This window comes from Streptomyces sp. AC602_WCS936 (genome assembly GCF_019049125.1).
In the GTDB taxonomy this organism is placed as follows: domain Bacteria; phylum Actinomycetota; class Actinomycetes; order Streptomycetales; family Streptomycetaceae; genus Streptomyces.
The window spans coordinates 278,546-334,883 of record NZ_JAGMUF010000054.1; the positions used below are offsets into that span (position 1 = coordinate 278,546).

Below are 56,338 nucleotides of genomic sequence, written 5' to 3' on the forward strand. Positions count from 1 at the left end.
GTCCATGGGCGGGGGCCACCGGCCGCTCCCGCCGCTAGAGTGGACGGACAACCGGACAACTGTCCGCTCACTGAAAAACGTAACGGACAGCTGTCCGCTTAGCAAGGTCGGGATTCGGCCACGAACCCGGAAGGAGGACGAGTGCCGCCGCAGAAGAAGGACAAGCCGGACACTCCCCTGCGCTCGGACGCCCAGCGCAACCGCGAGCGCATCCTGGAAGTGGCCACGGAGGAACTGACGCACTGCGCGAACGCCCCGTTGAGCGCCATCGCCAAGAAGGCGGGGGTCGGGCAGGGCACCTTCTACCGCAATTTCCCGAACCGCGAGGCGCTCGTCCTGGAGATCTACCGCTACGGGATGCAGCAGGTGGCCGAGGCCGCGCCCGAAATGCTGTGCACCCTGGAGCCCGACCGGGCCCTGCGCGAGTGGATGGACCGCCTCGCCGAGTTCGCCATGACCAAGGCGGGTCTGGCGGACGCGATCCGGCTGGTCACCAGCGCGCCCGGGGCTCCGGAGAAACCGCGGCCCACCCCGCTGGAGGACGCGGCCGAACTCCTGCTCCGTGCCAACGAGGAGGCCGGCACCATCCGGCCCGGCCTGACCCGCGACGACTTCTTCCTCGTCCTGGGCGGTCTGTGGCTGATCGGCCCCGGCGAGGACTGGCAGCCGCGGGTCACCCGGTTCCTGGACTTCGTCATGGACGGGCTGCGGGCGGGAGCGCCCGGCCGGTGACCGCGTCACGCAGGCGGTAGCGGCGTTCGGGCCGGCCGGCCACCCCGTAGCGCAGGGAGACCTCCACACTGCCGACGGTGTGGAAGTACTCCAGGTAGCGGCGGGCACTGACCCGGGAGACGCCGGTCAGCGCCGCGCACTCGCTGGCCGACAGGGTGCCGTCGGCCTCGCGGAGGACGCGTTCGACCAGCTCGGCGGTCTCCACGCTCATGCCCTTGGGCAGGGACTGGACGGATGAGGCGGGCGCCGCCGCCCCGGCGAGGACGCGGTCGACGTCCGCCTGGCTGCGGACCACCGTGCCGAGCAGTCGGCCCCGCTGGACGGCGTAGCGCTCCAGCCGGACCCGCAGGTCCTCGAACTCGAACGGTTTGAGCAGGTAGTCGACGACTCCGTGCCGTACGGCGCCGCGCACCGCGTCCGCCTCCCGGGCCGCGCTGATGACCATGACGTCGCAGTCGTGGCCGGCGGCGCGCAGCTTGGGGATGACGTCGAGGCCGAAGACGTCCGGCAGGTACAGGTCGAGCAGGACGAGGTCGGGGCGCAGCTCGCCGACGGCGGTGATGGCCTGCTCGCCGGTGCCGGCGACCCCGACGACCCGGAAGGGCTCGACGCGCTCGACGAAGGCGCGGTGGACCCGGGCCACCATGAAGTCGTCGTCGACCACGAGCACGCCGATCGCGGAGCCGTGGGTCCGGGAGCCCCCTTTCTCGGACTCGGCGGTCGTGGCGGTCGCGTCGGACGGGCCGCTCGTAGCGGTCATGGTCGTCGCGTCGGCCGAGCCGCTCGTAGCGGTCATGGTGCTGCTCCTTCCGCCACCGCGTCGGTGAGGTGGCTGACGGTCATGCGTGCGGTGAACACGGCCCCCTCGGGCGTGTTTGCCACTGAGATCTCACCGCCGTGACGCTCGCAGACCAGCCGGGTCAGTGCCAGACCGATGCCGCGCTCGCCCTGCCGGGCCGCCTTGGTGGTGAATCCGTGGGAGAAGACCTCGCGGGCCAGTTCGGGCGCCACGCCGGGCCCGGAGTCGCGGACCACGATCTCGACGCTGGCGGCGTCCTGCCTCAGCTCGACCTCGACCCACGCCTCGTCGTCGTCACCGGGCGGCGCGGCGGCGTCCACGGCGTTGTCGACGAGGTTGCCGACCACGGTGGCCACGTCGGCGGCGTCCTCGGGGGCCAGCCGGTCGAGCGCCGTGCGGTCCGAGAGGCGCAGGGCCACCCGGCGCTCGGCCGCGAGGGAGGACTTGGCCGTCAGCAGCGCGGCGACGGCGGTGTCGCGCACCCGGCGGCTGAGGGTGACGTCCAGCGACTGGCGGCGCCGGCTGAGCGCGCGGATGTAGCGCACCACCTCGTCCTGCTCGCCGATCTGGATGAGCCCGGAGATGGTGTGCAGCTGGTTGGCGAACTCGTGGGCCTGGGCGCGCAGCAGCTCGGAGGTGGAGCGGAAGGAGCCGATCTCCCGCTCCAGGCGGGCCAGCTCGGTGCGGTCGCGCAGGGTGGTGACCGAGCCGAGCGGGCGGCCGTCCTTGGTGACGGTCATGCGGTTCATGACCAGGACCCGGCCGTGGCGGACGACGACCTCGTCACGCGGCTCGGCCTCCGGTGTGGCACCGGCGAGGACGTCGCGCAGCCGCCCGTCGATGCCGAGGCCGTCCAGGCTCTGGCCGACGCAGTCGGCGGGCAGGTCGAGCAGGCGCCGGCCCATCTCGTTGACCAGGGTGAGCCGGTGCTGCGGGTCGAGGGCGACCACGCCCTCGGCGATGCCGTACAGCATCGCCTCCCGGTGCTCGGCCAGCCCGGCGATCTCGCGCGGCTCCAGGCCGAGGGTCTGCCGCTTCACGCGCCGGGCGAGCAGCCAGGAGCCGGCCACGCCGAGGCCGCTGGCGATGCCGAGGTAGGCGAGGAGGTAGGAGGAGGCGCCGCTCAGGCGCTGCCACACCGTCGGATCGGCCTCGCCGACCATCACGGTGCCCAGGTGCCGGCCGAGGGTCTGGCGGGTGGCGCCGAGCACCGGGACCTGGGCGACGAGCTCGCGGCTGCCCCGCACCGTCAGCGGCCCCGACCAGCCGCGCCCCGCGGCCGCGCCCTCGCCGCGCGGCAGCCGGCCGCCGATCAGCGTGGGGTCGGTGGAGCTGACGACGCGACCGTCGGCGTCGGCCACCGTGACGGAGGTGACGCCGGACTGGGTCTGCGTGGAGTTGACCAGCGGGGCGAGGGCCTCCTGCGGGACGGGGCGCAGGAGCTGGCTGCGGACCAGCGGCGTGGCGGCGAGCTGTTCGGCGAGGGCGGCGACCCGGCGGCCCTCGACGCGGTTGAAGGTGGCCCTGGACTGGGCGAGCGAGACGCCGGCGACCGCGAGCAGGACCACCACGACGATGGCGAGCTGGAGGACCAGCATCTCGCCCGCGAGGGTCTGACGGCGGAAGGTGGGGGCCACGGCGGACTCGTTCTCGGCTGGTTCTCGGCGGGTTCTCGGCGGGTTCTCGGCTGGCGACGGGGGGGCCGGGGGGGGCCGGCTCGCCATCATGGCGCTCACCTGCGGCGAAGGAAAGGGATGTGCCGTCTTCGCAATGAACCGGCGACCGCAATGAACACAACCTCCCTTGGTTCCGCAAGGAAGACAGGAGGCAGGCGCGCGGGCACCATGTGGCCCACGTCACCCTCCCCCACAGGGCTGCCCCCCCCTACCGCTCTACCCAACCGACAGGTGGTGTCATACGTGCGCCTGCGCACCCCCCTTGCCCTGCTCGGGGCCGCCGTGCTCGTGCTCGCTGGACCGCCGCTGCTCTCCACGGGCAGCGACTCCGAGACCGGCACGCAGATCCCCGGCCTACGCTTCATGGTTCCCAACACGCCCGGCGGCGGTTACGACATCACCGCCCGCACGGCCGCGAAGAACGCCGAGGACGCCGGGCTCACGCACAACATCGAGGTGTTCAACCTGCCCGGCGCGGGCGGCACCGTGGGCCTGAGCCGCCTGGTGAGCGAGCACGGCAACGGCAAGCTCGCCATGTCCATGGGCCTCGGCGTGGTGGGCGCGGTCCGCTCCAACCACGCGCCGAAGACCCTCGCCGACACCACGCCGATCGCGCGGCTCACCGAGGAGCAGGACGTCGTGGTGGTCGCCAAGGACTCGCCGTACAAGACGATCGACGAGCTGATCGGCGCCTGGAAGAAGGACCCGGGCAAGATTCCGGTCGGCGGTGGTTCCTCGCCGGGCGGGCCCGACCACCTCGCGCCGATGCTGATGGCGCAGGCCGCCGGCATCTCCCCCAAGTCGGTCAACTACATCCCCTTCGACGGCGGCGGCGAACTGCTCGCCTCGATCCTCGGCAACAAGGTCGGCTTCGGGGTCTCCGGCGTCGGCGAGTACCTGGACCAGATCAAGGCGGGCGAGCTGAGGGTGCTCGCGGTGACCGGCCCGGAGCGGGTCGACGACCTCAAGGACGCGCCGACCCTCAAGGAGTCCGGCTACGACGTGGACTTCACCAACTGGCGCGGCGTCGTCGCCCCGCCCGGCCTGTCGGAGGCGGAGCGGAACAAGCTGACCCGCCTGTTCGAGGAACTGCACGACTCCCCCGAATGGAAGGAGTCCCTGGAGAAGAACGGCTGGGACGACGCCTTCCTCACGGGTGACGAGTTCGGCACCTTCCTGGAGGCCCAGGACAAGCGCGTGGTGTCGGTACTGAAGGAGCTGGGACTGTGACGACGCCGACCACCGAATCCTCCACGGGGACGGCCTCGGGCCGCCGCTCGTGGCTGCGCGAGCACTCCGAACTCGGCGTGTGCGTCCTGCTTCTGGCCCTCGGAGTGCTGGTCCTGACCGACGCGCTCACCATGGACGTCGACATCACCCAGCGCGGCCCGGTCGGCCCCAAGACCGTACCGGTCGTCGTCGGCATCGGCCTGCTGGTGATCGCCGCACTGCTCGCCGTGGACGTTCTGCGCGGCGGCCGGGGCGAGGCCGAGGGCGGCGAGGACATCGACCTGTCCGAACCGGCCGACTGGCGCACGGTGCTGCTGCTCGCCGGGATCTTCCTGGGCGCGGCCGTGCTGATCGAGCCGGCCGGCTTCCCCGTCGCGGGCGCGCTGCTGTTCTGGGGCGCGGCCTTCGCCCTGGGCAGCCGCCGCGTGGACCGGGACCCGCTGATCGCCGCGGTGCTGTCCCTGATCACCTACGTCGTCTTCGACAAGCTGCTCGGCGTGCCGCTGCCCGGCGGTCCGCTGATGGGAGTGCTCTGACATGAACGCCCTCAACTCCCTCATGGACGGGTTCGGTACGGCGCTGACCCCGGTCAACCTCCTGTGGGCCGCGCTCGGGGTGCTGCTGGGCACGGCCATCGGCGTGCTGCCCGGCATCGGCCCGGCGATGGCGGTGGCGCTGCTGCTGCCGGTGACGTACGGGCTCGATCCGGTCGCCGCGTTCATCATGTTCGCCGGCATCTACTACGGCGCGATGTTCGGCGGTTCCACCACCTCGATCCTGCTCAACACACCGGGCGAGAGCGCCGCCGTGGTCGCGGCCATGGAGGGCAACCCCATGGCCAAGACGGGGCGCGGCGCGCAGGCGCTGGCCGCCGCCGCCATCGGCCACTTCGCGGGCGGCATGATCGGCACGATCCTGCTCGTGGCCCTTGCCCCGACGGTCGCCGACCTGGCCGTGGACATCGGCGCCCCTGACTACTTCGCCATCATGGTGCTGGCGTTCATCGCGGTGACCTCCGTACTGGGTTCCTCGCGTGTCAGAGGCATGGCCTCCCTGCTGATCGGACTGACGATCGGCCTGGTGGGCCTGGACCAGATGACCGGCCAGCAGCGGCTCACCTTCGGCTCGCTGCAACTCGCCGACGGCGTGGACGTGGTGATCGTCGCGGTCGGGCTGTTCGCGATCGGCGAGGCGCTGTGGGTGGCGGCCCACCTGCGGCGCGGGGCGCCGAAGCCGATCCCGGTCGGCCGTCCCTGGCTCGGGCGCGGTGATGTGAAGCGGACCTGGAAGTCGTGGCTGCGCGGCCCGTTCATCGGCTTCCCGTTCGGCGCGATCCCGGCGGGCGGCGCGGAGATACCCACGTTCCTGTCGTACGTCACGGAGAAGCGCCTGTCCAAGCACAAGGACGAGTGGGGCAAGGGCGCCATCGAGGGCGTGGCCGGCCCCGAGTCGGCGGCGTCGGCCTCGGCGGCGGGCACGCTGGTGTCCATGCTGACGCTGGGCCTGCCGACGACGGCGGTGGCGGCGGTCATGCTGGCCGCGTTCCAGCAGTACGGCATCCAGCCGGGACCGCTGCTCTTCGAACGCGAACCCGAGCTGGTGTGGGGCCTGATCGCCTCCCTCTTCGTCGGCATGGTGCTGCTGCTCGCCCTCAACCTGCCGCTGGCGCCGGTGTGGGCCAAGCTGCTGCGCATTCCTCGGCCCTACCTCTACGCGGGGATCATGTTCTTCGCGGCGGTCGGCGCGTACGCGGTCGGCGGCGAGGTCATCGACCTGGTGACCCTGCTGATCATCGGCCTGATCGGCTTCGGCATGCGGCGCTACGGCCTGCCGATCCTGCCGGCCGTGATCGGCGTCATCCTCGGCCCGAACGCCGAGCAGCAGCTGCGCCGGGCCCTGCAGATCAGCGACGGCAGCGTGACGGGTCTGGTCAACACGCCGTTCGCGGTGACGGTGTACGCGGTGATCGTGCTGTTGCTGGCGTGGCCGCTGCTGAAGCGGCTGGTGGTCCGGGGGCGGGCGCGGGACGACGCCTGAGTCACCGGACCGGGAGATCAGGAGCGGTGGGGCCCACGGCCCGGTACGTCGATGCCGTACCGAGCCGTCCTGCGGTAGAGCGTGGCGCGGCTCGTGCCGAGTCGTTCCGCCATCTCCGCGGGCAGGTGCCGCGCGTCACCACGTCGGCCCGGGACGCCGCGCCGCGCTCGACTCCATCGGTAACCTCGTTGGCAGCTACACCGACCTGTGCGAGCTGATGGTGCTCGCGGCGCAGCACCGGGTACGGCTGCACACGGCGGCGTATCCGCTCGACCGGTTCCAGGACGGGTCCGCGGGCGCGCTGTCCTGGTGCCGTGACCGGACGGCTCAGGTCGACCCCTCACAGAAGGCGAACGTCATGATCTTCATTACGGCGAAGTTCCAGGTGCTCCCGGAACACGCGGACCAGTGGCCGGAGATTTCCGGCGAGTTCACCCGGGCGACCCGTGAGGAGCCCGGCTGCCTCTGGTTCGACTGGTCCCGCAGCCTCGACGACCCGTCCGAGTACGTCCTGGTCGAGGCGTTCCGCGACGACGAGGCAGGTGCCGCGCACGTCCAGTCCGCGCACTTCCGGGCCGCGCAGGAGAAGCTGCCGCGCTACCTGGCCCGCACGCCGCGCATCGTGAACACGACGCTCGACCAGGACGGCTGGTCGGAGCTGGGCGAGATGGCGGTGAAGTAGGGCGGCACGGCTCGTCAGCCGAGGAAGCTCAGCCGGACCCGGCGGTCGGGGTTGTCCCTGTTGGTGTCCACCAGGCACACCGACTGCCAGGTCCCCAGCTCCAGCCGGCCGCCGATCACGGGGAGCGTCGCGTGCGGCGGCACGAAGGCGGGCAGGACGTGGTCGCGGCCGTGGCCGGGGCTGCCGTGGCGGTGCTGCCAGCGGTCGTCGGCGGGCAGCAGGGTGTGCAGGGCGGACAGCAGGTCGTCGTCGCTGCCGGCGCCCGTCTCGATGATCGCGATACCGGCGGTGGCGTGCGGCACGAAGACGTTGAGGAGGCCGTCGCGGCCGGCCGCCGCCTCGCGCAGGAAGGACTCGCAGTCGCCCGTGATGTCGGCGACCCGCTCCGTCGGTCCGGTGGCGAGGTTCAGGACCCGGGTGGTGAAGGCAGCGTCTGGCATGCCCCCATCCTGACACCGGGGGAAGACCGGGGCGCGCGATGCGGTTACTTGAAGCGTGAACCACACACGTGAGGTCGAGGTCGTCGTCATCGGGGCCGGTCAGGCGGGTCTCGCCGCGGCCCATCACCTGCGGCGCACCGGCTTCGAGCCGGAGCGCGACTTCGTGGTGCTGGACCACTCCCCCGAGCCGGGCGGCGCCTGGCAGTTCCGCTGGCCGTCGCTGACGTACGGCAAGGTTCACGGGATGCACTCCCTGCCGGGCATGGAACTGACCGGAGCGGACCCGTCGCGGCCGTCCGCCGAGGTGATCGGCGAGTACTTCGCGGCGTACGAGGAGACCTTCGACCTGCGGGTACGACGGCCCGTCGACGTCCGCGCGGTGCGCGAGGGGACGGGCGGGCGGCTGCTCGTCGAGACGTCGGCCGGGACCTGGTCGACGCGGGCGCTGATCAACGCGACCGGCACCTGGGACCGGCCCTTCTGGCCGCGCTACCCGAGGCAGGAGACCTTCCGCGGGCGGCAGCTGCACACCGCGGGGTACGCCGGTCCCGAGGAGTTCGCCGGACAGCACGTGATCGTGGTCGGCGGGGGCGCCTCGGGGACGCAGCACCTGCTGGAGCTGGCCCCGTACGCGGCTGCCACCACTTGGGTGACCAGGCGGCCCCCCGTCTTCCGGGAGGGTCCCTTCGACCAGGAGGCGGGCCGCGCCGCGGTGCGCTCGTGGAGGAACGGGTGCGGCAGGGGCTGCCGCCGAAGAGCGTGGTGTCGGTGACCGGGCTGCCGCTGAACGACGCGATCCGGGCGGGGCTGGAGTCCGGTGTGCTGGACCGCCTGCCCATGTTCGACCGGGTCACCGAGGAGGGCGTGGCATGGGCCGACGGGCGACGGGTGGCCGCCGACGTGATCCTCTGGGCGACCGGGTTCCGGCCCGTCATCGACCATCTGGCGCCGCTGCGGCTGCGCGAGGCGGGCGGCGGGATCCGGGTCGAGGGGACGCGCGCGGTCGCCGACCCGCGCATCCATCTCGTCGGCTACGGGCCGTCCGCCAGCACCATCGGCGCCAACCGGGCGGGCCGCGCGGCCGTACGGGACATCAGGCGGCTGCTGGCCGAGGAGGAGCCGGTCGCCGCGTGACGCCCCGCCGGGTCATGTGTCCTGTGCCTTGCCCGAGGCGCTCTGCCCGAGGCGGTTGAACTCGGCGACGTTGCGCTGGTGTTCCGCGTAGTCGGCGGTGAACCGGGTGTCGCCGGGCTTGACGGTGACGAAGTACAGCCAGTCCCCCGGCGTGGGGTTGATCGCGGCGCGCATCGCGTCCTCGCCCGGGTTGGCGATGGGCGTGGGCGGCAGCCCCATGCGCTGGTACGAGTTGTACGGGCTGTCGATCTTCGTGTCCTTGGTGGTGGTCTTCAGGGTGGAGCGGCCCAGGGCGTAGTTGATGGTGGAGTCCATCTGGAGCGGCATGCCGCGTTCCAGGCGGTTGAAGATCACCCGGGCCACCTTGCCCATGTCCTCCTTGGTGGCGGCCTCGGCCTGCACGATGCTGGCGATGGTGACCGCCTGGTAGACGTTGAGCGCGTTGCGCTGGGCGCCCGCGGCGATGGGTGCGCCGGTGAACTTCTTGTTCGCCGTGTCGACCATGGCCGTCAGCAGCTTCTCGGGGGTCGGTTCCTCACCGAGCGGGTAGGTCGCCGGGAAGAGGTAGCCCTCGGGGTTGCCCCCCGCGTCGTTCGGAAGCTTGAGGTTGGCCTTGGCCAGGGACTTCTTGGTGGTGCCCGCGGGCAGGGCGAGGGTCTTGTCGACGGCCTCGTAGACCTGGGTGGCGCGCCAGCCCTCCGGGATCACGAGGGACGTGGGACGGGACTCTCCCTCGTCGTCCGTCATCAGCAGCGGCACCGCCACGGCGGTACCGGCCACGATGGCGCCGGTCGCGATCAGGGCGATGCGGCCCCGGCGCGTCAGTCGGATCGTTCTCCTGGTGCCTCTCGCGCTGCGCGGCGGTGTGTTCGTCTGCATGCGGGCACGGTAACCCCGATAAGCGGACAAACCTGGCATATCGTCATCTTGTCGGCTCCAGTCGGGCGTCCCTTCTGACCAGGGCGGCGTACCGTCCGTCCCGCTCCAGCAGCTCCTCGTGCGTGCCCTGCTCCGCCAGGCGCCCGGAGTGGAGGACCACGATGCGGTCGGCGTCCCGGACGGTGGACAGGCGGTGCGCGATGGTGATCGTGGTCCGGTCGGCCGACAGAGCGTCGATGGCGGCCTGCACGGCGGCCTCGGTGCGGGTGTCCAGGGCGCTGGTCGCCTCGTCGAGGACGAGGACGGGCGGGTCGCGCAGGATGGTGCGGGCGATGGCCAGGCGCTGCTTTTCGCCGCCGGAGAACCGGTGGCCGCGTTCGCCGACGACCGTGTCGTAGCCGTCGGGCAGGGCGGCGATGTGGTCGTGGATCTGCGCCGCCCGTGCCGCCTCCTCCAGCTCCGCGTCGGTGGCGTCCGGTTTGGCGAAGCGCAGGTTCTCGGCGACTGAGGCGTGGAAGAGGTACGTCTCCTGCGAGACGACGCCGACCGCGCGGGCGAGGGTGTCGAAGTCGAGGTCGCGCACGTCGACTCCGTCGAGGGTGACCCGGCCGCCGGTCACGTCGTACAGTCTCGGCACCAGGTGGCCGAGCGTGGACTTGCCGGCGCCGGTCGGTCCGACGACGGCGAGGCTGCTGCCGGCGGGCACGGTGACGTCGATGCCTCCGAGGACCGGGCGGCCCTTGCCGTCGTATCGGAACTCGACCTCCTCGAAGCGGACCTCGCCCTTGACGCGGTCGAGGTGGACGGGGTCCTCCCGCTCGGTGATGTCGACGGGCAGGTCGAGGTACTCGAAGATGCGCTGGAAGAGCGCGAGCGAGGTCTGGATCTGGACGCCGGTCGACAGCAGGCTCACGGCCGGGCGGAACAGGCCCTGCTGGAGCGAGACGAAGGCGACGATCGTGCCGAGGGAGACGTCGGGGCCGCCGAGCTGGAGGGCGATGCCCGCGGTCCAGTAGATGACGGCCGGCATGGCGGCCATGACGATCGTGATGACGGCCATCCGCCAGCGGCCCGCCATGTTCGACCGCACCTCCAGGTCGACCAGTCCCTCGGACTCGTCGGCGAAGGCGCGGCTCAGCGAGTCGGAGCGGCCCATGGTGCGGCCGAGCAGGATGCCGCTGACGGAGAGCGACTCGGTGACCGTGGCGGCCATCGCGGCCATCTGCTTCTGCCGCTGGGTGGTGATCTTCCTGCGTTCCCTGCCGACGCGGCGGCTGATCCACACGAAGACGGGGAGCAGGAGAAGCGAGACGACGGTCAGGCGCCAGTCGAGCACCACCATGGCGACGATCGTGGCGACCACGCTGGTGAGGTTGGAGACCAGGGAGGTCGCCGTGGAGGTGACGGTGGCCTGCATGCCGCCGATGTCGTTGGCGATGCGGGACTGGACCTCGCCGGTGCGGGTGCGGGTGAAGAAGGCGAGGGACATCTGCTGGAGGCGGCCGTAGACGGCGGTGCGCAGGTCGTGCATGACCCGTTGGCCCACGGTCGTGGAGATCAGCGTCTGGAGCACGCCGAAGACGCTGGTGAGAACGGCGCCGAGGATCATGCCGAGGGCCAGCAGACTCAGCAGGCCGGTGCGCCCCTCGGGGATCGCGACGTCGAGGATCTCCTTCAGCAGGAAGGGGGTGGCGACCGAGACGAGCGACGCGGCGCCGACGAGCAGTCCGACGACCGCGAGGCGGCCGCGATAGGGGCGGAACAGTCTCAGGATGCGGCGCGTCTGCCTGGGCTGTTCCTTCGCGTCGGCGGGCGCCTGCCAGGCGGGTTCGCGATCGGGGTGCATGGGCTCCTACGGAGGTCGGGTGAGGGCGGCGGGGAGGCGCCGACATTACGGACCATAGCTCATTGTTACCTATACTCACAATGAACATTGTCCTGATATTGTTCCCACATGACCGCCCCCGATCCCGACGGCCTGCTCGCCGAGCAGCTGCTGCGCCTCACCCGCCGGGTGCAGCGCATCCAGAAGCGCCACCTCGAGCACCGCGGCCTCGGCATCACACCGGCCCAGTCCCGGCTGCTGCGCACCCTGGCGCACTACGGCTCGCCGCCCCGCATGGCCGATCTCGCCGAGCGCCTGGAGGTCGTGCCCCGTGCGGTGACGACGCTGGTCGACGGGCTGGAGGCGGGCGGGAAGGTACGCCGCGTCCCGGACCCCGGCAACCGACGGGTGATCCGGATCGAGCTCACCGACGACGGGCGCGCGGCCCTGCGCGAACTGCACGCCGGGCGCCGCGCGGCCGCGGAGGAGATCCTCGCCCCGCTGACGGGCGATCAGCGCACGGTGCTGGGCGGGCTCCTGGGCACGCTCATCGACGGCCCGCCCTCGGGGACGGATCACCGGGGAGCGTGACGGCAGGGCATCGATCAGGCTTCGAGGTGCGCCCTGTCGCCCATGACGACCACCGGGTTCAGGTCCGGGTCGAGCGTGCGCAGCAGGTACTCCATCCCCGCCTTGGGCAGGCTGACGCAGGCCGACGTGCCGCTGCCGTGGTCCATGTGCAGCCAGATGCTCCCGCCCCTGGACGCTCCCTCGGGGCGGGTCGGGTCGTTCGGCGGGGTGCCCTTGACCCGGTTGTAGTCGATGGCGATCACGTAGTCGAAGTCGTGCCAGTACGCCTTGTCCCACCACCGCGGTGCCGCGAAGGCGTCGGAACGGGTGTACGGGAGCCCGGCGCCGGGAGCCGGGTCCGGATCCGGGAGGACGCCGCCCGCGTCGCTGAGGGTGAACACGCCGACGGGGCTGCGCTTGTCGTTCTCGTGGTGGTCGGTCGTCCATCCCTTCTTTCCGTTGTGCGCCGCCCAACCGCGGGCGCGGTGCCAGGCGGAGCCCTGCTTCGTGTACAGCACGACCGTGGCGTCGGCGGAGTGCCTGCCCTCGCCGTACACCGCCACGACCTGGCGGGAGTCGGCGGGTATGCGCCGCTGGAGCCGGTCGCCGACGCCCGGGATCCGCGTCGGGTCGGCGGTGATGCCGCCGCTGCGGCTCGCGGAGGGGCGTCCGCCCGCCGAGTCCCCCGGTGCGGGGCCGGACGGGCCGCCGCAGGCGGGCACCGCCGTCAGGAGGACACCGAGGGCCGCTGTCGCGACCGCCGTTCGCCGTGCGGCACCACTGAGCATCCGTCCATGGTCGCACCCGTGACGACCCGGCCGGGAAGGCGGTCGGCGGGCGGTAGCCGGATTCGTACCCAGCCGCGGAAAACCGCTTGATTTTGGGCACGTCGCGACGCGAACCTTTCACGGTTTGCAGCTTCTTCATGCCGTGGTCAACGGCACCCCCTGACACGAGCCACTGGGACGTCATGCAGATCCAAGACCTTCCGTTTCCCGACCCGGGCGTGCCCGACGCACGCTCCGGGCCCCGATTCCTGTGGTGGCTTTTCCGGAACCAGCTGGGTGGACAACTCAAGTCGCTGGCCTGGGGCCTGCTGCACTTCGCCTCCGTCTCCGCCCTGCCGTTCTGCGTCGGTCTCGCCATCCAGGCCGTCGTCGACCGCTCCGGCACCGGACTGGCCCTCGCCGGTGGCCTGATGGCACTGTGCTGCGTCGGCAACGCGCTCGGCGACACCTTCCTGCACCGTGCCGCCGTCACCAACTGGATCACCGCGGCGGCCCGCGTCCAGCAACTGCTGGCCCGCAAGACCGCCCTGCTGGGCTCGGCCCTGACCCGTCGGGTCGCGGCCGGAGAGGTCGTGGCCGTCTCCACCGGGGACGTCGAGAAGATCGGCTGGTTCGTGGAGGCCGTCTCCCGTTTCACGGCGGCCGCCCTGACCATCGTGCTGGTCTGCGTGGCCCTCGTCGTCTACGAGCCGGCCCTCGGCGTCGTCGTGATCCTTGGCCTGCCGGTGCTGGCCATCGCGGTGCTGCCCCTCCTCCCCCGGGCCACCCGGCGGGCCGACGTCCAGCGCGAGAAGGCGGGCCGGGCCACCGAACTCGCCTCGGACACCGTCGCCGGGCTGCGGGTGCTGCGCGGCATCGGCGGCGAGGAACTCTTCCTCGACCGATACCGCGACGCCTCCCAGGAGGTGCGCCACGCCGCCGTGCGCAGCGCCCGCATGTGGGCCCTGATCTCCGGAATCCAGGTGCTGCTGCCCGGACTGCTGCTGATCGCGGTGGTCTGGCACGGCGTCCACCTGGCCCGCGAGGGCCGCATCGGCGTCGGCGAACTCGTCACCGTCTACAGCTCCGTCATGATCCTCACCTACCCGCTGCGGCACTTCGAGGAGATCGCCATGGCGTACTCCTTCTCCCGGCCCTCCGCCAAGCGGGCGGCACGGGTGCTGGCCCTGGAGCGGGCCACCGACACGGCCGGATCGCGCGCCGCCGAGGTCCCGACCGGGGACCTGTACGACCCCGACACCGGGCTCCTCGCCCCGGCCGGCCGCCTCACCGCCGTGGTGTGCGGCGACCCGGACGCGGCCGGGCGCCTGGCGGAACGGCTCGGCGGGCACCCCTCTCAGGAGGGCACCTCCGCCCTGCTGGGCGGAGTGCCGCTCGACGAACTGCCGCTGGAGTCCGCGCGCACCGCCGTCCTGGTCCAGGACAAGGACCCGGTCCTGCTCTCCGGCACACTGCGCGAACTGCTCGACGTGCCCGCCTCCGGCAAGGTCGGCGCCGAGGACGCGCTGGCCGCGGCCGAGTGCGGCGACGTGCTGGCGGCGCTGACGCAGGGTTCGCTCGGCGCGGACGACCCGATGGACGCCCGCATCACCGAACGGGCCCGCTCCCTGTCGGGCGGGCAGCGCCAGCGGCTCGCTCTGGCCCGGTCCCTGATCACGGACCCGGAGGCACTGGTGCTGGACGAACCTACCTCCGCCGTGGACTCGCACACCGAGGCACGGATCGCGGAGGGCGTGCGTTCCCTGCGCACCGGACGCACCACCGTGGTCTTCACCTCGTCGCCCCTGCTGCTCGACCGCGCGGACCGCATCGTGTTCCTGCACGACGGGAAGGTCGCCGCGACCGGCGCCCACCGGGACCTGCTGCACAGCGAGCCCCGGTACCGGGCCGTGGTGACCCGCGAGACCGACGAGGAGACCGCGGCACACCGGGATGCGAGCCCGGCCGGAGGCGGACCGGCGGAGACCGCCGGCCGCGACGGGCAGTCCCTGGACGGCGGACAGGCCTCGGACCGCGACAGAGCCCTGGACGGCGACGTCCTCGGCGACGACGACGTACTGCACCGACTGGAAGAGATCGAGGAGACGGCATGATCGGCGTCGCGCCGCCGTCGTACGACCCGGCGGCCCCGACGACGGCGAGTACCCTGCCCGTCGGCGCGCCCACGACCGTACGCGCCTACGCCGGGGAGCTGCTGCGCCGGCACCGCCGCGCGTTCGTCTTCCTGGTCACCGTCAACACCGTCGCGGTGATCGCCTCGATGGCGGGCCCCTACCTGCTGGGCGGGCTCGTCGAACGGGTGTCGGACGGCGCCCGCGAACTGCACCTCGGTGTGACGGCCACCTTCTTCGTCCTGGCGCTCGTCGTGCAGGCCGTGTTCGTCCGGGAGGTGCGGCTGCGCGGAGCCGTTCTCGGGGAGCGGATGCTGGCCGATCTGCGCGAGGACTTCCTGGTGCGCTCGGTCGGGCTCCCGCCCGGCGTCCTGGAGCGGGCCGGCACCGGTGACCTGCTCTCCCGGATCACGACGGACATCGACCGGCTCGCCAACGCCATGCGCGAGGCCGTGCCCCAGCTCGCGATCGGGGCTGTGTGGGTGGTGCTGCTGCTCGGCGGGCTCGTCGTCACGGCCCCGCCGCTGGCGCCCGCCGTCCTGCTCGCGGTGCCGCTGCTGGTGATCGGGTGCCGCTGGTACTTCCGGCGGGCTCCCTCCGCCTACCGCTCGGAGGCCGCCGGGTACGCCGCCGTGGCCGCCGCGCTCGCGGAGACCGTGGACGCCGGGCACACCGTCGAGTCCCACCGGCTGGACGCCCGCCGCATCCAGCTGTCGGAGCGCCGGATCAAGGAGTGGACGGCCTGGGAGCGCTACACGCTGTGGCTGCGCTCGGTGCTCTTCCCGGTCATCAACGTCACCCATGTGACCGTGCTCGCCTCCGTTCTGCTGATCGGCGGTGTGTTCGTCCTCCAGGGCTGGATCGGGGTCGGTCAGCTGACCACGGCGGCACTGATCGCGCAGATGCTCGTCGACCCGGTCGGCATCATCCTGCGCTGGTACGACGAGCTCCAGGTGGCCCAGGTGTCCCTGGCCCGGCTGGTCGGCGTCCGGGACATCGAGCCGGACGCCGGTGACGCCTCGCTGGCCCCCGCCGGCCGGCACGTGCACGCCGACCGCGTGCACTTCGGCTACGTCGAGGGCGTGGACGTCCTGCGCAAGGTGTCGCTCGAGGTGGCCCCCGGCACGAGGCTCGCGCTGGTCGGCCCCTCCGGGGCGGGCAAGTCGACGCTGGGCCGGCTGCTGGCCGGCATCTACGGCCCCCGCGACGGCCGGATCACCCTGGGCGACGCCGAACTGTCCCGGATGACCGCCGAACGCGTCCGCTCCCACGTCGCCCTCGTCAACCAGGAGCACCACGTCTTCGTGGGCTCCCTGCGCGACAACCTCCGGCTCGCCCGGGCCGGCGCCACCGACGCCGAGCTGTGGGCGGCGCTGGGCGCGGTCGACGCGGACGACTGGTCCCAGGCGCTCGACGAGGGCCTGGACACCGAGGTCGGCTCGGGCGGGCTCGGGCTCACCCCGGCCCAGGCCCAGCAGATCGCGCTGGCCCGCCTGGTGCTGGCCGACCCGCACACGCTCGTGCTGGACGAGGCGACGTCGCTGCTCGACCCGCGTGCGGCCCGTCATCTCGAACGGTCCCTGGCCCGGGTCCTGGACGGCCGCACGGTGATCGCGATCGCCCACCGTCTGCACACCGCCCATGACGCGGACGTCATCGCCGTCGTCGAGAACGGCCGGATCAGCGAGCTGGGCAGCCACGACGAACTGGTCGCGGCGGACGGCGCGTACGCGGCGCTGTGGCGGTCGTGGCACGGGTGAGCCCGCGCCTTCGGCCGCCAGGCCCAAGCCGGGGCGGGCTCCGTCACGTACCGCGCCGCCGGGCGCCGGGTGGGACGCGCTCCCGCCGCGTACCGCGCCGTCGCGCGCCGGGTGGGCAACGCTCCCGCCGCAGCGTTCCGCGCCGGCCAGGCGGGGCGGCGCCTTGGGGGGCGATTGCCGCCGTAAGCCGCGCCGCCCGGCGATTCCCACCGCGCCTTCGCGGGGCCGGCAACGGCCATACGGGGGAGGCGGGCGGGGCCGGCACCTGGCGGAAGTGGCCGTACGGGGGGCGGGCGGGGCCGGCACCTGGGGGAGCCGGGGGTTCCGGCCCCGGCCGATCCGGCGAGGGCATGGGTGCCGGGGCCCGGTCGACTGCCGTGCCGTTGCGCGGTCCCGAACGGGAGTGGAAGGCTGGGAGAAGGCACCGGCTCGGGGTGGCCCCGGGAACCGTGCGGTTCCGCGAGGGGTGACGCCTGTGCCCCGTGCAGCGGCGGCCCGCCGCGGACCACGGCGAGAAGGGCCTCGGCCCCACCCCCTGGAGGTACCCGTGAACAGCGTCGGTGGATGGGGAGACGACGTCTACCAGCCCGACGGGTCCGAGCAGCGCGAGGACACCGGGCTGCTCGACGGCGAGGACACCCTCGAGTACGACGGGGTGGACGATCCCCTCGATCGCGGCTGGTCCCCACCCGAACGCCCCTGGGCGGTGGAGCACACCGGAGTGACGGCCGCCGAACGCCACCGGGGCGAAACGCTGGAGCAGCGGCTCTCCGAGGAACGGCCGGACGTGCTCCCGCCCGACGGCGACGGACTGGGCGATTCCGACGGCACCGACGGGGAACTGCTGGACAACGAGGTCGGCACGGATCGTTCCGGCCGGCTCGTGGCACCCGACGAGGGGACGCACGAGGACGAGGAGCCGGCCCTGGTCGCCACGGACGTGGGCATCGACGGCGCCGCCGCCTCCGCCGAGGAGGCCGCGATGCACGTCGTCGACCAGGACTCCCTGCCCGGCTGACGTCCCCCGCGACGGTGCCGCTGTCGCGTCCATTCATCCGCGCCGCACCAGGAGCAGCCATGCAGCAGGACAAACACCCCGAGTACCGGCCCGTCGTCTTCCGTGACCGCAGCGCCGGATACGCCTTCCTCACCCGTTCCACCGCCACCAGCGACCAGACGATCGCGTGGGACGACGGCGAGACGTACCCGGTGGTGGACGTGGAGATCTCCTCCGAGAGCCACCCCTTCTACACGGGCAAGGCCCGGACGGTGGACTCCGAAGGGCGCGTCGCGCGCTTCGAGCGACGCTACGGCGGGGGCGAGGGACGGGGCGCCGGCGAGACTGGCTGAACGGTCCGGGCCACCGGGTCCGCGCCCCGGCGGCCGGGGTCGCGTATCGCTCAGATGAAGTTGAGCGCCGCCGCGCCGCCCACTCCGCCGAGCAGCATGAACGCCGGCATGAGCACCTTCAGCTCGACCCAGCTGCCCGCCCGGAACCGCATGGCCTTCGGCGGGCCGATGGGGTACCAGCGCTTGCGGCCGACGGGTATCGGCCAGAGTATGGGGCAGCCCGAGACGGTCAGCGCGTCCCCGATGTCGTGCACCAGCGCGCCGAGCACGATCGGCAGCCCCAGCCACAGGTACTCCTGGCCAGGTGCGGTGAACAGCCAGTCGGAGCCGCCGTCCGGCTTGTCCAGTATTCCGGCGAGGATCCACGCGCTCGTCCCTGCCAGCAGCCAGACCAGCACGTCGCTGCTGGAGCCGCGGGTCGCTCGCCAGAGCAGGCCCTCGATGGCGAGCACCATGTGCACGAAGAGGATGGCCAGCACTGCCCAGCGGCCACCCGTGATGGCCAGCACCGAGGTGCCCCCGCCGATCAGGACCGCCCACAGCCAGGTGTGGGTCAGCGTGCGGTGCCCGCCGGAGCGGCGTGGGTCGCCCTGTTTCTTCGTGGCCTTGTAGACGGCGTAGGACAGCTTGTCGACGATCTCGCACAGTCCTCGTGAGACCGGCCCGAAGGCCCGGGAGATGGTGGCTGCCTTGTGGTCGAGGTCGGGGGCGAGCGCCGCTCCGGCACAGATCAGCGCTCCGGCGAGCAGGACCGGCCAGGGCATCGGGTGCCCCGCCGCGGCGGTCGCCGCTCCGACGCCGAGCCACGCGGCGGCGCCCGACAGTGAGTGTGCTGGTCCCATCATCGCCGTTGCCCGCCCCATTCCTCGTGTGCCGCTGTGCAGTTGTGCCGGTGCGCCGAAGGCTCGTCGGCGACCCAGCGTAGCGTTCGTGATCTTCACGCGGACAGCCGATTCCCCCATCGCGGCCGAGGCCAGGCAAGATGGGGGCGTGACCCTCATCGATCAGCTGCCGCGGACCGCCGACCCCGATGCCCTGTACGAAGCCTTCGAGGCGTGGTCCCAGGAACGCGGTATCACGCTCTACCCTCATCAGGAGGAGGCGCTGATCGAGGTGGTCTCCGGCGCGAACGTGATCGTGTCGACGCCCACCGGCTCCGGCAAGAGCATGATCGCCGCGGGCGCCCACTTCGCCGCGCTGGCCCGTGACGAGGTGACCTTCTACACGGCGCCGATCAAGGCGTTGGTGTCGGAGAAGTTCTTCGAGCTGTGCAAGCTCTTCGGCACCGAGAACGTCGGCATGCTGACCGGCGACGCCTCCGTGAACGCCGACGCGCCGGTCATCTGCTGCACCGCCGAGGTCCTGGCGTCGATCGCGCTGCGCGACGGCAAGCACGCGGACATCGGCCAGGTCGTCATGGACGAGTTCCACTTCTACGCGGAACCCGACCGCGGCTGGGCCTGGCAGATCCCCTTGCTGGAGCTTCCGCAGGCCCAGTTCGTCCTGATGTCGGCCACCCTCGGTGACGTCTCCTTCTTCGAGCAGGACCTCGCGCGCCGCACCGGCCGTCCCACGGCGGTGGTCCGCTCGGCCACCCGGCCCGTGCCGCTCTCCTACGAGTACCGCTACACGCCGCTCACCGAAACGCTCACCGACCTGCTGGAGGCCCGGCAGGCACCCGTCTACATCGTGCACTTCACGCAGGCGCAGGCCGTGGAGCGGGCGCAGGCACTGATGAGCATCAACATGTGCTCGCGTGAGGAGAAGGAGCGGATCGCCGAGCTGATCGGCAACTTCCGCTTCACCACCAAGTTCGGCCGCAACCTCTCCCGTTACGTCCGGCACGGCATCGGTGTGCACCACGCCGGCATGCTGCCCAAGTACCGGCGGCTGGTGGAGAAGCTGGCGCAGGCCGGTCTGCTGAAGGTGATCTGCGGTACGGACACGCTCGGCGTGGGCGTCAACGTGCCCATCCGCACGGTCCTGTTCACGGCCCTGACCAAGTACGACGGCACCCGGGTGCGCACGCTGCGGGCCCGCGAGTTCCACCAGATCGCCGGCCGGGCCGGGCGGGCGGGCTTCGACACCGAAGGCTTCGTCGTCGCCCAGGCGCCCGAGCACGTCGTCGAGAACGAGAAGGCGCTCGCCAAGGCCGGTGACGACCCCAAGAAGCGCCGGAAGGTCGTCCGCAAGAAGGCGCCCGAGGGCTTCGTCGCCTGGTCGGAGAACACGTTCGAGAAGCTCATCGCTTCCGAGCCCGAGCCGCTGACCTCCCGGTTCCGGGTGACGCACACCATGCTGCTGGCCGTGATCGCCAGGCCCGGGAACGCCTTCGCGGCCATGCGGCACCTGCTGGAGGACAACCACGAGCCGCGCAAGCAGCAGCTGCGGCACATCCGCCGGGCGATCGCCATCTACCGGTCGCTGCTGGACGGCGGCATCGTCGAGAAGCTCGACGCGCCGGACGCCGAGGGACGCATCGTCCGTCTCACGGTGGACCTCCAGCAGGACTTCGCCCTGAACCAGCCGCTGTCCACCTTCGCTCTGGCCGCGTTCGAGCTGCTGGACCCGGAGTCGCCGTCGTACGCGCTGGACATGGTCTCCGTCGTGGAGTCCACGCTGGACGATCCGCGGCAGATCCTTGCCGCCCAGCAGAACAAGGCGCGTGGCGAGGCCGTGGCCGCGATGAAGGCCGACGGCGTCGAGTACGAGGAGCGCATGGAGCGCCTCCAGGACATCACGTACCCGAAGCCCCTGGAGGAACTGCTCTTCCACGCCTACGACACCTACCGCAGGAGCCACCCCTGGGTCGGTGACCACCCGCTGTCGCCGAAGTCGGTCATCCGGGACATGTACGAGCGGGCACTGACCTTCACGGAGCTGGTCTCCCACTACGAACTGGCCCGCACCGAGGGCATCGTGCTGCGCTACCTCGCGAGCGCCTTCAAGGCCCTAGACCACACGGTCCCCGACGACCTGAAGTCCGAGGACCTGCAGGACCTGATCGAGTGGCTCGGCGAGATGGTGCGCCAGGTCGACTCCAGCCTGCTGGACGAGTGGGAGCAGCTGGCCAACCCGGAGGTGATGACCGCCGAGGAGGCGCAGGAGAAGGCCGACCAGGTACGGCCGGTCACCGCCAACGCGCGCGCCTTCCGCGTCCTGGTCCGCAACGCCATGTTCCGCCGGGTCGAGCTCGCCGCCCTCGACCAGGTCGGGGAACTCGGCGAGATGGACGGCGAGGCCGGCTGGAACGCCGACGCGTGGGGCGAGGCCATGGACGCGTACTGGGACGAGTACGACGACCTGGGCACCGGCCCCGACGCACGCGGACCCAAGCTGCTGATCATCGAGGAGGAGCCGCAGAACGGCCTGTGGCGCGTGCGGCAGATCTTCGACGACCCGAACGACGACCACGACTGGGGCATCGGTGCCGAGGTCGACCTCACGGCCTCCGACGCGGAGGGCCGGGCGGTCGTCCGCGTCACCGATGTCGGCCAGCTGTGAGCACAGGAGAATCCCACCCATGACGAATCCGGCCGAGAGCCTCGTCGCCCTGCTCGACCTGGAGCAGATCGAAGTCAACATCTTCCGCGGCCGCAGCCCCGAGGAGTCGCTGCAGCGGGTCTTCGGCGGCCAGGTGGCCGGCCAGGCGCTGGTCGCCGCCGGCCGCACCACGGAGGGCGACCGCCCGGTGCACTCGCTGCACGCGTACTTCCTGCGCCCGGGACGCCCGGGTGTGCCGATCGTGTACCAGGTCGAACGGGACCGGGACGGGCGGTCGTTCACGACCCGCCGGGTCACCGCGGTGCAGCAGGGCCGCACGATCTTCACGCTCACCGCCTCCTTTCACAAGCCTGAGCAGGGGAGTTTCGAGCACCAGCTGCCGCCGGCCCGCAAGGTCCCGGACCCCGAGTCCCTGCCGAAGGTCGCCGACGAGGTGCGGGAGCACCTGGGCGCGCTGCCCGAGCAGTTCGAGCGGATGGCCCGCCGCCAGCCCTTCGACATCCGTTACGTGGACCGGCTGCGCTGGAGTGCCGAGGACGTCGAGGACGCCGAGCCCCGCAGCGCCGTGTGGATGCGCGCGGTCGGACCGCTCGGTGACGACCCGCTCGTGCACACCTGCGCCCTGACCTACGCCAGCGACATGACGCTGCTGGACGCGGTGCGCATCCCGGTGGAACCGCTGTGGGGCCCGCGAGGCTTCGACATGGCGTCGCTGGACCACGCCATGTGGTTCCACCGGCCGTTCCGCGCGGACGAGTGGTTCCTGTACGACCAGGAGTCACCGATCGCAACCGGCGGCCGGGGGCTGGCACGGGGGCGGATCTACGACAGGGAGGGGCGGATGCTGGTGTCCGTCGTCCAGGAAGGGCTGTTCCGGGCCCTGAAGTAGGGCGTCGGTCAGGGGTCTTTGCGCCACAGCCGGCCGAGCAGGCCGCGGAACCGTCCGGCTTCCTCCGCCCCGCGCCGTGGTGCTTCCCGGCCGGGCGGGGAAGGCGTGGAGAGGGCGGCCGGGCGTGGCGCTGGAAGGTACCGCCGTGCCGCCTCCATCTCGCCCGCCAGGTTCGTGCGGAGCCAGTCGATCTCGTCGGGGTCCGTCGCGGTCATGATCTCTTCGGCGAGCGTCGCGGCCGGGGAGCCGGGTGATCCGTGGGCCGGCGGCTGTCGGCGCAGCCGGTTGAGCCGAGAACGCTCGTAGGGATCTCGGACGGCCTGCGACACCTCGACCGGGTCCAGCAGCGACGCGACCGCCGCGGCCCGGGCCCACGGGTCGCCGGCTTGGCGGAGGAGGAATCCAAGGTGCCGTCCCCGCCAGTTGCGGGGGCGCAGGTCCAGGCCTTCCGTCAGTTGGTCGCGCAGTCCCTCGGGCGTACGGCCCTTCATCAGTGCGGTATTCTGCCCGTCTTCCGCGAACTGCCGTAGTTCGTCGACCAGATAGAGCCAGACGACGGCGCGGTAGCGGTTGACGTAGAAACGCACGGGCACCAGGAGGCCCAGACGTGCGAGGCGGGTGAAGCGGGCCCTGGTCACTGCCATGAGGGCCGCGCCTTCCGTGGTCCCGACGGTCCGGACCCGGTCCCGCAGCGCCTGCAGGAAACCCTCCGTCGCTCGGACCCGCTCGATCTCTTCGCGGGCGATGCGCCGGCCGCCCCCCGCGTCGTCGCAGGCGCCGGGTACGGTGCGGATGCGGCCGAGGTGCACGGCCAGGTCGAACTCGCTGCGTTTGAGACAGAGTTCCCTCGCGGCGTGGCCGGGCGCGAGGGTGGTCTCGCGGGTCGTGCCGACGCGTCGGCCGGTGGTCGTGGGCTGGTGTGTGAGAGTGCTGCCGGACATGTTCGTCTCCCCCGTGGAGTGTGCGGCAGGGCGCCGGTCCGCGCCCGCCTGACACAGAACGGTAGCGGCAGCCGCGATCTCCGTGGCAGGCCTGTGGAAAACTCCGCAGCCGGCCGGGCGGGAGTATGGAATGCCCAGGTCAGAGCTCTGTTGGTGATATCCGTCCCGGCTGCCTCGCATCGACGTCGAGGTGCTCGCCCACCCGGTTCACGAGCAGTGTCATCTCGTAGGCGATCTGCCCGATGTCGGCCTCCGCGCCGCTGAGGACGCACAGGCAGCTGCCCGTGCCCGCCGCGGTGACGAACAGGACTGCGTCGTCGAACTCGACCATCGTCTGCCGTACCTGCCCCGCGCCGAAGTGACGCCCCGACCCCTTGGCCAGACTGTGCAGTCCGGAGGAGACGGCGGCCAGGTGCTCGGCGTCCTCGCGCCGCAGTCCCGTACTGGCTCCGGTCACCAGCCCGTCGTTGGACAGGACCAACGCGTGCCGGACGTCTTCGACGCGCTCGGTCAGGTCGTCCAGCAGCCAGCCGAGTCCCTGATTCTGCGCCATGATCCGATCTCCCCGTGTCGTCCCCGTGTGCGTGCGTCTCCCCCGTGCCGGAGGGTCTGCCCGCCAGCCTTCACCACGGCCGTGCTCCGGGCAAGGAGGATGTGGGCATGGCACAGAAGATGACCGATGAGGAATGGCGGGCGTTCGTCTCGGACGGCACCCGCACCGGCAAGCTCTCGACCGTCCGGGCGGACGGCAGCCCGCACGTGGCACCGGTCTGGTTCCTGCTCGACGGGGACGACGTGGTGTTCAACACCGGCAAGGACACCGTGAAGGGACGCAATCTGGTCCGTGACGGCCGGGTCGCCCTGTGCGTGGACGACGACCGGCCTCCTTTCGACTTCGTCGTGCTGCAGGGCCGCGCGCGGATCTCGGAGGACCTCGGCGAACTCCGGCACTGGGCCGCCCGTATCGGGGCCCGGTACATGGGCGAGGAACGCGCCGAGGAGTTCGGGGCCCGCAACGGCGTTCCGGGCGAGCTCCTCGTCCGCGTCACCATCGACAAGGTCCTGGCCCAGAAGGCCGTGGCGGGCTGAGAGCCAGCCGGAGTGCGCGCGGGAGGGCTGGTCCGCCTCAGCGCACGGAGTCGAGCAGCCGGGCGGTGTGCACCCGCCCGGCGTACTCGACCAGCCGGATCAGCACCTCCTTCCCAGAGTCGCGGTCCCTGGCGTCGCACAGCACCACGGGTGTTCCCCGGTCCAGATCGAGGGCGCGCAGGACGTCGTGTGTCTCGTGGCGGCGCGCCCCCGTGAAGCAGTTGACGGCCACCACGAACGGGATGTGCCGGTGCTCGAAGTAGTCCACGGCCGGGAAGCAGTCCGCCAGGCGCCGGGTGTCCGCGAGGACGACGGCACCGAGCGCGCCCTGGGACAGTTCGTCCCACAGGAACCAGAAGCGGTCCTGCCCCGGGGTGCCGAAGAGGTACAGGGACAGCCCGGACCGGATGGTGATGCGCCCGAAGTCCATGGCGACGGTGGTGGTGACCTTGCGGTCGAGGCCGTCGGTGTCGTCCACCAGCCGGCCCGCCTCGCTGAGTTGTTCCTCCGTGCGCAGCGGCCTGATCTCGCTGACCGCGCCCACCAGAGTCGTCTTGCCCACGCCGAACCCTCCGGCGACCAGGATCTTCAACGCCAGCGCGGTCGTGTCGCCGTCCGTGGCGTCGGGTTGCTCGGAGCCCATCGATCACTTCTCCCGGTCCGTTCGGTCGTGCACGGTTGTGCCGGTCATGGCTGTCGGCTCCTCTACAGTGCGCGGAGTCCGGCGATCACTTCGCGCAGAACCCGTTCGTCTGCCAAGTGCGCGGGCGGTACGGGTCGGCTGACGGTCACGCAGCCGAGTTCCACCAGGTCGCCGAGGAGCACGCGGACGACGCCCACGGGCAGGTCGGCGCCTGCGGCCAGTTCGGCGACCGACTGGGTCTCCGAGCGGCACAGGTGGACCAGAGTCCGGTGTTCCGGTCCGAGCACGGCGTCGTCGGAGCCCGGCGCGCCGGGGATGCGGGTGACGAGGGCGATCAGGTCGAAGCGCATCCCCGCCGGGCCGGGCCGCGTGCGTCCGCCGGTCATCGCGTAGGGGCGGACCAGGGGCCCGGCCTCGTTGTCGTACCACTGGCTGCCCGGCCGGTCCCGGCCGGTGCCCGTGGTGTGGTCGGTCATCGGTGCGGCCCTCCCCGGTCATCCGCCGGCGGGCGGCCGCGCGGCGGCGCGTGGCGCGGTGTGGAGGTGTTCACCGACGCGTCTGACCAGTCGTGCCATCTCGTAGGCCACCAGACCGATGTCGGCGGTCACCGCGGTGAGGACGGCGAGACAGGAGCCGTCGCCGGCGGCGGCCACGAAGAGGAAGCCGTCATCCATCTCGACCATGGTCTGGCGTACGCCCCCGGCACCGAAGTGCCTGCCCGCGCCCTTGGCCAGGCTGTGGAAACCCGAGGCGACCGCCGCGAGATGTTCCGCGTCCTCACGGCCGAGGCCCGTCGACGCGCCCACGGCGAGTCCGTCGTTCGACAGCACCACGGCGTGCCGCACTTCGTGCACGCACCCGACGAGGTCGTCCAGGAGCCAGTCGAGTTCGCGGGCCCGCCGGGCGCTCCCGGTGCCGGAATCGTGGATCATGCGGGGCCTCCTTCGTCTCTGTTGCCACCGGCCCGCGCGTCCGGCGGTGTCCGAGGGCCGGGGCGTCGGCCACCGCCGCGGGACCAGCCGTCGCGGTAGGCCGTCATGCGCTCCCGTACGAGTTCCGGGGTGCGCTCGTCGTGTGCGCGTGCGGAGGGCGGCGGCGCGGGGTCCGCCGGGCGTCCGTCGCGCAGTTGGGGGGCCAGGCTCGCCTGCCGCACGCGGCGGGGGAGGTCGTCGGACCGGCCCGCCGTGGGCGGCGGGCCGGGGCCGTCGGTGGTGACGGAGTCGTCAGGGGATCGGTGCAGTCGCAAGGGGGTTGCTCCTCGGGGCCGGCCCGGCGCGGAGTTCTCCGCCGTCGCCGGTGCGGAGACCGCCAGCGCCGGGTGCTCGGCCGGGGCGGTGGCGGGCTCCTGGTGCGCGGTGGTAACCGGTACGCGCGCGTACCCGCCGTCTTCCGGCCGTGAGGCCTCGTATGCCGCTGTGGGCGGACGTTCCGGCGTTCCGCTGTGCAGGAGGGCGGTGGGCAGGAGGACGACGGCGGTGGTGCCTCCGTAGGGCGAGGTCTTGAGGTGGACCTTGATGTCGTGCCGGGCGGCGAGCCGGCTGACCACGAACAGGCCGAGGCGGTCGCTGTCGAACAGGTCGAGCGCCTCGGACCGGGCGATGCGGTGGTTGGCCTCGGCGAGGGTGTCCTTGCCCATGCCGAGCCCGCGGTCCTCGATCTCGACGGCGTAGCCGTTGCCCACGGGCTCGCCGGTGACACGCACGCGCGTGTGGGGCGGTGAGAACTGGGCGGCGTTCTCGATGAGTTCGGCCACGAGGTGGGTGAGATCGGCGACCGCGGCGCCGATGACCGACGCCTCGGGAAGGTGCCGTACCTCCACACGCGCGTAGTCCTCGACCTCGGAGACGGCCGCCCGGACCACGTCCGTGAGGGAGACCGGCATGCGCCAGGCACGGCCCGGTGCGGCGCCGGACAGGATGATCAGACTCTCGGCGTGGCGCCGCATGCGGGTGGTGAGGTGGTCGAGGCGGAAGAGGTCGCTGAGCTCGTTCGGATCGTCGGAGCGGCGTTCCATGCTGTCCAGGAGGCTCAGCTGGCGGTGGACGAGGATCTGGCTGCGGCGGGCGAGGTTGACGAAGACCCCGGAGATGCCGCTGGCGAGTTCGGCGCGTTCGACCGCGGCCCGCAGGGCGGCCCGGTGCACGGTGTCCAGTGCCTCGGCGACCTGACCGGCCTCGTCCTCGGCGGGCGGTCCCGGTGACGCCTCGGGGCCGATGTCGATCTCCTCGCCTGTGCGCAGTCTGCGCATGGCCTCGGGGAGTCTGTGCCGGGCGATCTCCAGGGCGCTGTTGCGCAGTCCGACCAGTTCCACGACGAGGCCGCGGCCGATGCGGACGGAGATGACCAGCGACGCGGCGACAGCGAGGAGACCGAGGAGGACGGCGGCACCGGCCGGCGTGAGCACTCCGCGCGTGAACGGGTCGGCGCGGTCGGCGACTCCTCGACCGGCGTCCTGTTCGATCGCGTGCATACCGTCCCGCACGCGCGCGTGCGCCCCCTCCCAGGCCGTGAGCGGTGCCGCCGCCTCGATCGGCCGGTCCTCGGCACCCGGGGCGAGCAGCCTCTCCTCGGCCGCCTCCAGCGTCACGTAGGCGCTGCCGGCGGCGAGGTCCTGCCAGGCGGCGCGTTCGGAGCCGCGCAGGTCGGCGGCGGAGGAGTCGGTGAGGGACCGTCGTCTGTCGACGGCGCCCGTGAACAGCCTCAGCCGCTCGCCGTCGAGACCGTCAGCGAGGCGGGCGCCGGCCAGCAGCGCCTCTTCCTGGGCGAGTGCCTCGCCCGCGCGGGCGAACTCGACCAGCACGCGTGCGTCGGATCCCGGATCGGTGTCCTGGATGCCGCTCAACGCGCCGCCCACGCGGAAGGCGGCCGAAATCGTCGTCGTGTACTGGCTGTAGGCGTCCGCCCAGTCCGCGCTGCGGTCGAGGACGGCGGTGCGCAGCGGTCCGAGCCGTTCGGCTCCGGTGACGAACGCCTCGAGCCGCCGGGCCACCGAGGCGGGGAGTTCCTCGCTGTCGGCGACGGTGTGGCGGTCGCCGAGGCGCAGTTCCGCCACCGCGCGATCGGTGCGTGCGGCGTGTTCCCTGTAGTCGTCGCCCGGGACCGCCGACGGGTCGGTGGCGCGGCGTACCGCCGCACGCCGCTCCGCCTGCAGGGCGGCCACGGCGGCGCTCACCGGGGCCCGGACCTTGGCGTCCACGCGCTGCACCTGTCGTAGCCGTGAGATGTCCTGTGCCGTGGTGACGGTGGCGTACGCCCACAGGGTCAGCAGGGAGACGACGGGCACCATCAGCAGGCAGACGATCCTGGCTCGGACGGTGCGCGGGCGTATGCGCCTGGGCCATGCGCGCGTGCCGTCCGGGCTCTGAGTCGCGTCCGTGGGGCCTGCGGGGTCCTCGTCCGTGGCCGGTGGACCGGCGTGTGCCCGACGGCCGCGCACGGGTGGCCCTGGCGGCGGCTCGGCACCGGCCCTGGGAGACGTCCGTGGTGTACGCATGGTTTCCTCGCTCGGGACGGAGTCGGGACGCTGCCACCGGGACCGTCGACGCCCGGGGCCGCCGCTACCGGGCGGTGCCACCGGCCGTGCTCCCGGCGGCGCTCTTGAGGGACTGCCGCGCCGACGCGGAGGCCTCGTGCTCCCCCGCCGTCGGCGAGAGCGCGACGAAGGCCGAGGTCAGGAAGAGGTAGGACCCGAGACCGACGGCGAGGGGGAAGATGAACTGCATCGCCGTGGCTCCGGGCAGCACTTCGCCGGAGGGCGCGACCCGCACGCTCACCGCGAACATGCCGGTGTAGTGCATGCTGCTCACTGCCGCTCCCATGATCAGGGAGGCGATGGTGACGGAGAGGGCGGACTTGATGTTGAGGGCGGCCCACAGGGCCGCCGTGGCCGCGGCGACGGCGATGAGGACGGAGAGGCCGACCCGGACGGGGTCGTAGCTCACGTCACCGTGCAGGCGGACGGCGGCCATGCCGAGGTAGTGCATGCTGGCGACGCCGAGCCCCGTGGTGAGTCCGCCGAGCAGGAGTGCTCGCGGGCGGTTTCGTCCGTAGCCGACCGCGAAGACGCCGGCACAGACGACGACCACGGCGACGATCAGGCTCGTGAGCGTGAGCGGTACGTCGTAGCGGATGTCGGTGCCGCTGACGCGGAAGCCGAGCATGGCGACGAAGTGCATCGTCCAGATGCCGGTGCCGATCGCCGAGGCCGCGGTGAGCAGCCAGTTGCGGCGCGTACGGCCGGTGGCGGCGAGGGCGCGCACGGTGCAGCGCAGTCCGAGGGCGGCGCCGGTACAGGCCATCGCGTACGACAGCACGGGGGTCAGCCAGCCCAGGGCGGCGTGGTCCAGGTGTCCCATGACCCCGGGACGCTAGTCCCGGAGAGGGCGCATCACGGGGGTGCGTTTCGAAAGGTGTTGTTATCTGACACAGAGAAACGCTGGAACGATCGCGTCACGCTCGAACGTGTGCACCCCGGCATCGTCCGTGCGGTTGAGGGATCATGCGGAGCATGAGCGACGACCACACACACGTCCAGGAGTTCTTCGGCGTCCGCGCGGCCGACTGGGACAACCGGTTCCCCGACGACGGCCCCGCCTACGCGGCCGCGGTCGCCGAGCTGGGTCTGCGCGAGGGAGCCCGCGTGCTCGACGCGGGCTGCGGCACCGGACGCGCCCTGCCGCCGTTGCGCGCGGCCGTGGGTCCCTCGGGCCTGGTCGTCGGGGCCGATCTGACGCCCGCCATGCTCCAGGCCGCCGTTCGGGCCGGGAGGGACCGCATCGGACGGTTGCTGCTGACCGACGTCGCCGCGCTGCCCCTGCGGCCGCGGTCGCTCGACGCCGTGTTCGCCGCGGGGCTCATCGCGCACTTGCCCGATCCCGCACGAAACCTGCGGGAGTTGGCACGCGTCGTGCGCCCCGGTGGTGTGCTGGCGCTGTTCCACCCGATCGGGCGGGCTGCGCTGGCGGCCCGGCAGGGACGGCGGATCAGCCCGGACGACCTGCGCGCCGAGTCCGGTCTCCGGCCGTTGCTGGCCGGCTCCGGGTGGCGCATGACGTCGTACGTGGACGAGGACGCCCGTTTCCTGGCCCTGGCCGTGCGGGAGGACTGACCGCTCAGCTTCCCTGTGCGACTACCGCCGCGAACTCGTCGGGCCGGTCGAGCATGACGTTGTGCCCGGCGCCGGGGACGGTCACCACACGCACTCCCGCCGCCTCCAGCTTCGCCCGGCCCTCCAGTTCGCCGCTGACTCCGCCCTGCACGTACACGCGGTCCACCGGGAGTCTTTCGAGGAGGGTGCGCATCACGGGCTCCGACCCCCGGAGCAGTCCGACAGCCGAGCGGTGCAGGGCACGTGCGTCGGCCAGCCGCATCGTCGCCGCCCACGGGGGACCGACGTCCTCCAGCACGCGCGCGTGACCGCCGTCGACGAAATCGTCCTCCTCGTAGACGGCGATGCGGCTGCTGCCCGCGTCCGGCGGTGGGCACGCGTCGAGGTTGGCCTCCGTGAGGACGAGACGGGAGACCAGTTCGGGCCGCCGGTGGGCGAGCACGATGGCCACGGCGCCGCCCATGCTGTGCGCGACGAGTTCGGCGCCGGCCAGTTCCGCCGCGTCCAGCGCGGCGGCCAACGCGTCGGCGTGTTCCTCGAGCGTGTAGCCGAAGTGTTCGGGCCGGTCGCTGATCCCGTGGCCCGGCAGGTCGACGAAGAGGCTGCGGCGGCCCGCGAGTCCGGGGCGGGCCGCGATGTGCGCGTGGTACACGGACGAGACCGAGCCGAGCCCGTGCACGTACACCCGCGCCGGTTCCGCGCCCGGTACCTCCGTCCAGCGGATGCGGCTGCCCCGACCGTCGAACCGGGCTTCCCTCATTGCGGCCTCCTTCTGGATCGCGCACTCTCACACGACCACAAGGAGAATACATCGCTGCCGATGTATAGCCTTGTCGAAGTACGGAACCAGAGGTGCCACGCCCTTGGGCGAGAATGCGGGCATGCTGGAGCTCGCCATCCTCGGATTCCTCTACGACGCCCCGCTGCACGGCTACGAACTACGCAAACGCATCACCGCTCTGACCGGGCACGTGCGCCCCGTCGCCGAGAGCACGCTGTACCCAGCGATCAAGCGCCTGGAGAAGGCGGGCTTCCTCGCGCGTGCCACGCAGCCCGGCGCCGTGGCGGCCCCGCGTCATGTCCTGACCCTCACCGACGAGGGGCGGCGGGAGTTGCGCCGCCGGCTGGCGGAGCCCGCGCGGCGCGACATCACCGACGAGAACCGCTGGTTCACGGTGCTCGCCTTCCTCCGGGACCTCGACGACCCCGCCGCCCAGGCCGCCGTACTGCGCCGACGGCTGGCCTTCCTCGAGGAACCCGCCAGCTTCTTCTACGACGGTGACCGGCCGCTGCGCGCCGAGGAACTGGACGATCCCTTCCGGCGCGGCGTCCTGACCATCGCGCGCGCCACCTCCCGCGCGGAACTCAGCTGGTTGCGGGAGACGATCGGCTCACTCGGCGGCTGACGTGTCGATGTGCCGGACCGGGCAGCCCCGCACGCCCGGGACGGGGCGGGTGCCCAGTTCCACCAGCCGGTAGCCGTTCGGGTAGCCCTTGATCTCCCGGTTCTGCCGGGCGTGGTGCGGGACACGCCTCGGCGGCATCAGCCGGACCGTCCGCCCGCGCAGCCGCACCGCGCGGCGCACGATCGCGCGGACGGCGGGGCTCGGCGCGGGATAGCGGAAGGCCCGCAGGAGGGGCTCGTCGAGCAGGGCCAGGGTCCCGGTGCGCAGGAGCGGGGCGAGGGCGCCCGGGTACCAGGAGGCCATGAGGTCGAGTGTGGCGTCGGAGACCCGGCGCCCACCCTCGTCCCAGGCGAAGTGGGCCTCCTCATAGGCGTCGAGGCAGCTTTCGAACTCGTCGTACGAGCCGGGGATGTCCTTGATGCCCATGTACCGGCCCAGCGTGCGGTAATGGACCGCCGAGGCGACACTCTCGTGGCGCGACATCCTGCGCCATCCGTAGCTGTCGATCCAGCGCTTGGGGATCACGACGAACGTGCACAGGACGTAGCGCATGTCGTCGTTGGAGATGTCGTAGCTGCGGTGCATCTGGTTGATGCGCCGGACGGACGTGCGGCCCTGCTCGCTGCCGAAGCCGTGCTCGACGATGGCGTCGAGCAGCAGCGCGGTGTCGTCGTACCGCTTCTGCGGCCGGCCGGTGAACTCCGCCGTCTCGGCCAGCAGCCGGCCGATGCTCGGGACGGCGTAGGTGCGGTAGAGCGCCAGTTCCAGGGCGCGGGCGAAGTCCCAGGGGAATTCGTAGGCCGAGGAGAGCCGGTAGATCTCCGAGGCGTCCTCGTACGGGTCCATCCGCCGGATCTGCTCCAGGCGCTCGAAACGCTTCACCGTGGCCTTCCCCTTCTGCCGTCGAGGCATCAACTCTACGTTGAGTAGCGGGAGATGCACGATCAGCCAGGAAATCGGCAGGGGAGGGTGATCCGCTTGTTCGGAAGGATCCGCGAGGCCTGGAGCAGATCTCGGACCGCTCGGCGCACGGTGGACAAGGCGGGAGGGGAGCCGCGCTCGCACAACCTGTTCGAGGCCGCCGCCGCATACGTCTCGGCGTGCGCGGAGGACGACCAGGAGAGGATCGACGAGGCGGCGTGCTGGGTCTCGCCGGAGGCACTGTCGTTCGGCGTGAACGAGCTGGCGTGCCGGGCCGTGCTCGCGCTCGCGCGGGAGCGAGACGAGTCGCCCCGGGACGTGGCCCGGGCGCTGCTGGGACTGCCCGCGACCTGACGCGCGGGTGCGGGAAGAGTGGTCGATTCGCCCCCGTCCAGCCGGAAAGCTGCAGCTCGGGTGCGTCTGGGAGTCGTGACAAGGGCTTCCCGGTCGCACTAGGGTGCGCGCCATTGGACGAAGTGATGGGGAGGCCGGGATGGCCGGGACAGATGAGGACGCCGTCGCCGCCGCGGAGGATGCGCTCTATGTGCTCACGGCGGTGCTGCTGACGCCGGCGAAGTTCCCGAGTGTGCTGGGCGACGACTACGTGGAGGCGTGCGCGGCGCTCGGACTCCCGCCGCTGGCCGACGGCTACGGCCTGGTGCTCGGCCAGGACGGTGACGGCGCCCGGTGGACGGTCGCCATCGACGACGTCTCGCTGGTCGCCGTCGCCGTGGCGTCCTGGGACTGCGGCATGGAGTACGACCTGTCACCGGACGAGCGTACGGTCGTCGCCGCGCTGCCCGGCTGGCCCCTCTCGGTCGCCGTGGCCGCCCCCGGTGTCCCCGCGCCGCACGATCCCGTCCCCGAGTCCGCCGACCAGCCCGCGCTCTCGCCGCCGGACACCGCTGTCTGGGGGCCCGCGCAGCGGCGCATGGGGGCCGACGAGATCGCTGCGCAGTGGCCTCAGTGGCGGGAGCAGATCGACGACGCGGACTTCCTGCCGCGCGCCGGGGGCGCCGGCTCGGTGGACGGCAGCCCGGAAGACGGGCCGGAGACAGGAGGGGACACCGGCGCCGGCGAGACGGAGCCCGACTCCGGTGACGACGCCGAAGTCGCGGGCCGGGACGGTGTCACCGGCCGGGCCGGGGCCACGGACGGGACCGGCACCGGGGCCTTCGGGCACAGCGGCGTCCGGCGGGTCCTCGCCGAGGCCCACGCCTACATCGACACGCCGCCGCCGCTGGGCCGGGTGCGGTCGTCGTTCGCGTCAGGTGACGCTCGGACGCTGCGTGCCGACGGTCCGGGCTGGTCGCTGGTCGCCAGGACCGACGACATCGCCTTCGTCCTGCTCGACGAGGAGCCCGGTGAGGTCCTGCCCGTGGGCAGGGGCCCCTCGCTGCCCGGGCTCCTGGAAGCCCTCGACAGGATGGCCGTACGGCCGAGCTGACCGGGGACGGGAACCGAGACGCGCGGCGGCGGGAGTCGGGGCGGCCTACGTCCCCGACTGTCCTCGACCTCCATGCCCGGCTCTCTTCACATGTGGCTCCAACCCATGGAAGACGCCGGAGACGGCCCGCACGATGGGGCAGCTCCGAGCTCAGCTCCGAGTCCCACTCCCCTGTCGTGCCTGGAGGTCCCGATGCGTACGCTCCGTGGTGTTCCGTTCCTCGCCGCCCTTCTCACGGCGGTCTCGCTCACCGGGCCGGCGCCCGCCGCCGGGGCGGCCGACGGTAGCGGGCACTGCGCCCGCCAGGAGCGCGTGCGGGTGCCGGGAGCGGCCCTGCAGCGCACCGCCTGCCTCGACGATCTGACGACCACCGGCCTCGCGGGCACCCCGTACACCGACATGGCCGACCAGGCCGGGCTGACCGCCGGCGGTACGAGAACGCCGTCCGGAGTCTCCGGCCTCCAGGTCGACGGGTACTTCCCGGACTCCTCCCGCTTCAACAGCACGCACGGCTGGCGGCACGACTCGCAGTTCGTCATCCGGCTGCCGGACCGCTGGAACGGCGGTCTCGTGGTGACGGGGGCGCCGGGCACGCGCAAGCAGTACGCCACGGACAAGGCGATCTCCGACCGGGTCCTGGCTCAGGGGTACGCCTACGCCGCGACCGACAAGGGCAACAGTGGAACGGACTTCTACCGGGACGGCGCCCGGCCCGGGGACGCGGTCGCGGAGTGGAACGCACGGACCACGCAGCTGACCCGGGCCGCCCGCCGGGTGGCCGCCCAGCGCTACGGACACGCGCCACGACGCACCTATGTCGTCGGTATCTCCAACGGCGGCTACCTCACCCGGTGGCAGCTGGAGAACCACCCGGAACTGTACGACGGCGGTGTGGACTGGGAGGGCGCACTGTGGACCGCGAACGGCCCGAGTCTGCTCACGTCCCTGCCGATCACGGTCGCCCGGACGTTCGGCGCGGCACGGGACGAGGAGTTGTACGCGGCGGGCTTCGCGCGTGGCTCCGAGTTCCTGTGGCCGTACCACGAGAAGGCCTACTGGGGTCTGACTCAGAAGATCTACCGGGCCGAGTTCGACCCGGCCTACGATCCCCGCTGTCCGGGCCGCACTGCCGGGTCGACGCCGCAGGAGATCCTGGCGCCGTGTCCCTCCGACGCGGCGTACGACTACGCGCAACGCCCTGCCTCCGTCCACCGGGCGGTGGCCCGGGTGGCACTGACCGGACGCATCGGCAAGCCGCTGATCACCCTGCACGGCGATCTGGACGCGCTGTTGCCCAAGGCCGCCGACTCGGACGTGTACACGCGCATGGTCGACGCGAGCGGGCGGGGCGGGCTGCACCGCTACTACACGATCACGGGCGGAACGCATGTCGACGGGCTGTACGACACGTACCCCGACCGTCTGCGACCGATCCTGCCGTGCTTCCGTTCGGCGTTCGACGCGCTGACCGCCTGGGTGGAGCAGGGGACCGCACCGCCCGCGGACCACACGGTCGGCAGGCCCGCGGGCGGTGATGTGGTCAACTCCTGCGCCTTGGGCGGAACCGCGGCGGCGCGGCGTTAGCGCCTCAGCGCCCGATCTCCTTGCGCGTGACGCGGCGCAGCCTGCGCCGCTGCGAGGGATCCAGGGTGAGGTACGCGGCGGCCGGGACTCCCAGAACTATCAGCAGGGCGGCCCACCAGGGCAGCCAGATCAGCAGGATGAGCCCGACCGCCACACCCCCCGCTGCGACCTTGGCGTTCTTCGACATGGTGTCGCCTCCTTCGCGGCCGTTGCCGCTCTCTGTTCTGAAAACGGGCCCGCGCTTCCGGCGGTTCCGTACCGCGCCCCTGAGACGTCCCTGAGACCGAGCCCTGACGCGTCCCCGAGAACCCTTCGGCGGCTCTGCCCGGAGAACACCTTCCCACTTGAATAGTGACCCAAGACACATGGTGACGACACCTCGACGACACACATCACCTCGGACGGTGTTGTACAATCGCCAACCGCATCCCCAGCTAGTCAAATTTGAGGAATACGTCATCGCTGCGCAGACCGCTCTTCTGGCAACACCCTCCGAGGTATCCGAACTCGCCCGCTGCTGTGCCGTCTTCCTGCCCGCTGATCCCGCCCGCGCCGGCCGGGTCGCCTTCTGGCGAACCGACGGCGAGACCCCTGTCGGCCTCTCGTCGGGGTCGGTGGAGAACCTGACGGTCGCCCTGCCCGACGGCGACGGAGTGCGACCGGCGACGGTCCCCGCCGTGCTGCTGCCGGTGCGGGTGGCCCTGCCCGTCCTCACCCGCGCGCGTTCCGGCGCCGATGCCCACCGGGCGACCGTGTTCTGGGGCGCGGTGGCACTCGAGGCCCTGCATCTCGTCGCGCGCGGGCTGCTGCTGCCCGGTCTGTCCGCGGCCGACCACGACGCCTGGCGCACGGGTCCGCTGGGCGCGGCGGAGACCGAGCGGGTGCGCCACCTGGCCGCCGCCATGCCGCCCGAGGCGCACGCCGTCCCGGTCGACGGCGTCGAACCCCTGCGGCTGCCCGCCCCGGAACGGCTGGTCCGCGACTTCCTGGACTCGGTCGCCGACACACTGCCCCGCTCCCCCGCCGCCGAGCTGGTGACGGCCGGACCCGCGTACGCCGCGCGGGAACCGCGACGGGAACCCGGGCTCCGCGCGTGGACCGCCGATGTCGCCGCCGGCCACGACATGGGCGTACGGCTGTCTCTGCGTGTCGAGGTGCGCGGCCTGACGGACTCCGTGTCCCCGGACACCCGACCGGCGTTCCGGGCCGTGCTCCAGGTGCACAGCGTGAGCGATCCCACGCTCGTCTCGGACGCCGCCGATGTGTGGGCGGGCACCGGGGCGGAGGCGTTCGGCACGCGCGCGCGGATGGACGCCCTGCTCGCGCTGCGCCGTGCCGCACGGGCCTGGTCCGCGCTGACGCCGCTGCTGTCGGCCGCCGTGCCCGACGCCGTGGAACTCGCCGACGAAGACGTCACCGAACTCCTCGGGCCGGGCTCCCGGGCGCTCGCCGGCGCGGGGGTCGACGTGCACTGGCCGCGCGAGCTCGCACGTGACCTGACCACCCGCGCGGAGGTGGGACCCGCCGACGACGGGCCGACGCCGCGCACGGCCTCGTCGGACGCCGGCCCGTCGTTCCTGTCGGCCGACGCACTGCTCGCCTTCAACTGGTCGTTCGCCCTGGGCGACGAGCGGCTCACACGCGAGGAGCTGGACGTCCTCGCCGAGGCCAACCGCCCTGTGGTGCGCCTGCGTGACCAGTGGGTGCTCGTCGATCCCGAGGAGGCCCGGCGCGCCCGCACGCGGCAGGACCGCAAGGTCACGCCCGTCGACGCGCTCGCCGCCGCTCTCACGGGCTCGACGGAGGTGGACGGCGGCCGCGTCGAGGTGCGCGCCACGGGATGGCTGGCGGCCCTGCGGGAGCGCCTGACCGATCCCGAGGCGCGGGAGGCCGTCGCGCAGCCCGCCGGCCTGCACGCCACGCTGCGCGACTACCAGCGCAGGGGGCTGGACTGGCTGGTGCGCATGACGTCGTCGGGCCTGGGCTGCTGCCTCGCCGACGACATGGGTCTCGGCAAGACCATCACGCTGATCGCCCTGCACCTGCACCGGCAGACCGACGCGTCGGCCGCCGGTCCCACTCTGGTGGTCTGCCCGACGTCTCTCATGGGCAACTGGCAGCGCGAGATCGAGCGGTTCGCGCCCGGCACGCCCGTCCGCCGCTTCCACGGCACGAAGCGCGACCTGGAGGGCCTGGCCGACGGCGAGTTCGTGCTCACCACCTACGGCACCATGCGCCTGGACACCGGCCGGCTCTCGGCCGTGCCGTGGGGTCTGGTCGTGGCGGACGAGGCCCAGCACGTGAAGAACCCGTACTCGGAGACCGCGCGGCAGCTGCGTTCCATCGGCGCACGCGCGCGCGTGGCGCTCACCGGCACTCCGGTGGAGAACAACCTCTCGGAACTGTGGGCCGTCCTCGACTGGGCCACCCCGGGACTGCTGGGCCGGCTCGGCACCTTCCGAAGGCACTACGCACAGGCCGTCGAGGGCGGCCAGGACCCGGCGGCGGCGGAGCGGCTGGCGCGGCTCGTGCGGCCGTTCCTGCTGCGGCGCCGCAAGTCGGACCCCGGGATCGCACCGGAGCTGCCGCCGAAGACCGAGACCGACCACCCCGTGTCCCTGACCACGGAACAGGCCGGTCTCTACGAAGCGGTGGTGCGCGAGGCGCTCGCGGAGATCGCCGGGGCGGACAGCATGGCGCGCCGCGGCATGATCGTGAAACTCCTGACGGGACTCAAGCAGATCTGCAACCATCCGGCGCAGTTCCTGAAGGAGGAAGGGCCGAGGATCACGGGCCGGTCGGGGAAGCTGGAGCTGCTGGACGAACTGCTCGGGACGATCCTCGCCGAGGGGGCGAGTGTGCTGGTCTTCACGCAGTACGTGCAGATGGCCCGGCTCCTCGAACAGCACCTGTCCGCCCGGGGCGTGGCCTCGCTGTTCCTGCACGGCGGTACGTCCGTCACGGCCCGGGAATCGATGGTGCGGCGCTTCCAGGACGGCGAGGTCCCGGTCTTCCTGCTGTCCCTCAAGGCGGCGGGCACCGGACTGAACCTCACGCGCGCGGAGCACGTCGTGCACTACGACCGCTGGTGGAATCCGGCGGTGGAGGCGCAGGCCACCGACCGCGCCTACCGCATCGGCCAGACCCGACCGGTGCAGGTGCACCGGTTGGTCGCCGAGGGGACCGTCGAGGACCGCATCGCGGCCCTGCTGCACCGCAAGCGGGAACTGGCCGACGCGGTGCTGGGAGCGGGCGAGGCGGCGCTCACGGAGCTGACGGACGCGGAACTGGCCGACCTGGTCGAGCTGCGAGGGGGCACGGGATGAACCGGCACGACGAGGACACCGAGCGGACGTTCGCCGCGCTTCCGCCCGCGCATGGCCGTGGCTTCGCGCAGACCTGGTGGGGGCGGGCCTGGCTGAAGTCGCTGGAGGACGCGGCGATGGACGCGGCGCAGGTGAAGACGGGCCGTCGGCTCGCGCGCGCGGGGGCGGTCGGGGCGGTGTCGGTGCGACCGGGGCGCATCACCGCCGTCGTCCAGGACCGGGACCGTACGGCCCACCGGGCCGACGTCCTGCTGGAGAAGCTGTCCGACGCCCAGTGGGACCGTTTCGTCGACCTGGCGATCGAGCGGTCCGGGCATGTGGCGGCGCTGCTGGACCGCGACATGCCGCCGCACCTCGTGGAGGACGCCGCGACCGCCGGCATCGACCTTCTGCCGGGCATGGGCGACCTGGAGCCGGAGTGCGACTGCGGCGCCTGGGACCACTGCGGGCACACGGCGGCGCTGTGCTACCAGGTCGCCAGGCTGCTGGACCAGGATCCCTTCGTGCTGCTGTTGATGCGCGGCCGCGCGGAGAGCGCCGTACTCGACGCCCTCCAGTCGCACGGTGGAGCGCCCGCGGAGGACGGCGCCCGCCCTCCGGACGGCGTGGACGCGGCCGAGGCGTACGCGACGGGGCACGTGCTGCCTCCGCTGCCCGCTCCGCCCGCTGCCCGGGACGCACCAGGTGTACCGCCGTCCCTGGACACCGGGAACGCGCCACCGCCCGGTGTCGACCCGGCCGCCCTGGGCTTCCTGGCCTCCCGGGCCGCGGCGGAGGCACACCGTCTGCTCGCCGAGGCCCTGCGCGGTGGACACGAGCGGCAGGCCGTGAGCACGGAACCGGACGCCTCCGAGGACGCCGTGCGCCTGGCCACGGGCGACCCGGAACCGGACGTGTCGCGCCGGCTCGGCGAGGGCTCGGGCCGCACCGCGGAGTCCTTGGATGCCGCCGTCCACGCGTGGCGGCTCGGGGGCGGGGCAGCGCTGTCCGTGCTGGAGCAGGAGTGGACGGTGGAGGGCGACACGCTCGCACGCGCGCGTGCGGCACTCGAGTCGGCCTGGGACGAGGACGAGCGGCCCGCGTTGCGGGCGCGGGGCAACCGCTGGACCGTCGTCGGCGCGCCGCACCAACTCCGCCTGGACCGCGAGGGCCGCTGGTGGCCGTACCGCAGGGAGCGCGGGCGCTGGGTCCCCGCGGGCGGTGCGGCGCACGACCCGGCGACGGCCCTGGCGTCGGCGGTACCGGCGGTCGGGGACGAACCCTGAGAACCGGTGCGGGCGCCCATGACACTGGTGCCGCCAACAGCCGCGGCGGGCGTCGATGACCCTCTTGCCGCGAACAACCGGTGTGGGCGTCGATGACACTGGTGCCGCGAACAACCCGGTGCGGGCGCCCATGAGGGGGCTGCCGCGAACAACTGGTGCCGGCCCATGACACTGTGGCCGGCAACGGCTGGCTCTCCGCCGGCGGCTGACGCGCCGACAGGCTCCGGCCCCCGTCCGTCGACCGGGCGGGGGCCGGAGCCTTCGCACAGGTGCCTGACCGCTCGGCAGGTGCCTGGGCAGACGCCTTAGCGGGCGCCGAGGAGGTGATCCATGGCGAGCTGGTCCAGGTGCTCGAAGGCCATACCGCGCGCGGCGGCCGCGTCCACGTCGAAGGTGTCGTAGGCCGTCGGGTCGGCCAGCAGGCCCGCGAGGCCGTCCTCGGCGGTCGGACGGGCCAGCTCGTCCAGCCGGGCCGCCGCGAGGGCCTCCTGCACCTGCGGGTCCGCCCGGAAGGCCGCCGCCCGGTCCTTGAGGATCAGGTAGTTGCGCATGCAGCCGGCCGCCGACGCCCACACGCCGTCGAGGTCCTCGGTCCGCGGGGGCTTGAAGTCGAAGTGCCGCGGCCCCGTGTAACCGGCCCTCTCCAGCAGGTCGACGAGCCAGAACGCGGCCCGCAGGTCGCCCGCGCCGAAGCGCAGGTCCTGGTCGTACTTGATGCCCGACTGGCCGTTGAGGTCGATGTGGAACAGCTTGCCCGCCCACAGCGCCTGCGCGATCCCGTGCGGGAAGTTCAGCCCCGCCATCTGCTCGTGGCCGACCTCGGGGTTCACGCCGTACAGCTCCGGACGTTCCAGCCGCTCGATGAAGGCCAGAGCGTGGCCCACCGTCGGGAGCAGGATGTCGCCGCGAGGCTCGTTCGGCTTGGGCTCGATCGCGAACCTCAGGTCGTAGCCCTGCTCGGTGACGTACTCGCCCAGCAGGTCGAAGGCCTCCTTCATCCGGTCCAGGGCGTCCCGCACGTCCTTGGCCGCGCCGGACTCCGCGCCCTCCCGGCCGCCCCAGGCGACGTACACGCTCGCACCCAGTTCCACCGCGAGGTCGATGTTGCGGATGGTCTTGCGCAGCGCGTACCGGCGCACGTCCCGGTCGTTCGCCGTGAACGCGCCGTCCTTGAACACCGGGTGCGTGAACAGGTTCGTCGTCGCCATCGGCACCTTCATGCCGGTCGCGTCCAGCGCCTGCCGGAACCGTTTGACGTGCTCCTCGCGCTCGGTGTCGTTCGACCCGAAGGGGATCAGGTCGTCGTCGTGGAAGGTGACACCGTAGGCGCCCAGCTCGGCCAGGCGGCGCACCGACTCCGCCGGGTCCAGCGCACGCCGGGTGGCATCGCCGAAGGGGTCCCGGCCCTGCCAGCCGACCGTCCACAAACCGAACGTGAACCTGTCCTCGGGAGTGGGCTGGTAGTTCATTCCGCGGCTCCTCACTCGCTGCCGATCACTCGCTGCCGACTATTTCGTCATGGCGCTTTACAAATTAGTATGCACACACACTCCTGGGAAGGGACAAGGTGTCCCCGAAAGGAGTGGTCGAAGCAGTCCAGCCAGTCCAGTCAGATCCCGCAGAGAGCCGCGGAAGAGGGAGAAGCCCGATGTCAGCAGCCGAGGGACCGCTCGTCGTCGGCGTGGACACGTCCACCCAGTCCACCAAGGCACTGGTCGTCGACGCGGCCACCGGCCAGGTCGTCGCGAGCGGCCAGGCACCGCACACGGTGTCCTCAGGAGCCGGCCGCGAGAGCGACCCGCGCCAGTGGTGGGACGCGCTGCGCGAGGCCCTGCACCAGTGCGGTGACGCCGCGCGGGAGGCCGCCGCGGTGTCCGTCGGCGGTCAGCAGCACGGGCTCGTCACGCTGGACGCCCAGGGCGAGCCGGTGCGCCCGGCCCTGCTGTGGAACGACGTGCGCTCGGCCCCGCAGGCCCGCCGCCTGATCGAGGAGCTGGGCGGTTCCAAGAGCTGGGCGGAGCGCACGGGCAGCGTGCCCAGTGCCTCGTTCACGGTCACCAAGTGGGCTTGGCTGGCCGAGCACGAACCCGAGGCGGCCCGCGCGGCGAAGGCGGTACGGCTCCCCCACGACTACCTCACCGAACGGCTCACCGGCGAGGGGACCACCGACCGCGGCGACGCGTCCGGCACCGGCTGGTGGGCTTGTGGCACCGAGGCCTACGACGAGGAGGTCCTCGCGCACGTGGGGCTCGACCCGGCGCTGCTGCCCCGTCCGGTCCGTCCCGGCGAGGTGGCCGGAACCGTGCGCGACGGCCACGGCCTGCCCTTCTCCAAGGGCACCCTGGTCGCCGCCGGCACCGGCGACAACGCGGCCGCCGCGCTGGGCCTCGGACTGCGCCCGGGCGTGCCGGTGATGAGCCTGGGCACCTCGGGCACCGTCTACGCCGTGTCGCGGCACCGCTCCGCGGACCCGACCGGCACCGTGGCCGGATTCGCCGACGCGCGCGGCGACTGGCTGCCGCTGGCCTGCACCCTCAACTGCACGCTCGCCGTCGACCGCGTCGCCGCCCTGCTGGGCCTGGACCGGGAGGCCGTCGAGCCCGGCACCGACGTCACGCTGCTGCCCTACCTGGACGGCGAGCGCACACCGAACCTGCCGCACTCCTCCGGCCTCCTGCACGGGCTGCGTCACGACACCACCGCCGGCCAGCTGCTCCAGGCCGCCTACGACGGTGCCGTCCACTCGCTCCTCGGCGCGCTGGATCTCGTCCTCGACGCCGACGCGGACCCGTCCGCACCGCTGCTGCTGATCGGCGGCGGTGCGCGCGGGACCGCCTGGCAGCAGACCGTACGACGGCTGTCGGGGCGGCCCGTGCAGATCCCCGAGGCCAGGGAGCTGGTCGCGCTCGGCGCCGCCGCACAGGCGGCCGGCCTGCTGACCGGCGAGGACGCGGCGGCGGTCGCCCGCCGTTGGAACACGGCCGCCGGGCCGGTGCTGGACGCCGTGGAACGGGACGAGGCGACGCTGACCAGGATCTCCGGGGTACTCTCCGACGCGGCACCCCTGCTGGAGCGGGGCGTGGGCTCCGGCTGAGGACGCGACCACACGGGCGACGCCGCAGGCAGCGCCCGTGCGACCGTCGCAGGTCGCCCCGGACGCCGTCGGCACCGCCTGTCGACGGCTCCGAAGGCGTGACCGAACGGACGATGGAGAGACCGACCAAGGACTGACGGAGGCATGACCGCACCGCCGCACGAAGCCCACAGTCACCCGGCGCGTCCCGGGCGTGCCCTGCCGGACACCCAGCAGGGCATGCGCCGGCGCAACCTCGCCCGTGTGATGCACACCGTCAACGCGGAGGGCCCGCTGTCGCGGGCCGCCGTGGCCTCCCGGATCGGGCTGACGCGTGCGGCGGTGTCGACCCTCGTGGACGAGCTCATCCGCACGGGCCTGCTGGAGGAACTGGGCCCGGAGCGTCCCGGCCGCGTGGGGCGGCCCGGGTCGGCGCTCGCCGTCAGCGGAACGGGGCCGGCCGGCATCGGAGCGGAAGTCGGTGTGGACCACCTCGCGGTCTGCGCGGTCGACCTGCGCGGCAGCCTGCGGGCGCGTGTGGTGCGCCACGGCAGCAACCGGGGCCGCTCCCCGGAGCCGGTGATCGAACAGCTCAACGGCCTGGTGCGGCAGGTCGTCTCCGAGACCGAGGCCGAGGGACTGTGGCCGGCCGGGCTCGCCCTGGCCGTGCCGGGACTCGTGGCACGGGACGCCCGTACCGTCGTCCACGCCCCGAACCTGGACTGGCACGACACGGACCTGGGCCCACTGCTGCCGGAACGCCTGCCGCTGACCGTGGGCAACGAGGCCAACTTCGGCGCACTCGCCGAACTCTGGCTCGGCGACGGCACCCCGCGGGACTTCCTGCACGTCTCGGCCGAGATCGGCATCGGTGCCGCCGTCGTCGTCGACGGGCGGCTGCTGCGCGGCACCCGCGGCTTCGCGGGCGAGCTGGGCCATGTGCCCGTCCGGCCCGACGGACCGGAGTGCGCCTGCGGCGGACGGGGATGCCTGGAGCAGTACGCCGGCGAGAAGGCGGTCCTGCGCGCGGCCGGTCTGGAGCCGGGCGAGGACCGGGTGGGAATGCTCGCGGGACGTGCGGCCGAGGGGGACGAGGCCGTACGGCGTGCCCTGCGCGAGGCGGGCACGGCACTCGGCATCGCGCTGACCGGGGCCGTCAACCTGCTGGATCCCGAGGGCGTGGTGCTGGGCGGAGCACTGGCCGGACTCGCCCCCTGGCTGCTCCCGTCACTGAACGACGAGCTGGCCCGGCGCACGGCCGGCCCGGCGTGCCCGGTCTCCGTGTCGGAACTCGGGTCCCGGGGGCCGTTGCTGGGCGCCGCCCACTCGGTGGTGCGGGCCGTCCTGGACGATCCGGCGGCGGTGGCGGAACGGGCCTGAGCCCGAGCCGGGCAGCAGTCCGATCCCTCGCGGCGCGAAACACCGCGCCCCCGCCTCCCACCCCTTCGCCACTCGTTCGAGTGAGCGTGATGTCCACAAGGCGGCGGCTGTCCACGGAACGGCGCGGCGCTCTTCTGCGCAATCCCCGCTGCCCGTACGGTGATTCACGCGGACGCACCCGGCGCGACGGACGGCGGACGACGTCCGCGTCACCGACCTCCTCTCCTCCTCGGCGGCCGTCGCGCGCCGAACCCCCCACCGGGCCCAGGCCCCCACCGACGAAAGGTCAGTCCATGGAAAGGGAAAGGACAGCCGCCCCCGTCCCGACCAGGCGGCACCTGCTGCAGGGCGCCGCGCTCGCCACCGTCCCGTTCGCCCTGTTCTCCGGCACTCGTGCCGCGGCGCACTCCGGCACCGGCGCACGGCCCGGATCCGACCCGGACCCGGACCCCCGTGCCGCCGAGTACCCCTCCGTCGAGTGGCAGCCGGCGAGCACGTCCAACTACACCCGCTCGACCCGTCCCTCCGCCTACCCCGTCGACCACGTCGTCGTCCACGTCACGCAGGAGACGTACGCCGACACCCTCTCCATCTTCCGCGACCCGGACAGGCAGGTCTCAGCGCACTACGTCGTCCGCTCCTCGGACGGGCACGTGGCGCAGTGCGTCCGCGAGGCCGACATCGCCTGGCACGCGGGGAACTGGGACTACAACACCCGCAGCATCGGCATCGAGCACGAGGGGTGGGTGGACCGGCCGGAGTACTTCACCAACGCCATGTACGAGCAGTCGGCCCGCCTCACCGCGGCGATCTGCACCACCTACGGCATCCCCAAGGACCGCGAGCACATCATCGCGCACCACGAGGTGCCCGGCAGCGACCACACGGATCCCGGGCCGCTGTGGGACTGGACCCGTTACATCAGACTCGTCAACTTCGCCTGAGTCACGCCCGGCTCACGGCGGAAGGCCTCGGCGGAAGGCCACATTCGGGTGATCGGACCGGTCGAAGTGGTTGTCCGCTCCCGTCCACGGAGTGACGATGGCCCCGTCGCGACACCTTCCGGGGAGGCCGAGTTGACCGATGCGTGGCTGGCTCTGGAACCGGGGGCCGATCCCGTCGAACGCGCGCGGACGCTGCGGCGAGCGCACGAGGCCTTCACCGAGGCGGGTACGGTGCCGCGGCCCGTGCGCCCCGTGGTGGCGGAGTCCTGGCGACGCTCGGTCCGGGCGGGTGTCGGCCCGGACGGCACCGCGAGCGTGGAGCTCATGGACGACGACCTGGGCGCCTACCGGGCCGAGCATCCGCTGGCGCGGGTGATGCCGCTGATCCGGGAGCTCCTCGGGACGTTCGCCGCCGACGGCGAGCACTTGCTCGCGGTCTGCGACGCGCACGGCAGACTGCTGTGGGTCGAGGGGCACCCGGCGACCCGGCGCCGGGCGGACCGGATGAACTTCGTGCCGGGCGCGCGGTGGGCGGAGTCGGCGGTGGGGACGAACGCGCCGGGCACGGCGGTGGCCGTCGGCCGGCCGGTCCAGGTGTTCACGGCCGAGCACTTCATCCGCCGGGTCCAGCCGTGGACGTGCGCGGCGGCTCCGGTGCACGATCCCCGCACCGGACGGGTGCTCGGCGCGGTGGACATCACCGGCGGGGACGGCCTGGCGCACCCGCACAGTCTGGGCTTCGTCCAGGCGGTCGCGCGTGCCGCCGAGTCGCATCTGGCGCTGCTCGCCCCGGAGCCGTCCGCTGCCGAGGGGGCCGAGCTGACCGCGTTGGGCCGCGACGACGCGCTGCTCAGCTCGGACGGACGCGGAGTGCGGCTGAGCCGGCGGCACAGCGAGATCGTCGTGCTGCTGGCCCACCACCCGGAGGGCCTGACCGGTGACGAGCTGCTGTGCGCGCTGTACGAGGACGAGTCGGTGCCGCCGGTGACGTTGCGTGCCGAACTCGCCCGGCTGCGCGGCATCCTGGGACCCGGCCGACTGGTGTCGCGGCCCTACCGGCTGACGATGCCCGTCGAGTCCGACGCCACGGTGGTCGAGCGTCGCCTGCGGTCCGGTGCCGTGACGGCGGCCGCGACGGCGTACGCCGGTCCGCTGCTGCCCGGCTCCCGGGCCCCGGCGGTCGCGCGGCTCAGGCGCCGGCTCGCCGACGGGCTGCGCGCCGCGCTGATCGCCTGCGGCGATCCCGACCTGCTGGCCGACTGGGCGCACGCCCCGTGGGGCGAGGACGACCTCGACGTCTGGCGCGCCCTGGCCGCGGTCCGGCCGACGGCCGCGGTCCGGTCCCGGCTCGCCGCGCTGGAGTCCGAACTGGCGGCCCCGTAGGACGTGGTGGCCATGGGCCGACCGGTCGGGGACCGGAGGCGGGCGGCTGCCGCCGCGGACGCAACCTGTCTGCAACGTCCCGCTGCCTAGCCTCACGTGCAGCCGTCCAACGGCGGGCGGCACTCGACGAGGGAGGCAGACAGGATGACCCGTTACGCGGCGCCCGGCACCGAGGGCGCGATCGTCTCCTACCAGTCGCGCTACGACCACTTCATCGGCGGCGAGTACGTGCCGCCGGCGCGCGGACAGTACTTCGAGAACCCGTCACCGGTGAACGGCCAACCGTTCACGGAGATCGCGCGCGGTACGGCGGAGGACGTGGAGCGGGCGCTCGACGCGGCGCACGAGGCGGCCCCGGGCTGGGCCCGGACGTCGGTGACCGAGCGCTCCGACATCCTGCTGAAGATCGCCGACCGCATGGAGGCGAACCTGGAGCGCCTGGCGGTCGCCGAGAGCTGGGAGAACGGCAAGCCGGTGCGCGAGACGCTGGCGGCCGACATCCCGCTCGCCGTCGACCACTTCCGCTATTTCGCGGGCGCGATCCGCGCCCAGGAGGGCTCGCTCGGCGAGGTCGACGACGACACCGTGGCGTACCACTTCCACGAGCCGCTGGGGGTCGTCGCGCAGATCATTCCGTGGAACTTCCCGATCCTGATGGCGGCCTGGAAGCTCGCTCCCGCCCTCGCCGCCGGCAACGCTGTGGTCCTGAAGCCCGCCGAGCAGACTCCCGCCTCGATCCACTACTGGCTGAGCCTGGTCGCGGACCTGCTGCCGCCCGGCGTCCTGAACGTCGTCAACGGCTTCGGCGTGGAGGCGGGCAAACCGCTGGCGTCCAGCCCGCGGGTGGCGAAGGTGGCCTTCACCGGGGAGACCACCACCGGGCGGCTGATCATGCAGTACGCCTCGGAGAACATCAAGCCGGTCACCCTGGAACTCGGCGGCAAGTCGCCCAACATCTTCTTCGACGACGTCTGGGCCCGGGACGACGACTTCCGCGACAAGGCGCTCGAGGGCTTCACGATGTTCGCCCTCAACCAGGGCGAGGTGTGCACCTGCCCGTCCCGGGCGCTGGTCCAGCGCGGCAACTACGCCGACTTCATGGCGGCAGCCGTGGCCCGCACCGAGTTGATCAAGCCGGGCCACCCGCTGGACACCGACACGATGATCGGCGCCCAGGCCTCCAACGACCAGCTGGAGAAGATCCTCTCCTACCTCGACATCGGCCGGCAGGAGGGCGCCAAGGTGCTCACCGGCGGCGAGCGCATCGAGCACGGGGGAGAGCTGAAGGGCGGCTACTACGTCCAGCCGACGGTCTTCGAGGGTCACAACCGCATGCGGATCTTCCAGGAGGAGATCTTCGGCCCGGTCGTGTCGGTCACGTCCTTCGACGACTTCGACGACGCGATCAAGACCGCCAACGACACCCTGTACGGCCTCGGCGCCGGGGTGTGGACCCGCGACATGAACACCGCCTACCGCGCGGGCCGCGCGATCCAGGCGGGCCGCGTCTGGACCAACTGCTACCACGCCTACCCGGCGCACGCCGCGTTCGGCGGCTACAAGCAGTCGGGGATCGGGCGGGAGAACCACAAGATGATGCTGGAGCACTATCAGCAGACGAAGAACCTCTTGGTGTCGTACTCGGCACAGAAGCTGGGCTTCTTCTAGAGGCAGAAGAGAAGGCGCCTGAGCTGGACCTTTGCCCGTCAGGCGCCTTTCACTCGACCAACTCGGACCTGAGTCCCGCAGGGCACCTGTCACAGCGAGGTCGAGATCACCAGACGCTGGATCTGGTTCGTGCCCTCGATGAGCTGGAGCAGCTTGGCCTCACGCATCCAGCGTTCCGTCGGGTGGTCGGTCACGTATCCGTAGCCGCCCAGGATCTGGACCGCATCGGTGGTCACCCGCATCGCCGTATCGGTGGCGAAGAGCTTGGCCTTCGCGGCGGCGGCCGAGGAATGCTGCCCGGCATCGAGTTGGCGGGCCGCGTCGAGCAGCAGCGTGCGAGCAGCGGTGACCTGGGTCGCCATGTCGGCGAGCATGAAGCCGATTCCCTGGAAGGAGATGATCGGCTTCCCGAACTGCTGCCGGGTCTTCGCGTAGACGACGGCATAGTCGAGCGCGGCCTGGGCCAGCCCCACCGCGCAGGCGGCGATCCCGAGGCGCCCTCGGTCGAACAGGCCCATCGCGATCAGGAACCCCTTGCCGGGCCTGCCGATCCGTCGGTCCTGGGCGATCTCCGCCCCGTCGAGAACGATCTGCGCTGTCGGCGAGGAGCGGACGCCCATCTTGCGCTCAGGGGCCTGCGGGCGGAGTCCTGGTGTGTCCGCGGGCGCCAGCAGCAAGGACAGGCCGCGCACCCCGTCGCTTCCGGTGCGGCAGAACACGTTGTAGTAGTCGGCGGCGCCTGCGTGACTGACCCAGGACTTGGCTCCGTTCACGACGTAGCGGTCCTCGTGCGGGGTGGCTGTGGTCCGCAGAGCCGAGATGTCGGAGCCGGCTTCCGCCTCCGAGATGCAGTTCGCGCCGAGGAGTTCGCCTCCCAGCATGTCCGGAAGCCAGGCGGCCCGCTGTTCTTCGGTACCGAAGGCGGCCAGACCGTAACAGGAGAGCACGTGGATGTTGACCGACTGGGCGACCCCCAGCCAGTGCTGGGCCAGGGTCTCCAGGACGGTGAGGTACACCTCGTAGGGCTGGCCGCCCCCGCCGTACTGCTGCGGGTAGGGCAATCCGAGCAGTCCGGCCCGGCCGAGCGTGTTCAGCAGCTCGCGAGGGAAGGTCGCCTCGGACTCGAACTGCTCGACCCGGGGAGCGAGTTCGGCGGCGGCCAACTGCCGGACGAGGTTCAACAGGTCGAGTGCCTCCTCTGTCCAGGCGGGCCCGGTGGGCTGGGAGTGACGGGTTGGCACGGCGGTGGGCATAGCGGCGTCCTCACATACGGCTGGATCAGGCTTCGTGGGTTGTCCGGCGCTGGCGAAAGGGCATTGGGGCGAGACTCCGAAGGGGGAGACGTTGCTCTACTGCGAGCGTGGTCCGGCGTTCCGGGAGCGAGGACGCAGCGCGAGCGCCACGGGGCAGCCCTGGAAGGGGGGCATCCGGTACCAGTGCGTACCGCCCCAGTCGCCTCGCCGTGCTCTTGGCGGGACACGGATGCGCCAGAGGTCCGCGCCGACACGCAGGCCGAGCGACTTGGCGCACGCCTCGCGTACCGTCCAGGCATCGGCGAACTCGTAGTGAAGCTCGGTGGCGGCTCGGGCCTCCTGGTCGCCGTCGCCGAGGTCGGTGGGTTCGGCTCCGGCCACGTCGTAACGGAGCAGCAATCTGGTACTCACCGGCACGGGGATCTGGATGTCGATCCCCACCTCGCAGCCGTGGGCGGCCATGACCGCGATCCGGCCCGCGCTGTGCGAGATACTCACGTCCACCTCGCGGGCGCTCAAGCAGAACGGTCGCTTGCCGCTCCGGGTGCCGATCTGCACCTCTTCGGCCGGTACGCCGGTCAGTTCGGCCACGGCCAGGCACAGCAACGTGCGGCCTGCGAGGAATTCCCTGCGTCGCACGCCGGAAAGCGTGTGCGGCGCCCGCAGGTCGTCGGTTCCGACCGGGGCGATCTGGAGGTTCGTCTCGTCCACGCGTCCGAGCAGCGTCACCGTCCTGGCGTCGCCATGCGCGAGTGGTAGCAGGACCGGCCGGTCCGTGAAACCGGCGGGGATCAGGCCGGCAGCCACTGCTCGGCCTCGGGCCACCGCCGTACGGCTCGGCGCACCGCGTAGTCCCAATAGGAGCGCACGGACAGGTCGGCGTAGATGAAGTCCTGTTTGAGCTGGACGTCTTCGGAACTGGAGTAGTGGTACTCCACTCCTGTGGAGAGCGCGGCGAGCTGGAGGCGACAGGCTCGTTCCAGCACCTGGGCGAAGATGGCGGCATGGCGCACGCTCTTGCCGACGATCACCCCACCGTGGTTGCGCAGGAACACGGCGCGGCCGGTGCCCCCGAGTTCCTTCGCGATCTGGTCGCCGGTGGCGATGTCGAGCACGGTGTTGCTGGTGGTGGTGAAGACGCTGGTCGCGTCGACGAAGTAGGAACCCTCATGGGAGAGGGGGCGCAGTTCGAGGTCGCAGGCACCGAACAGCAGGGTGTACGGGGCGTGGCTGTGCACGATGCCGTTGACGTCCGGCCTGGCTCGGTAGATCGCCTGGTGGAGCGGGAGTTCGGGTGGTGCCGTGCGAGGGGCCTGTCGCGCGTGGTCCACCGCCGCGGTGACGGTCTCCTCCGGTGTGACCTCGTCGAAGCCGCAGAGCGCGTTCTTGATCAGGAAGGTGTCCGCGCCGGGTGTTCTGGCGGATATCTGTCCTTGGTTGAAGTCGTCGTGTCCGTCCAGGGAGAGCATCCGCCCGCCCAGGGCGAGCTGGTTGGCCAGCCGGCGTGTCATCAAAGGGCCTCTCTCATGGCGTGGTCGTCAAGGGATGTGGTCGACAGGGTGTGGAAGAGGTCGTCCACGGCGATCAGGCCAGGCGGATGCCGCGGCAGACGCTGGGCAAGAGCCAGGGCGGTGCGGGCCACGGCGCGCAGGGAGGTCACCTGGTGGTGGACGGTGAGGGCTTCGTCAGCGCCCCAGGTCCAGGTGATCGAGTGTTCACTGACCTCCGGGCCTCCGCGGCGAAGCCCCAGCTCGGCCTCCGGATGCCCGCCGGCGTCCGTCCAGGCCGTGGCGAGTCGTTCGGCCGTCGCGCTGACCCGCGCCGCCTTGCGGACCGGGTGACGGTCCAGGACGTCCACGTGGGGGGCCGTGAGGTGGTGGACGGTGGCGACCAGGCCGGCCAGCCTGCGCTGCAGGTAGCTGCCGAACGAGAGGTTGACGGCCTCGAGCACGGGCACCGCGGCAGCAACCTCGTCGAGCAGGCCCGAGTACCGCTCCCGCAGGTGGGAGACACACTCGAGCAACGGCACACTGTGCCGGAGGCAGTACGTGGCGACTTCGGGGAAGCCGCCGGGGGCGCCGGCGTCGATGAGGACGTCGGGCACGGATTCGACCGTCCAGCCGGTACTCGCCCGTGCCCGCAGGCTCACTGGGATGCGCGAGTCCGAGCAGGTCCGCAGCAGCGCACCGCCGAGCCGTCCCGCACCGACGATGCCCACCGTGAGGGGTGGGACGCCGTGCAGGGGGGCGGCTGCCGCCGCATCAGGCGGCATCGGAGCCCAGCTCAGCCAGAACGGCGGCGACGATGCCGTCCACCGTGCCCAGCGCCTCGGCCCCTTCGTCGGCGTCCAGATAGGCGCCGAACTCGTTCTCGATGGCGTCGAGCAGTCGGATGTAGGAGAGCGAGGTGTAGTTGACGGCTTCCAGTACACCTCCGTGCGCCTCGATGTCCGAGACGCTGATGTCGCCTTCGTGGGACGAGATGATCAGGCGGATCACGCCATCACGTATCAGCTGCGGGCCGGCAGACATGACTGACTCCTCAGGATGGGGCCGGCGGTTTCCGCCGTCGGCCGCGGGTGCCGCCCGGGCAGGGCCCCGGGCAGAGCGGTGTGGAGGGAGCGGAGCGGTACGGCAGGCTCAGGAAGAGCCGGCGTCGAAGAGACTCCGCAGTTCGTGGAGGACCGGCTTGCCGATCACCGTGGTCGGGATGGCGTCGACAACCCGGATCAGTGTGGGGACCTTGTGGGCGGCCAGGTTGTCGCGGATCCGCAGGCGTACCTCGCCGGCGTCGAGCCCTTCGCGCAGCACGAGTACGGCGGCTACGGCGGGCTCGCCGTGCTGGTCGGCAACCTCGAGGACCACGGCCTGATCCACGCCGGGCACGGAACTGACGGCGTTGCCGACCTCGACCGGGTCGACCTTGCGGCCGCCCACGTTGATCATCCGGTGGGAGCGGCCGGTGAGCACCAGTTCACCGGCCTCCAGGCGCCCGCGGTCCCCCGTGCTGTAGTGGCCGCCACCGTCGATCCGGCTCTCCAGGAGGCCGGGGGCGTTGAGGTAGCGGGTGGCCATCGAAGCGCTGCGCACATGGACGGCCCCATCCCGGTCGACAACCCCCCGGGTCTGGATGTCCACCCCCGGCAGCGGGCGGCCCAGGCTCTGCGCCGAGGTGGCGGTGGAATACGTCAGCGGTCCGGCCTCGGCGACGCCGTAGTAGTTGCCCATCGGGACCCCGGTCAGTTCGGTGAACCGCTCCTTGGTGTCCGCGCGCAGCGGAGCCCCGGAGGAGATGGCGACGCGGACGGAGGCGAAGTCCGTGCGGCCGCTGCCGGTGCGGACGAAGGAGTCGTAGAGGGCGGGAAAGGCGACCAGCCGGGTGGCCTGGGCTTTGGCGACAAGCCGGCGGATCCGGCCGCTGGTCGGCAGCCCGTGCGACAGGTGCAGCTGCGCGCCGACCAGGAAGCTGGACAGGAGGGAGGTGTTGAAGGCCAGCCCGTTGGACAGACCCGCGCAGCACAGGACTCGATCACCGGCTGTCATGGCGGTGCCCACCGCCCAGTTCTCCGCCGCCGCGCGCACCGCCCGGCCTGAGAACTCCAGGCAGTTGGGCTTGCCCGTGGTGCCGGAGGTGAAGCGGCAGACCTCGGTGTCGGGGTGCAGCAGGTGACGGCGCTCGGCGATACGGCGGTGCGTGGCGGTCAGGCCCGGCAGCGCGGGGATCGCGTCGCCTGCCGTGTCGCGGTCGTGGAGAAGCAGGTCGAGCGAGCAGTCCTCGTGGATACGACCCAGTTCCCTGTCACCGGCCGAGGCATCGATCAGAAACGGAACTGCCCCTGCGTGCAGGATGCCCAGGTAGGCGGTCACCCACGTGGTGCTGTTGCGCGCTGCCAGACCGATCCGGGGGCGGTCGTCCGCGGCTACGGTGCCGCTGAGCCACTCGGCAGCACGCACACTCCGCTCGTGCAGGGCGCGGTAGTCGACCGAGGAGTCGGGGCCGGACAGCGCCGGACTGTCCGCGCACTGGTCGGCGCACCGGGCGAATTCGGCGGCGAGAATCATGAGCGCTCGTTCTGTGCGTAGGCGACCGCGAGACGGTCGAGCTTCGGGGCGTCAGGTGTGCCCACGCCCATGGTGACCGCGTACACCACGTCATGATCGGCGGGCAGGCCGGCCAGCCGCTGCCACCGCTCGCTGTCGAAACCACCGACACCCGTGGCCGGAAGGTCGCGCTGGGCCGCCTCCAGACAGACCAGTTGAGCCAGCGCCCCCGCGTGGTAGAGCACCGTCCACAGCTGTGCACCGCCTGCCTCGTCGATGAGCGCGGCAGTGGGTGCGTGCATCAGCAGTACTGCCGACGTGTCGGCCAGATGGCGCTGAGCCATGAAGGCCTCGGTGACCGATTCATTGGGCAGCTCGGGGATCCACCGGATGCCCAGGCCGTCCGGCCAGACCAACTGGCCTCGTGCAGGACGATGTTGCCGCATGACCAAGGTGGCGTGGGGCGGCGTTCCTTCACCGGGCAGCAAGTCGTTGAAGACGGATATCGCGCGGCCGACGGTGCCGTGTATGTCCCGCGCGGGGACGGTGCCGGGCGCGAAGCCGGTAGCCGACCGACGGCTGTGGAACGCCGTCCGCGGCACGAGAGGCGCCCTGCCCCTGCGCCGTACAGCCGTCGGCAGCGAGACGGGCGCTCCCAGCGGAGCGGCCGCAGCCCCTCCGGAATCGGTGACGAGTGACTCCCAGCAGAGACGCTCCAGCCAGTGTGGCTGCCGGCGCAGCGAGGGCCGCCGGGTGGCACGGGCATCGCGCACTGTCCAGCCGGACGGTCCGGCATCGGGGCCGTTGCCGGCCGACACCGCGGTGACGGCCAGCGCCGAGTGGACCTCCGCGCACTCGCCGTACTCGCTGACCAGGGGGTCCAAACCTGGCGGGCGCCGGCGCAGCACGATACTCGCACCGAGGCTGTCGGCCGCCAGCACGAGGTTCATGTGCAGGTGCGCTGTGTCCAGCTGGGTGTAGAGGTAGCCCCGGTCGCCGTACTTTCGCATGGACAGCCAAGGCCTGGTGGCCAGCACGATGACCGCGCCGCACTCGGGGATGGCGAGCGCTGCTCGGCAGAGCGCCTCGTCGACTTGGGGTCCGCGGCTGAGCAACTGACAGAGCCGCCGGCCCGCATCGACCTGGTAGAGGCCGATTGCGCCGGCGTCGTCCCTGGTCAGGATGTAGCACTCATAGGGGTATGTGGCGCCGGCCGAGGGCACTGCCCGGCGTGAGCTGTCCGTACCGATCATGCCCAGGTCGAGCACGGCCAGGCCGGTGCGCAGTCCCACGGCGGGCGTGAGAGTGGGCGACCGTCCGGCCCCTGCGGAGTCGACCGCCATCCGTGTCCAGAGCGGTTTCGCACGGGCTTCCATCGTGATCTGCTCCTCGATTCGTGCCGAGTGACTGCAAATTATGCATAGATCTCAGCAAAATCAAGATGGTTGAGAGCGCCAAACGTGACTGCGGCGCGGACCCGGAGCCGGGGCGCACCCTCACACCCCTCAGCAGCGTGTTCAAAAAACTAGCCGATACTGTTGAGAAATTTCTCCGATCCGCGTCATTCTTGAGCCCACTCACGACAGGACGCTCCGGTGAGCAGGACACACAGGAAGAGGACAGGTGACAGACCCAACGACCGCCCGCGTGCGGTTCCACGAGGGCACCTCCCGTACCGGGCCGATGACCTGGGGCCAGCGCGCCATCTGGGAGGTGGTCCGCTGGCTGCCGCCCGACGACGACTCGCTGAACCAGCTCGGCTGGGCGCCGGTCGGCTCCGCCACCGTGGCCCAGGTGTGCGACATGGTCCGGCTGCTCGTGGAGCGGCACGAGTCGCTGCGGACGACGTACGCCGAACATGACGGCGGCCTGGTGCAGCACGTCGCGGCCTCGGGCGAGATCGAGTTCCTGCTCTCCGAACTCGAACCGGGTGACCTGGCAGAGGCCGTCGCCCCGCTCGGCGAGCGGATCCGGGCGGGCGCCTTCGACAACGCCGCCGGGCTGCCGGTGCGCGCGGCGATCGGGTTGCGCGCGGGCGTACCGGCCGCCGTCGCGATCGCCGCGAGCCACCTGGCGGTCGACGGCTGGAGTTTTCAGATCGTCATGGACGAACTGCGTGCCGTGCTCGCCGCAGGCCCGGACGGCGCGGCGGGCCTGCGCGAGCGTTCCCGACAACCCCTGGACCGGGCCGGGTTCGAGGCGTCCGAAGCCGGCGCCCGGCGCGAGAGGCGCACCCTGGACTACTGGGCCCGCCAGGCGAACACGGTTCCCGCGAGCATGCTGGCGACCACCTCGACGCCGCAGCAGCTGGACCGGGACTGGGCGCACATCGACTCCCCCGCCTTGGCACTGGCCGCCCACGCGCTGGCCGGACGCAGCCGCTGCAACACAGCCACAGCTCTGCTCGGGTCGACCGCGCTGCTCCTGGCCTCCTACCTCGGTGAGCCCGAGGCGGCGCTGCG

At 72.1% G+C, this 56,338-nt stretch carries 51 protein-coding genes and 1 pseudogene (1 of these 52 only partly in view); 27 read left to right on the forward strand and 25 right to left on the reverse strand.

Annotation, left to right across the window (positions count from 1 at the left end):
* The first annotated feature begins 141 nt into the window (after window positions 1–141).
* Entirely contained in the window at window positions 142–732 is a 591-nt protein-coding gene (locus tag KUM03_RS18600; protein WP_217250247.1) for a TetR/AcrR family transcriptional regulator, read from the forward strand.
* Here the strand turns inward: KUM03_RS18600 and KUM03_RS18605 are convergent.
* Entirely contained in the window at window positions 695–1,492 is a 798-nt protein-coding gene (locus tag KUM03_RS18605; protein WP_217250604.1) for a response regulator, read from the reverse strand. The two genes, KUM03_RS18600 and KUM03_RS18605, sit on opposite strands and share 38 nt — an antisense overlap.
* A 32-nt stretch (window positions 1,493–1,524) precedes the next feature.
* On the reverse strand, window positions 1,525–3,168 hold the full coding sequence (locus KUM03_RS18610; RefSeq protein WP_217250249.1) for an ATP-binding protein: 1,644 nt from the start codon (window positions 3,166–3,168) through the stop codon (window positions 1,525–1,527).
* Between the two features lie 282 nt (window positions 3,169–3,450).
* Here KUM03_RS18610 and KUM03_RS18615 point away from each other — a divergent pair, with 282 nt between their 5' ends.
* The 4 genes from KUM03_RS18615 (at window position 3,451) to KUM03_RS18635 (ending at window position 7,156) form a co-directional block, all read left to right on the forward strand.
* Window positions 3,451–4,437, forward strand: a complete 987-nt coding sequence (locus tag KUM03_RS18615) for a tripartite tricarboxylate transporter substrate binding protein (RefSeq protein WP_217250251.1) — start codon at window positions 3,451–3,453, stop codon at window positions 4,435–4,437.
* Window positions 4,434–4,973 carry a tripartite tricarboxylate transporter TctB family protein gene (locus KUM03_RS18620; RefSeq protein ID WP_073731248.1) on the forward strand — a complete coding sequence of 180 codons (540 nt, stop codon included), beginning with the start codon at window positions 4,434–4,436 and terminating at the stop codon, window positions 4,971–4,973. The genes KUM03_RS18615 and KUM03_RS18620 overlap by 4 nt, the downstream gene beginning before the upstream one ends.
* A gap of 1 nt (window position 4,974) precedes the next feature.
* A complete protein-coding gene (locus KUM03_RS18625) occupies window positions 4,975–6,474 on the forward strand; it encodes a tripartite tricarboxylate transporter permease (protein ID WP_217250253.1) in 1,500 nt (499 codons plus the stop codon).
* 358 nt (window positions 6,475–6,832) lie between these two features.
* Entirely contained in the window at window positions 6,833–7,156 is a 324-nt protein-coding gene (locus KUM03_RS18635; RefSeq protein WP_217250255.1) for a putative quinol monooxygenase, read from the forward strand.
* 14 nt (window positions 7,157–7,170) lie between these two features.
* On the opposite strand, the gene KUM03_RS18640 is transcribed toward KUM03_RS18635, so the two are convergent.
* Complete coding sequence (locus tag KUM03_RS18640) at window positions 7,171–7,596, reverse strand: YjbQ family protein (RefSeq protein WP_217250257.1); 426 nt, start codon at window positions 7,594–7,596, stop codon at window positions 7,171–7,173.
* A gap of 55 nt (window positions 7,597–7,651) precedes the next feature.
* Here KUM03_RS18640 and KUM03_RS18645 point away from each other — a divergent pair.
* Window positions 7,652–8,730: pseudogene (locus tag KUM03_RS18645) on the forward strand (NAD(P)-binding domain-containing protein).
* Between the two features lie 12 nt (window positions 8,731–8,742).
* On the opposite strand, the gene mltG reads toward KUM03_RS18645, so the two are convergent.
* Window positions 8,743–9,609, reverse strand: coding sequence for an endolytic transglycosylase MltG (mltG, locus tag KUM03_RS18650; protein ID WP_217250260.1), 867 nt, complete (start codon window positions 9,607–9,609; stop codon window positions 8,743–8,745).
* A 43-nt stretch (window positions 9,610–9,652) separates the two neighbouring features.
* Window positions 9,653–11,455, reverse strand: a complete 1,803-nt coding sequence (locus KUM03_RS18655) for an ABC transporter ATP-binding protein (protein ID WP_217250262.1) — start codon at window positions 11,453–11,455, stop codon at window positions 9,653–9,655.
* Window positions 11,456–11,563: 108 nt separating this feature from the next.
* On the opposite strand from KUM03_RS18655, the gene KUM03_RS18660 reads away from it, so the two are divergent.
* Window positions 11,564–12,025, forward strand: coding sequence for a MarR family winged helix-turn-helix transcriptional regulator (locus KUM03_RS18660; RefSeq protein ID WP_217250264.1), 462 nt, complete (start codon window positions 11,564–11,566; stop codon window positions 12,023–12,025).
* Between the two features lie 14 nt (window positions 12,026–12,039).
* Here KUM03_RS18660 and KUM03_RS18665 read toward each other — a convergent pair whose 3' ends face one another.
* Window positions 12,040–12,792 carry a hypothetical protein gene (locus KUM03_RS18665; RefSeq protein WP_217250266.1) on the reverse strand — a complete coding sequence of 251 codons (753 nt, stop codon included), beginning with the start codon at window positions 12,790–12,792 and terminating at the stop codon, window positions 12,040–12,042.
* Window positions 12,793–12,974: 182 nt separating this feature from the next.
* Here KUM03_RS18665 and KUM03_RS18670 point away from each other — a divergent pair, with 182 nt between their 5' ends.
* The 4 genes from KUM03_RS18670 to KUM03_RS18685 all read left to right on the forward strand — a co-directional run bounded on the left by KUM03_RS18670 (window position 12,975) and on the right by KUM03_RS18685 (window position 18,013).
* Window positions 12,975–14,885 carry an ABC transporter ATP-binding protein gene (locus KUM03_RS18670; RefSeq protein ID WP_217250268.1) on the forward strand — a complete coding sequence of 637 codons (1,911 nt, stop codon included), beginning with the start codon at window positions 12,975–12,977 and terminating at the stop codon, window positions 14,883–14,885.
* Window positions 14,882–16,663: an ABC transporter ATP-binding protein gene (locus KUM03_RS18675; RefSeq protein ID WP_217250270.1), complete on the forward strand. Its 1,782-nt coding sequence runs from the start codon at window positions 14,882–14,884 to the stop codon at window positions 16,661–16,663. The genes KUM03_RS18670 and KUM03_RS18675 overlap by 4 nt, the downstream gene beginning before the upstream one ends.
* Before the next feature lie 547 nt (window positions 16,664–17,210).
* Window positions 17,211–17,681 (forward strand): DUF5709 domain-containing protein, encoded by a 471-nt coding sequence (locus tag KUM03_RS18680; protein WP_217250272.1) that lies wholly within the window; start codon window positions 17,211–17,213, stop codon window positions 17,679–17,681.
* 59 nt (window positions 17,682–17,740) lie between these two features.
* Window positions 17,741–18,013 carry a type B 50S ribosomal protein L31 gene (locus tag KUM03_RS18685; RefSeq protein ID WP_217250274.1) on the forward strand — a complete coding sequence of 91 codons (273 nt, stop codon included), beginning with the start codon at window positions 17,741–17,743 and terminating at the stop codon, window positions 18,011–18,013.
* 50 nt (window positions 18,014–18,063) lie between these two features.
* On the opposite strand, the gene KUM03_RS18690 is transcribed toward KUM03_RS18685, so the two are convergent.
* Window positions 18,064–18,858, reverse strand: coding sequence for a metal-dependent hydrolase (locus KUM03_RS18690; protein ID WP_217250276.1), 795 nt, complete (start codon window positions 18,856–18,858; stop codon window positions 18,064–18,066).
* A gap of 145 nt (window positions 18,859–19,003) precedes the next feature.
* Between KUM03_RS18690 and KUM03_RS18695 the strand changes: the two genes are divergently transcribed.
* Together KUM03_RS18695 and KUM03_RS18700 are read left to right on the forward strand one after the other, a co-directional pair.
* Window positions 19,004–21,517 carry an RNA helicase gene (locus KUM03_RS18695; protein WP_217250278.1) on the forward strand — a complete coding sequence of 838 codons (2,514 nt, stop codon included), beginning with the start codon at window positions 19,004–19,006 and terminating at the stop codon, window positions 21,515–21,517.
* A gap of 19 nt (window positions 21,518–21,536) precedes the next feature.
* A complete protein-coding gene (locus KUM03_RS18700) occupies window positions 21,537–22,406 on the forward strand; it encodes an acyl-CoA thioesterase II (protein ID WP_217250280.1) in 870 nt (289 codons plus the stop codon).
* A gap of 8 nt (window positions 22,407–22,414) precedes the next feature.
* Here KUM03_RS18700 and KUM03_RS18705 read toward each other — a convergent pair whose 3' ends face one another.
* Window positions 22,415–23,347 carry a DUF6397 family protein gene (locus KUM03_RS18705; RefSeq protein WP_217250282.1) on the reverse strand — a complete coding sequence of 311 codons (933 nt, stop codon included), beginning with the start codon at window positions 23,345–23,347 and terminating at the stop codon, window positions 22,415–22,417.
* A 139-nt stretch (window positions 23,348–23,486) separates the two neighbouring features.
* Window positions 23,487–23,900, reverse strand: a complete 414-nt coding sequence (locus KUM03_RS18710; RefSeq protein ID WP_217250285.1) for a roadblock/LC7 domain-containing protein — start codon at window positions 23,898–23,900, stop codon at window positions 23,487–23,489.
* A 107-nt stretch (window positions 23,901–24,007) separates the two neighbouring features.
* Here KUM03_RS18710 and KUM03_RS18715 point away from each other — a divergent pair, with 107 nt between their 5' ends.
* Complete coding sequence (locus KUM03_RS18715; RefSeq protein ID WP_217250286.1) at window positions 24,008–24,436, forward strand: PPOX class F420-dependent oxidoreductase; 429 nt, start codon at window positions 24,008–24,010, stop codon at window positions 24,434–24,436.
* Between the two features lie 37 nt (window positions 24,437–24,473).
* On the opposite strand, the gene KUM03_RS18720 is transcribed toward KUM03_RS18715, so the two are convergent.
* From KUM03_RS18720 to KUM03_RS18740, 5 genes are all read right to left on the reverse strand, one after another.
* Complete coding sequence (locus tag KUM03_RS18720) at window positions 24,474–25,079, reverse strand: ATP/GTP-binding protein (protein WP_217250288.1); 606 nt, start codon at window positions 25,077–25,079, stop codon at window positions 24,474–24,476.
* A 62-nt stretch (window positions 25,080–25,141) separates the two neighbouring features.
* A complete protein-coding gene (locus tag KUM03_RS18725; protein WP_217250290.1) occupies window positions 25,142–25,555 on the reverse strand; it encodes a DUF742 domain-containing protein in 414 nt (137 codons plus the stop codon).
* 18 nt (window positions 25,556–25,573) lie between these two features.
* A complete protein-coding gene (locus KUM03_RS18730; protein ID WP_217250292.1) occupies window positions 25,574–26,011 on the reverse strand; it encodes a roadblock/LC7 domain-containing protein in 438 nt (145 codons plus the stop codon).
* Window positions 26,008–28,572: a nitrate- and nitrite sensing domain-containing protein gene (locus KUM03_RS18735; RefSeq protein WP_217250294.1), complete on the reverse strand. Its 2,565-nt coding sequence runs from the start codon at window positions 28,570–28,572 to the stop codon at window positions 26,008–26,010. The genes KUM03_RS18730 and KUM03_RS18735 overlap by 4 nt, the downstream gene beginning before the upstream one ends.
* A 64-nt stretch (window positions 28,573–28,636) precedes the next feature.
* The gene (locus KUM03_RS18740) at window positions 28,637–29,434 is read right to left on the reverse strand and encodes an MHYT domain-containing protein (protein WP_217250296.1); all 798 of its coding nucleotides are present in this window, start codon (window positions 29,432–29,434) and stop codon (window positions 28,637–28,639) included.
* A 152-nt stretch (window positions 29,435–29,586) separates the two neighbouring features.
* On the opposite strand from KUM03_RS18740, the gene KUM03_RS18745 reads away from it, so the two are divergent.
* Window positions 29,587–30,186, forward strand: a complete 600-nt coding sequence (locus KUM03_RS18745; protein ID WP_217250298.1) for a class I SAM-dependent methyltransferase — start codon at window positions 29,587–29,589, stop codon at window positions 30,184–30,186.
* A 4-nt stretch (window positions 30,187–30,190) separates the two neighbouring features.
* Here KUM03_RS18745 and KUM03_RS18750 read toward each other — a convergent pair whose 3' ends face one another.
* Complete coding sequence (locus KUM03_RS18750) at window positions 30,191–30,946, reverse strand: alpha/beta fold hydrolase (RefSeq protein ID WP_217250300.1); 756 nt, start codon at window positions 30,944–30,946, stop codon at window positions 30,191–30,193.
* A gap of 121 nt (window positions 30,947–31,067) precedes the next feature.
* Here KUM03_RS18750 and KUM03_RS18755 point away from each other — a divergent pair, with 121 nt between their 5' ends.
* Complete coding sequence (locus KUM03_RS18755; RefSeq protein ID WP_217250302.1) at window positions 31,068–31,592, forward strand: PadR family transcriptional regulator; 525 nt, start codon at window positions 31,068–31,070, stop codon at window positions 31,590–31,592.
* Here KUM03_RS18755 and KUM03_RS18760 read toward each other — a convergent pair.
* Window positions 31,578–32,504, reverse strand: coding sequence for an oxygenase MpaB family protein (locus KUM03_RS18760; RefSeq protein WP_254399493.1), 927 nt, complete (start codon window positions 32,502–32,504; stop codon window positions 31,578–31,580). The two genes, KUM03_RS18755 and KUM03_RS18760, sit on opposite strands and share 15 nt — an antisense overlap.
* A gap of 66 nt (window positions 32,505–32,570) precedes the next feature.
* Between KUM03_RS18760 and KUM03_RS18765 the strand changes: the two genes are divergently transcribed.
* From KUM03_RS18765 to KUM03_RS18775, 3 genes are all read left to right on the forward strand, one after another.
* Window positions 32,571–32,867, forward strand: coding sequence for a hypothetical protein (locus KUM03_RS18765; RefSeq protein WP_217250304.1), 297 nt, complete (start codon window positions 32,571–32,573; stop codon window positions 32,865–32,867).
* Window positions 32,868–33,006: 139 nt separating this feature from the next.
* Complete coding sequence (locus KUM03_RS18770) at window positions 33,007–33,960, forward strand: hypothetical protein (protein ID WP_217250307.1); 954 nt, start codon at window positions 33,007–33,009, stop codon at window positions 33,958–33,960.
* 192 nt (window positions 33,961–34,152) lie between these two features.
* A complete protein-coding gene (locus tag KUM03_RS18775; RefSeq protein ID WP_217250309.1) occupies window positions 34,153–35,544 on the forward strand; it encodes a tannase/feruloyl esterase family alpha/beta hydrolase in 1,392 nt (463 codons plus the stop codon).
* 4 nt (window positions 35,545–35,548) lie between these two features.
* Here the strand turns inward: KUM03_RS18775 and KUM03_RS18780 are convergent, their stop codons facing one another.
* On the reverse strand, window positions 35,549–35,731 hold the full coding sequence (locus tag KUM03_RS18780; RefSeq protein ID WP_073731279.1) for a hypothetical protein: 183 nt from the start codon (window positions 35,729–35,731) through the stop codon (window positions 35,549–35,551).
* Between the two features lie 178 nt (window positions 35,732–35,909).
* Between KUM03_RS18780 and KUM03_RS18785 the strand changes: the two genes are divergently transcribed.
* Both KUM03_RS18785 and KUM03_RS18790 read left to right on the forward strand, forming a co-directional pair.
* Entirely contained in the window at window positions 35,910–38,870 is a 2,961-nt protein-coding gene (locus KUM03_RS18785) for an SNF2-related protein (RefSeq protein ID WP_374225342.1), read from the forward strand.
* Complete coding sequence (locus tag KUM03_RS18790; RefSeq protein WP_217250311.1) at window positions 38,867–40,135, forward strand: SWF or SNF family helicase; 1,269 nt, start codon at window positions 38,867–38,869, stop codon at window positions 40,133–40,135. Before KUM03_RS18785 ends, KUM03_RS18790 begins: the two co-directional genes overlap by 4 nt.
* 305 nt (window positions 40,136–40,440) lie before the next feature.
* Here the strand turns inward: KUM03_RS18790 and xylA are convergent, their stop codons facing one another.
* Entirely contained in the window at window positions 40,441–41,604 is a 1,164-nt protein-coding gene (xylA, locus tag KUM03_RS18795) for a xylose isomerase (RefSeq protein ID WP_217250313.1), read from the reverse strand.
* Window positions 41,605–41,783: 179 nt separating this feature from the next.
* Here xylA and xylB point away from each other — a divergent pair, with 179 nt between their 5' ends.
* From xylB to KUM03_RS18820, 5 genes are all read left to right on the forward strand, one after another.
* Window positions 41,784–43,229 carry a xylulokinase gene (gene xylB / locus KUM03_RS18800; RefSeq protein WP_217250314.1) on the forward strand — a complete coding sequence of 482 codons (1,446 nt, stop codon included), beginning with the start codon at window positions 41,784–41,786 and terminating at the stop codon, window positions 43,227–43,229.
* Between the two features lie 144 nt (window positions 43,230–43,373).
* Window positions 43,374–44,588 (forward strand): ROK family transcriptional regulator, encoded by a 1,215-nt coding sequence (locus tag KUM03_RS18805; RefSeq protein ID WP_217250316.1) that lies wholly within the window; start codon window positions 43,374–43,376, stop codon window positions 44,586–44,588.
* Between the two features lie 293 nt (window positions 44,589–44,881).
* Window positions 44,882–45,532 carry an N-acetylmuramoyl-L-alanine amidase gene (locus KUM03_RS18810; RefSeq protein WP_217250318.1) on the forward strand — a complete coding sequence of 217 codons (651 nt, stop codon included), beginning with the start codon at window positions 44,882–44,884 and terminating at the stop codon, window positions 45,530–45,532.
* 132 nt (window positions 45,533–45,664) lie between these two features.
* Window positions 45,665–46,915 (forward strand): GAF domain-containing protein, encoded by a 1,251-nt coding sequence (locus tag KUM03_RS18815; RefSeq protein WP_217250319.1) that lies wholly within the window; start codon window positions 45,665–45,667, stop codon window positions 46,913–46,915.
* A gap of 144 nt (window positions 46,916–47,059) precedes the next feature.
* Window positions 47,060–48,583: an aldehyde dehydrogenase family protein gene (locus KUM03_RS18820; RefSeq protein ID WP_217250322.1), complete on the forward strand. Its 1,524-nt coding sequence runs from the start codon at window positions 47,060–47,062 to the stop codon at window positions 48,581–48,583.
* An 89-nt stretch (window positions 48,584–48,672) separates the two neighbouring features.
* Here the strand turns inward: KUM03_RS18820 and KUM03_RS18825 are convergent, their stop codons facing one another.
* From KUM03_RS18825 to KUM03_RS18855, 7 genes are all read right to left on the reverse strand, one after another.
* Window positions 48,673–49,824: an acyl-CoA dehydrogenase family protein gene (locus KUM03_RS18825; RefSeq protein ID WP_308406353.1), complete on the reverse strand. Its 1,152-nt coding sequence runs from the start codon at window positions 49,822–49,824 to the stop codon at window positions 48,673–48,675.
* 108 nt (window positions 49,825–49,932) lie between these two features.
* On the reverse strand, window positions 49,933–50,547 hold the full coding sequence (locus tag KUM03_RS18830; RefSeq protein WP_217250326.1) for a 4'-phosphopantetheinyl transferase superfamily protein: 615 nt from the start codon (window positions 50,545–50,547) through the stop codon (window positions 49,933–49,935).
* An 80-nt stretch (window positions 50,548–50,627) separates the two neighbouring features.
* Window positions 50,628–51,347: a class II aldolase/adducin family protein gene (locus KUM03_RS18835; RefSeq protein WP_217250328.1), complete on the reverse strand. Its 720-nt coding sequence runs from the start codon at window positions 51,345–51,347 to the stop codon at window positions 50,628–50,630.
* Entirely contained in the window at window positions 51,347–52,108 is a 762-nt protein-coding gene (locus KUM03_RS18840) for a dihydrodipicolinate reductase C-terminal domain-containing protein (protein ID WP_217250330.1), read from the reverse strand. The genes KUM03_RS18835 and KUM03_RS18840 overlap by 1 nt, the downstream gene beginning before the upstream one ends.
* Window positions 52,098–52,367: a hypothetical protein gene (locus KUM03_RS18845; RefSeq protein WP_217250332.1), complete on the reverse strand. Its 270-nt coding sequence runs from the start codon at window positions 52,365–52,367 to the stop codon at window positions 52,098–52,100. The genes KUM03_RS18840 and KUM03_RS18845 overlap by 11 nt, the downstream gene beginning before the upstream one ends.
* 108 nt (window positions 52,368–52,475) lie before the next feature.
* A complete protein-coding gene (locus KUM03_RS18850; protein ID WP_217250334.1) occupies window positions 52,476–53,897 on the reverse strand; it encodes a class I adenylate-forming enzyme family protein in 1,422 nt (473 codons plus the stop codon).
* Window positions 53,894–55,168, reverse strand: coding sequence for a nitroreductase family protein (locus KUM03_RS18855; protein ID WP_217250336.1), 1,275 nt, complete (start codon window positions 55,166–55,168; stop codon window positions 53,894–53,896). The genes KUM03_RS18850 and KUM03_RS18855 overlap by 4 nt, the downstream gene beginning before the upstream one ends.
* A 331-nt stretch (window positions 55,169–55,499) precedes the next feature.
* Here KUM03_RS18855 and KUM03_RS18860 point away from each other — a divergent pair, with 331 nt between their 5' ends.
* Window positions 55,500–56,338, forward strand: partial view of a condensation domain-containing protein gene (locus tag KUM03_RS18860; RefSeq protein WP_217250338.1) — the 5' portion only. Its footprint extends 583 nt past the window's final position; 839 of the gene's 1,422 nt are visible here — the first part of the coding sequence; it begins with the start codon at window positions 55,500–55,502; the stop codon falls past the right edge of the window.

Coding starts and splice junctions, on each gene's coding strand:
- KUM03_RS18635 (WP_217250255.1), top strand. CDS start 6,833: ATGATCTTCATTACGGCGAAGTTCCAGGTGCTCCCGGAACACGCGGAC.
- KUM03_RS18670 (WP_217250268.1), top strand. CDS start 12,975: ATGCAGATCCAAGACCTTCCGTTTCCCGACCCGGGCGTGCCCGACGCA.
- KUM03_RS18625 (WP_217250253.1), top strand. CDS start 4,975: ATGAACGCCCTCAACTCCCTCATGGACGGGTTCGGTACGGCGCTGACC.
- KUM03_RS18805 (WP_217250316.1), top strand. CDS start 43,374: ATGACCGCACCGCCGCACGAAGCCCACAGTCACCCGGCGCGTCCCGGG.
- KUM03_RS18700 (WP_217250280.1), top strand. CDS start 21,537: ATGACGAATCCGGCCGAGAGCCTCGTCGCCCTGCTCGACCTGGAGCAG.
- KUM03_RS18820 (WP_217250322.1), top strand. CDS start 47,060: ATGACCCGTTACGCGGCGCCCGGCACCGAGGGCGCGATCGTCTCCTAC.
- KUM03_RS18675 (WP_217250270.1), top strand. CDS start 14,882: ATGATCGGCGTCGCGCCGCCGTCGTACGACCCGGCGGCCCCGACGACG.
- KUM03_RS18710 (WP_217250285.1), bottom strand. CDS start 23,900: ATGGCGCAGAATCAGGGACTCGGCTGGCTGCTGGACGACCTGACCGAG.
- KUM03_RS18705 (WP_217250282.1), bottom strand. CDS start 23,347: ATGTCCGGCAGCACTCTCACACACCAGCCCACGACCACCGGCCGACGC.
- KUM03_RS18655 (WP_217250262.1), bottom strand. CDS start 11,455: ATGCACCCCGATCGCGAACCCGCCTGGCAGGCGCCCGCCGACGCGAAG.
- xylB (WP_217250314.1), top strand. CDS start 41,784: ATGTCAGCAGCCGAGGGACCGCTCGTCGTCGGCGTGGACACGTCCACC.
- KUM03_RS18840 (WP_217250330.1), bottom strand. CDS start 52,108: ATGCCGCCTGATGCGGCGGCAGCCGCCCCCCTGCACGGCGTCCCACCC.
- KUM03_RS18640 (WP_217250257.1), bottom strand. CDS start 7,596: ATGCCAGACGCTGCCTTCACCACCCGGGTCCTGAACCTCGCCACCGGA.
- xylA (WP_217250313.1), bottom strand. CDS start 41,604: ATGAACTACCAGCCCACTCCCGAGGACAGGTTCACGTTCGGTTTGTGG.
- KUM03_RS18660 (WP_217250264.1), top strand. CDS start 11,564: ATGACCGCCCCCGATCCCGACGGCCTGCTCGCCGAGCAGCTGCTGCGC.
- KUM03_RS18735 (WP_217250294.1), bottom strand. CDS start 28,572: ATGCGTACACCACGGACGTCTCCCAGGGCCGGTGCCGAGCCGCCGCCA.
- KUM03_RS18685 (WP_217250274.1), top strand. CDS start 17,741: ATGCAGCAGGACAAACACCCCGAGTACCGGCCCGTCGTCTTCCGTGAC.
- KUM03_RS18725 (WP_217250290.1), bottom strand. CDS start 25,555: ATGACCGACCACACCACGGGCACCGGCCGGGACCGGCCGGGCAGCCAG.
- KUM03_RS18690 (WP_217250276.1), bottom strand. CDS start 18,858: ATGATGGGACCAGCACACTCACTGTCGGGCGCCGCCGCGTGGCTCGGC.
- KUM03_RS18720 (WP_217250288.1), bottom strand. CDS start 25,079: ATGGGCTCCGAGCAACCCGACGCCACGGACGGCGACACGACCGCGCTG.
- KUM03_RS18785 (WP_374225342.1), top strand. CDS start 35,910: ATGGTGACGACACCTCGACGACACACATCACCTCGGACGGTGTTGTAC.
- KUM03_RS18760 (WP_254399493.1), bottom strand. CDS start 32,504: ATGCCTCGACGGCAGAAGGGGAAGGCCACGGTGAAGCGTTTCGAGCGC.
- KUM03_RS18780 (WP_073731279.1), bottom strand. CDS start 35,731: ATGTCGAAGAACGCCAAGGTCGCAGCGGGGGGTGTGGCGGTCGGGCTC.
- KUM03_RS18745 (WP_217250298.1), top strand. CDS start 29,587: ATGAGCGACGACCACACACACGTCCAGGAGTTCTTCGGCGTCCGCGCG.
- KUM03_RS18740 (WP_217250296.1), bottom strand. CDS start 29,434: ATGGGACACCTGGACCACGCCGCCCTGGGCTGGCTGACCCCCGTGCTG.
- KUM03_RS18810 (WP_217250318.1), top strand. CDS start 44,882: ATGGAAAGGGAAAGGACAGCCGCCCCCGTCCCGACCAGGCGGCACCTG.
- KUM03_RS18605 (WP_217250604.1), bottom strand. CDS start 1,492: ATGACCGCTACGAGCGGCCCGTCCGACGCGACCGCCACGACCGCCGAG.
- KUM03_RS18770 (WP_217250307.1), top strand. CDS start 33,007: ATGGCCGGGACAGATGAGGACGCCGTCGCCGCCGCGGAGGATGCGCTC.
- KUM03_RS18850 (WP_217250334.1), bottom strand. CDS start 53,897: ATGATTCTCGCCGCCGAATTCGCCCGGTGCGCCGACCAGTGCGCGGAC.
- KUM03_RS18730 (WP_217250292.1), bottom strand. CDS start 26,011: ATGATCCACGATTCCGGCACCGGGAGCGCCCGGCGGGCCCGCGAACTC.
- mltG (WP_217250260.1), bottom strand. CDS start 9,609: ATGCAGACGAACACACCGCCGCGCAGCGCGAGAGGCACCAGGAGAACG.
- KUM03_RS18845 (WP_217250332.1), bottom strand. CDS start 52,367: ATGTCTGCCGGCCCGCAGCTGATACGTGATGGCGTGATCCGCCTGATC.
- KUM03_RS18755 (WP_217250302.1), top strand. CDS start 31,068: ATGCTGGAGCTCGCCATCCTCGGATTCCTCTACGACGCCCCGCTGCAC.
- KUM03_RS18790 (WP_217250311.1), top strand. CDS start 38,867: ATGAACCGGCACGACGAGGACACCGAGCGGACGTTCGCCGCGCTTCCG.
- KUM03_RS18835 (WP_217250328.1), bottom strand. CDS start 51,347: ATGACACGCCGGCTGGCCAACCAGCTCGCCCTGGGCGGGCGGATGCTC.
- KUM03_RS18775 (WP_217250309.1), top strand. CDS start 34,153: ATGCGTACGCTCCGTGGTGTTCCGTTCCTCGCCGCCCTTCTCACGGCG.
- KUM03_RS18715 (WP_217250286.1), top strand. CDS start 24,008: ATGGCACAGAAGATGACCGATGAGGAATGGCGGGCGTTCGTCTCGGAC.
- KUM03_RS18665 (WP_217250266.1), bottom strand. CDS start 12,792: ATGCTCAGTGGTGCCGCACGGCGAACGGCGGTCGCGACAGCGGCCCTC.
- KUM03_RS18750 (WP_217250300.1), bottom strand. CDS start 30,946: ATGAGGGAAGCCCGGTTCGACGGTCGGGGCAGCCGCATCCGCTGGACG.